Source organism: Paenibacillus anseongensis (assembly GCF_009757995.1).
Lineage (GTDB): Bacteria > Bacillota > Bacilli > Paenibacillales > NBRC-103111 > Paenibacillus_E > Paenibacillus_E chondroitinus.
Window position 1 is genome coordinate 345559 of the sequence record NZ_WSEM01000012.1, and the last position, 56763, is coordinate 402321.

The following is a 56763-nucleotide window of genomic DNA, read 5'->3' on the forward strand; positions in this document are numbered from 1 at the left end:
ATCAAAGAATGAGGACCGAATCCGATCTTCGTTGTATGTGAAATAGATATAACGTTTAAAGGGATTTTGGGGGATTTCACGATACACCAGCTCTTCTCGCTGCATCTCTTTTGCAATCGCCATCTTTGAAATAATCGAGACGCTGTCGCCGGTTAAGACCGCTTGCTTGATGGCCTCCAAGGAGTCCATCTCCATGACGGGTTTCAGTTCAATGCCTAAGCTTTTGGCCCATTTTAATGTCATGGTGCGCGTGCTAGACTCTTGTCCATGCAAAATAAAAGGAACGTCCTGTAATACCTCTGGATGAAGATTAGGTTGTCTCGCCAAGCGATGTTTCGGGTTAAAAAAGAAAACCAGCTCATCCTCACATAACGTTTCCCCGATCAGGGGCGCCCACTGAAAAGGCTCCGCCGACATAATGCCAATATCGATTTCATGATTCAAAAGCATTTCTTGAATGACAGGAGAGGTCCTGATAGTAAGCGAAATTGAAATTTGCGGATACAGTTTAGAGAACCCGCTTAAAATGCTCGGAAGCACATACGTGCCAGGCACGTAACTTGCTCCAATCTTCAAATGTCCGCTCCCTCTCTCATCAAACTCCTTTACAACTCTCTCCGCTTCTTGAGCCAACGCATTAATCTTCTTTGCATAGTGGTTCAAGGATTGTCCCGCTTCTGTTAAATGCACTTTTCCTGCTTTTGAATAAAATAAACCTACGCCTAACTCTTGCTCCAAGCTTTTCATATGAAAGGAAACCGTCGGCTGCTTCAACCCTAATTGATCGGCAACTGTGGTAATTCGTTTGTGTTTATCCAGTAGCTCTACGATTTGTAGCTTAATTAAATTCCAGTTCATTGTAAAACTCTCCTTATCCATCATGGCCTGCAAAATCATTATAGAAAAAATCTATGGAGAATAATAGATTCCCAACAAAAACTTAACAATAGATTTACCTTAAGTTGACACTCCGCTAATTTTGCTCGCCTAAACTAAGATTGTTCCTAAGAACGGAAGGAAGCTTGAGATGACTTTACAACTTCACGGTATCAACAAATCCTTCGGCGCCTCGCCGGCGCTCAAGGACATTCAACTAACCCTTACCAAAGGGAAATTTACAACTTTGTTAGGACCATCTGGGTGCGGTAAGACAACATTGCTCCGAATCATTGCAGGTCTAGAGTCTCCAGATCAAGGTGAGATTCATTTGGGAGATGTTTGTCTCTTCTCCAAGAGTCGCAGAATTAACCGCCCAGTTCATCAACGAGATTTTGGTATGGTGTTTCAGGATTTTGCCCTTTGGCCGCATTTGACGGTCTTGGAGAATGTTGCTTTTGGACTCAAGGCAAAAGGCGATACAACAAATTGGCGTCAACGTGCAATGGAAGCTATTGACTTGGTTCAACTTATGGGAATGGAGAAGCGATATCCCCATCAACTGTCCGGCGGACAACAACAGCGGGTCGCACTTGCCCGGGCCATTGTGGTTCGTCCACAGCTTGTCTTATTCGATGAGCCCATGAGTGCTTTAGACGCTCTATTGCGCGAAGAAATGCGTATCGAACTTATGAATCTGGTACGAAATATTGGCTTTACGGCCATTTATGTGACGCACGACCAGATCGAAGCCATGTCCATGTCGGATGAAATTGTCGTCATGCAAAGCGGGGTCATTTTGCAAAAAGACACACCTGAGGCCATTTATCGTAAGCCTACCCACCCGTTTACAGCCCGTTTTATCGGTAAGACCAATTGGCTGGAGACGGACAAGCGGCTCATTCGCCCTGAACATATCCGTTGGGAACGTTTGACGGAACAAGACCTTGTGTATTCAGGGGTAGTACAAGCTGTCAGCTATATCGGCGAGCGCTATGAAATCAGTGTAGATGTTGGTGAAAAGGAAGTTTGGATGGCCTATCATCCATCACGGTTGGCGATAGGTGAAAATGTAAACCTTTATATTTCAAAAGAACAGATTCATGAATTGTAGTGAGTTGAAATCAACCAAAATTGAGAGGGTGCATGTAAAATGAAAACGAAAATGAAGAAAAACTTTCAAATGAGTACCATAGCTTTGATGTCCGTTCTATTAGGTGTTAGCTTAACTGGCTGCGGCACAGCAAGCAAAACCTCCAATTCAGGCCCATCTACTGCAACTCCAGCTGCGCCAACTGCTTCAACCGCTGCTGCAACAGTGGCACCAACGCCTGAGGCTAAAAAGCTTAGCGGAAAAATTGTTGTTTACAGTGCAGGCCCGGCTGATCTCGCTACCAATATCCAAAAAGGCTTTAAAGCCAAAACAGGTGTGGAAGTTGAAATGTTCCAAGGCACAACAGGTAAAATTTTAGCTCGTATGGAAGCCGAGAAAGCAAATCCTGTTGTTGACGTCGTTGTCTTAGCTTCCCTCCCTTCAGCAATTGGTATGACAAAAAGCGGATTAACACTACCCTTCAAAGAAGCTAAAAATGCCGACAAGTTGATTTCAGATTATTCCGATAAAGATGGAAATTATTTCAGCTACAGCCTGTCTGCACTAGGTATTGCTTACAACACCAAGACGGTTACTAACCCTCCAAAAGAGTGGAGCGACCTAACTAAACCAGAATGGAAAGATAAAGTGAATATTCCGGATCCTGCTCAGTCTGGTTCAGCACTTGATTTCATGACAGGCTACGCGAATAAAAACGGTGATTCTGCTTGGGACTTGTTTGGTAAAGTGAAAGCTAATGGTGCTATTATTGCAGGTGCAAACCAAGAAGCTATGGATCCTGTTATTTCCGGTGCTAAAAGCATCGTAATGGCAAGCGTTGACTACATGACATATGCCTCCAAAGCAAAAGGCGAACCAATTGATTTAATTTATCCTGCAAGTGGGACAGTCATCTCACCACGCCCTGCCATGATTATGAAGTCCAGTAAAAATGTAGATGCATCTAAAGCATTTATTGAGTACCTACTTTCTGACGAAGCGCAAAAAATGGTTACTGACTCCTACCTGCTTTCCGGACGCAGTGATATCCAAGTACAAGGAAGAGTAAGCGCGAAAGACATTCCTGCCATTAAGGTTGACTGGAATTGGATGAATGATAATCAAGCCGGCGTGACACAGAAATTTACGCAATTGTTCAAAAAGTAAGCTCCGGACGGGGATGACGATTAAATGGTATTCAAACGTACGGGGACGTTTCTGGCATTGCTGCTTCTAGCAATGCTGGTCGTCCTTCCTCTTTTATTTGTATCGTTCAAAAGTATTTGGGTGAATGGCTCACTCGATTTATTGACACCCATTCGGGTCGTGTTGGAGAAGGATCTGACTGGTGTATTCAGTCACTCTTTAATGCTCGGTATATGGGTCGTGGTTGGTTGTACGCTGCTTGCGCTCCCCTTAGCTTGGATCATGGCCAAAACACCGCTTCGCAAGCATCGTTGGCTCGATATTGTGCTGCTCATACCGTTCATGACACCGCCGTATATTGGCTCCATGGGATGGATCTTATTTATGCAGCCTCGCGGGTATCTTGAGCAATTTTTTCCAGGGGCGCAATGGATTAGCAGCCATTTCTTTAGCTTATTTGGAATGATTACGATTATGAGCCTTCATTTATTTCCGTTTCTGTATTTAATTTTACGCAATGCGATTCTCCAAATTGGCAGCAACAAAGAAGAGGCTGCCGCTGTTCATGGGGCCAGCTTCTTTTATTCGCTACGCCGTGTCATGCTGCCGTTAGTATTCTCCAGCTATATCATGGGCGCACTGCTTATCTTCGTCAAAACATTGGCTGAATTCGGCACACCGGCAACATTCGGCCGGCGCATCGGGTATTTCGTGTTAACGACCGAAATCCAAGCCTCAATCTCCAGTTGGCCTGTCGACTTTGGGAAAGCAACATCGCTAGCCTCCCTATTATTACTGGCTTGTCTTGTACTTTGGTACATCCAATCGGTAGTAGTTCGCCGGAATTCTTATAATCTTGTCGGCGGCAAAGGCACCCGTGACAAAGTTTCCTTCTATCTCGGCTGGCAGCAAGCGATAGCCTGGCTTTATGTAGCTCTGTTACTCGCTGCATCCATCGGCATCCCGTATTTCTCCATCATTTCAGCTTCGCTGATGAAGCTGCGTGGAGGCGGGCTGGCGTGGAACAATCTGACGCTCCTTCATTATGGCGAGCTGCTGAAATGGGGCTCACCAAGCATGAAGGCGCTGCTGAACAGCCTCGGGCTCGCCCTGCTCGCCGCTTGCTTAGCTGCCGCGCTTGGCACCTGGTTCGCCTTGACGATCGGCCGCGCCAAGCGTCTGCCGCAGCGCATAACCGATATGTTCAGCCTGCTGCCGAACACAGTGCCCGATATGGTCCTCGTCGTTGGACTCATTATGTTATGGAATGCGCCATGGATGCCGCTGCATCTCTACAACACCTACGGCATGGTCGTCCTCACTTACGTGGTGTTCTTCCTGCCGTATACGGTCCAATACGTCAAGGCACGTAACGGCCAGCTGGACGAATCCTTGCGGCAAGCCGGGCAAGTCTTCGGCGGGCAGCCCTTGTACGTGTTCCGACGTATTGTCCTGCCACTGCTGCTGCCGGGTATTATCGCCGGCTGGATGATGACCTTCACCATCTCGCTTAGAGAGCTAGTCGCCTCACTGATGGTGCTTCCGCCATCGATGCAAACGTCGGCCACCTATATTTTTGCTCAATTTGAACAAGGTCAAATTTCGCTCGGCATGGCGATGGCCGTCGTTTCCGTCGGTCTCACCACTGTGCTGCTGCTTATTGTGAACAACATGAATACAAACAGAAAGTGGAATGTGGAATGATGCAATTGAACGTTTGGGGCGGCGCTGGCGAGCACGGCCGCTCCTGTTATTGGATAGGTAATGAACAGACATCCATTCTGCTCGATTGTGGTGTAAAACGGGAGGGATTCGGAGAATATCCGCTGATCGATCCGACCAAGGTTGCGGAATTGGACGCTGTATTTCTTTCTCACGCGCATGAGGATCACTCAATCGCCATCCCTTCCCTATACAAGCTAGGTTATTCCGGCAAGGTGTATACGACCCGCCTAACCGCACAACAGCTTCCTGGGTATTATGCCGCTTGGGAGAAACATATCAAACTGCAAGGTGGAGAATTGCCCTACGATGAAGCGGATATCGCGCGAGTCCAATACGCTTTCATCGAAGACATGGCCCCGCCTCAGCAATGGATTGAGCTCTCTCCAACACTTCGCATATGTTGGGGGCGCAGCGGTCATATGCTGGGTTCGATATGGATGCTTCTAGAAATTAATGGGAAGCGATTGTTTTTTTCCGGAGATTACAGCGAAGATGCCCTGCTTCTGGGCACAGATGTACCAGTGGACATCATCAATGGAGGCATTCCTCTAGATGTAGCAATTATTGATGCCGCTTATAGCACTGATACGGAGTACCAAAACGAGAAGCTGGAGAAGCTTTTCACTACGGCTGAGGAGATTTTAAATGAAGGTGGTCAACTGCTGCTGCCTGTTCCTGTTTGCGGTAGAGGGCAAGACCTGCTCCTGCTTATGCGTCAGCGATTCCCCGAAACGCCGATACGGGCCGAATATGAGCTCATTCAGGCTATGGAGCTAATGCTGCAACATGCCGATTGGTTGAAACCAGGCATGGAACACGTCGTCACGGAGGCTTTGAATAATGAAAGCTTTGAATTCATCCACAATGAGGATCAACGTGAACGATTATTCCACGAGGATATGGCCAATTCAAGGGCTGCTATCTGGTTTACAAGCGATGGGATGATGCAATCTCCCAAATCTCAATGGTACTACGAGCAGTTTCGTACAAACATGACGAATGGCATTCTTTTAACCGGACACGTCGCTATGGGAACAAGAGCACAGCGGCTTCTAGCGATGAGCGATGAAGAACGCGGCTGTCAATTAAAAATGGTTCGATACAAGATCCATCAAGGGTTGCCTGATGTGCGCAAGATGACGCAATCGTTAAGCAGCAAACATAAGCTTCTAGTCCATGCTCCAAAAAAAGAAACAGATGCCCTGCTTAAGCAGCTAGCATCTGAAGGTATTGAACATTTACTTTCCTTACAACCGGGTGATACAGTCAATTTGTAGCTATACCACTTATTATGATTTCAGCTCTTCCCACAACTGATCCCAAGAAGTTATCCGAGGCAAATTGAGATGCTGATTGTAGGATCGGTCTTTTACATAAGCTTTCACTGGCAATTGAGATAAAGTCTCAAGCACTTTCGGCTTATCGTCGAAATAATAATCCAATTGCAAGTCCTCGATAATATGTACTTTCTCGGAATCACTCATTCCGCAATAGAAATGACCTTCCGCAACGGGAAAACCATTTTGAATAAGCCACTCTCGCGTCCGTTCCGTATGCTCTTTCGCTCTTGCCGTAATATAGTAAACCTCATGACCCTGTTTAACTAACTCGTGCAAGATCTCACGTGCATGCGGGAATGGAGCACAGTCGGAGTAATAAATATCATCGCGGAGGCTCAGCCAGAGCTTCCCTCCCTCTTCTTTCGTCAACCCGAAAGCGTCATGAATCTCCATGGTAGTTAGAGCCTGAAACACATCCAACCCGATATTTTGATTCAGCTTGCGATTATAGATGTGAAAAGCATGTTCTCTTAAATTAATGAGTGTATCATCAATATCAAAACCAAATTTCACCGTTGCCCCTCATTTCACTAGTACCTTTATTCCTTTAGTATAAGCCCAAAAAGACTTGCAAATACAGAAGCTTGCCCTCTCGAAATGATGCAGCCGCGTAATTCTTCCACACCCACGCCTAGACTAGTGAAATCGCAGGAACTAAGATCGATTCCAGCCAATTTGGCTCCTGTGAACTGAGCACGATCCAGCTTACATGCCTCAAAGTACATCTTTTGCAGCGTTGTCTCATAGAAATCAGCACTTAAAAGTGAACACTCTTCAAAAGCAACTTGTCTGAAATTAGCCATCCGGAAATTAACATAATCCCCTAAACAAGAATCGAACAACACATTTCGAATGGTCGCACCTGTCAAATCCATCCCGATAATTTTGCAATTTCTAAATTCGGTTCTATGGATCGTAGCTTCTCCGAAATCTACATTCGATAAATCACATTTCTCGAAGATGACGTCGGTCAGCTCAATGTCTTTCATAGCAATTCGTGTGAAGGTGACATTTCGGAAAATAATTTTATCAAAAGCAACTTTTGACGCTTTCTGATTATCTATTATACAATCGCTTATAATTCCAGTGTGAAAGCTATCTTCCGAGTTCATTCCCTCATCGGGCAGTGATATCGGAGGCAACTCTTTCGGCATCTTTGGTGCTTCAATTTTGGAAGTGCTCATTCGGATGCTCCTCTGTCTACTAGAATGATTATGTTTAAAAAATAAAAACGGATGTCAGGCTTTGCAGCATAAAGAATAGCGAGCCCCATTTACGTTTAATGTAATTTCGGCCGCGAAATAGCCTTGTTTTGATTGTCGTCACAGGTAAGTTCACTTCTTTGCTGATGTCTTCCAGAGACATATCTAGAAAGTATTTATACACGATCAGCGTTTTATATTTATCGGGCAGCTCGCGAATCATCAGCTCTACCTGTTCGGCTGTTTCTTGCTCAATTAATTGAAGTTCAGGTGTTTTCTCAAGGCTTGTCAGCTTATCATAAAAAGGCAGCGCATCTTGAAACGAATTTGGATTCGTATCCATGGACAACTCCGACTTCTTTTTACGCAAAAAATCAATGGTCACATTTTTGCCAATGCTAAAAATCCAAGTAGAGAAATTTTTACTCGCGTCAAAGCGATGGGAGTGCTGATACGCTCGTAGAAACGTCTCTTGTACGACATCCTCCGAATCTGACTTGTTACGCAGCATCCGATAGGCTAACCGGTAAATTCTGTCCTTATACAGCTCAAGAAGTCGGCTGAACGCTTTCGAATCCCCTTGAGTCCACATTGTTGCAAGCTGACTATCGCTTAATTGCAGCATGTTACAGCTCCTTTTTCTTAACTGCCATCTTTTCGACTCTATCTTTATATTCTACCAAATCGAATCAAAAAAAAGAAACCTTTACAGGTTCCATAGGTGTCTATTTATCGATAAATTTGGACACAGATTCTGCTTTTTCAGAGGCTGCGACGACAATGATCACGAGAATGATTCCACAGAGTATAAACCCGCCTATTATCATGCTGTGCACCTTCTTTGAATGAGTTGAGATCCTCTTATTCAAAGATATGATGCACAGTTTCAATTATGCACTCTTTTTAGTTGTGAGATTCTGATTTATTCTTATTGCGCAGTAGACTGAGAATAATTGTACCGCCAAACAAAGCAATAATCACGGAGAAGAAAAGAACATGGGAGATATGGATTCCAAAAGCGCCGGCAATCATCTTAAGACCGATTACGATAATAAGAATGAAAGCTGTTTTTTCCAATTCCGGAATTTTATCAATTAATTTCAAGAAGACTTGGGCCACGCCTCTCATCATGAGTACACCCAAAATACCTCCGAGGAACAGTACCCACACCTTTTCACTGACTCCAAAAGCAGCAAGCACGCTGTCCACACTAAATGCAATATCCATCACTTCTACCGCTAATACTGTACGCCAGAAGGAAAGACCTTTGTTCTTGACTTCGCCATTCTCATCCTCTTCATGTTTCTTGAAGAAGAGATTACTGATTGCGATCCAGAGGAGATACAGACCACCAAGTACTTTAATCCATGTAATTTGAACTAAGAATGTACCCACACCGATAGCTACAAATCTAAAGATGTACGCACCAATAAGTCCGTAAAATAACGCCTTTTTCTGCTGTTCCTTAGGTAAATGTCTCACCATAACCGCGAGTACCAACGCATTATCCGCCGAAAGCAAGCCCTCTAAGATAACAAGTGTACCGATAATCCCCCAGTTTACGGGATCTGTCACTGTTTCCGATAACACTTCCCAGCTAAAAAAGCTAAGAAAGTTATTGATGAAACTTTGAAAAAAATCTGTCATGCTCCTTGCCCCTCCTGTAATTATCCCTAGTATTTACTGTCTGCAACCCACTCTCATACCCATCCGAGGAGTCAGATCCAATAGCGCTAACTTTACACGCTGCGCCATATCTATATAATTCTCCTGCAACTATAGCTGTCTCGATGGAGAAGTGATTTTCCAGTTCATATTCCAGCATATCTTGCTAGTGCCTGGATGGCTAGCAAAGGGGTGATGCCTAAACTGCACCACCCCAACTAGTTTAAGCTTTACTCCGCATCAAGTCCATAATTTTTGCATAATGCTTGAAGACCGCCTTGGAAGCCGCTTCCAACCGCTTGGAATTTCCATTCCTGACCTTGGATGTCACGGTATAACTCACAAATGACAACCGCAGTTTCAATTGAAAAATCTTCGCCTAGATCATAGCGTAAAATTTCTTGATTTGTTATTTCATCGAAAAGACGAACGAACGCATTGGACACTTGTCCAAAATTCTGATTGCGGGTTGCTGCATCATGGATAGTTACGGCAATACCGATACGGTGGATATGCGCAGGGATTTTCGAGAAATCAACCTTGATCTGCTCGTCATCGCCATCTCCATCACCGGTACGGTTGTCTCCCGTATGTTGAACCGAACCATTTCCACCAACCAAATTGTTATAAAAGATAAAATCCTCAATGCCTTTGGCTTTATTGTCTGCATGCAGCAGAAAGGCCGAGGCATCTAAATCGAAAGAATGACCGCCGGAATACTTGTTGGTATCCCAGCCTAAACCGATAATCGCCTTCGTTAAACCGGGGTTTGTTTTGGTTAAGTCAATTCTTTGACCTTTGGACAAGCTGATTGCCATATCCAACAGCTCCTTAGAATATTTTTGACTTATTAGGAAGTTTGCAAGCCGTAATCACGAGCTAGTCCACCAAGACCATCTTTGTAGCCGCTTCCGATTGCGCTGAATTTCCACTCGCCACTGTGACGGTACAACTCACCAATTACTACGCCTGTTTCGATAGAGAAGTCTTCGCCAAGATCGTAACGAATCAATTCCGCGCCAGATCCTTCGTTAAGGATACGCACATAGGCATTGGACACTTGTCCGAAATTTTGGCTCCTTACATCCGCCTCATGAATTGTAATACAGAATGCGATTTTTTCTATTTCAGCTGGCACATTAGCCAGATCCACGCTAACTTGCTCATCATCCCCGTCTCCAGCACCTGTACGGTTGTCACCGTTATGAATGATGGATCCATTCGCATTTTTGCGGTTGTTATAGAAAATGAAGTCAGCTTCAGAATTCACTTTACCAGCTGCGTTCACGCAGAAAAGGGAAGCGTCTAGATCGAAGTCTTTACCGCCATCATATTTATTCGTGTCCCAACCTAAGCCAACAACCACTTTCGTCAGACCTGGGTTTGATTTTGTCAAATCAACTTTTTGACCTTTAGATAATGAAATCGCCATGGATAATGACCTCGCTTTGTATATTGGATTATGTGTAACGTTTAACTAATTGACCAATTGTTGTATCCGTACTGCCTTCACCAATCGCATTAAATTTCCATTCACCACTATGGCGGTAAATTTCACCTACGATTAAAGAGGTTCTACCAGCGTAACTATCAGTTAGATTAAATTTAACCAATTCTTGATTATTAGAATCATTCAGAATTCGAATGTAAGCGGATTGAACCAGACCGAAGTCCTGTTTTCTATTAACACAATCGTAGATATTTACGACGAAAATGATTTTACTAACGTCCGCAGGCACTTGACTCAAATTAACCGAAATTTGCTCATCATCGCCATCGCCTTCACCTGTACGGTTATCTCCGGAGTGAACAACGGAGCCATCGGGACTTTGCAAATTCGCGAAGTACACGACATTTTTCTCTTTTGTCAGTTTACCATTCGCATCCAATAAAATCACTGAAGCATCGCAATCGATCTCAACAGTTGTTTTCTTCGTTCCGAAAAAACCTTTTTTCTCAATGACAGCAGGATCCCATCCGAGACCTACAACCACTTTAGTAAGACCGGCATTCCCTTTTGTTAAATCGATCTTTTGACCTTTGACCAAACTGATAGTCAATCAGGCCACCTCCTTCACAACTTGTTTTGTAGTACGCTCATTACTTTGATACGGATGAGTGCCCATCACGTTTCACAAGTTTCGATTAAATTTTCAGACTCCATACATATTTTTACTTTACATCACTATTTTATCCAAATTTCGCTAATATTTTTTGTTAGTTCGTTCCCTGATGAATTGGTTTAGCAACTTGGTTAATTGGACAAACAGATAATTATCACATCTAAGGAGCGTTCTCATGGATGCAAGTTTGTCGAATTCATTGGAAGCTGTTTCCTACTCACTCGATGATAACCTTCGAACTCTTCAGGTTATATATACAAAATGCAAAGATGTCAATTTCCACGAATTCCTTATTGGAGGAACAACCAGAGCCCTCATCGTTTATATCGAAGGGATGGTTAATCTTGAAGCATTGGATCGAAACGTCCTAAGTCCTTTACTTAGCGAGACTATAGAAGAATGGAATTACACGGAAAAGGAACTGTCATCCATTATTTCCATCTCGGACGTCAAGGAAGCTTCGACATTCTCAGACATCATTGCTCATCTTTCTGTAGGCAATGTCGAACTTTTCATCGACGGCATCCCTTTGGCATATTCGCTGGGTCTCGCTCACTGGGAAAAGAGAAACATCGAGGAACCGTCGGCAGAATCCGTTATTCGTGGTCCGCGCGAGGGATTTACCGAAACAATGTCTGTTAATACAGCAATGCTTCGGAGGAAAATAAAAAGTCCCTCCCTCAAAATGGTTTCGTACAAAATAGGAAAACACACACGCACGGAAGTCGTCGTTATTTACATGGAGGGCATCGCCAATGAGGGGCTCATTCAGGAGGTTGAACAACGGATTGCCGAAATTGAAATCGACGGCATTCTGGAAAGCGGATATATCGAGGGCTTAATTGAAGATCATCCGCTGTCTCCTTTTCCGCAAATTCAAGTAACCGAACGTCCGGATGTTGTCTCCGCGGCACTTCTGGAGGGCCGTACAGCCATTCTGGTAGATGGAACGCCATTTTCGTTGATAGCTCCTGCTACACTGTTCTCACTTTTGCAATCACCAGAGGACTATTATCAAAGATTTATTATCGGAACCTTAATTCGTTGGCTGCGCTATATGTTTTTTTTCATAACATTGCTGCTCCCTTCTTTGTACGTGGCTATTTTGACCTTTCATCAAGAGATGGTTCCCACATCCCTCTTGCTCAGCATTGCGAAGTCCAGAGAAGATATTCCGTTTCCCGCACTTGTTGAAGCTCTTCTCATGGAAGTTTCTTTCGAAGCGCTCCGCGAAGCCGGTGTTCGTCTCCCTAAGCAGGTAGGTGCCGCAGTTAGTATCGTAGGCGCGCTCGTCATCGGACAAGCCGCAACCTCCGCAGGTTTGGTGTCGGCTCCAATGGTCATGGTGGTGGCTATCACGGGAATCGCCTCCTTCATGATGCCTCAGTATTCCACAGGCATTGCTTTGCGAATGCTCCGATTTCCCATTATGATTTTGTCGGGAATTCTAGGACTGCTAGGACTCATGCTTGGATTTATTGTCATCGTGATTCACCTCTGCTCATTAAGGTCGCTTGGCGTTCCTTACCTGCAGCCCCTTGCGCCGATTAAGGCAAAAGAGTTAAAAGATGTGATCATTCGTGCACCAATCTGGTCCATGCGGACCCGTCCTAAATTTACCGGAAAGATGAATGCGATTCGGCAGCCCTCTGGACAAAGACCAGATTCGCCAAAAGGGGATGACATTTATGATTGAAAAGGGACGTATCTCCCCGCTTCAATTAGCTATCATTATGCATCCAACTGTCCTCGCTACCGCCACTTTATCTGTCCCGTCCATCACGATGAAAACCGCCGGTATTGATATGTGGATGACACCAATCCTTTCAGCAATGGTAGGACTTTTGTCAGTGATTGTGATGTATCGCCTGTATATCAAATATCCGGAATTAACCTTCATCCAATATACGGAAGCGATTCTCGGCGTGTACGCAGGGAAGGCGCTCTCCGGCTTCTTTCTCGTGTCGTTTATCTTCACGAATGGACTTGTGCTGCGCGAATACGGGGAATTTGTTATCGGTAACTTTTTACATGAAACACCGATGGCACTCGTCATTTTTTGTATGGTGGCTGTATGTGCATATGTCTTATATGAGGGAATTGAAGTGCTCGCCAGAGTCTCGCAAATCCTTATTCCTTCGGCTGTGCTCATTATTTTCATCATGCTGATCTTGATGATTCCTGATCTTCATCCTAAAGAGATGTTTCCTATTCTGGGAGATGGCCCGCTTCCCCTACTAGTGGGGTCACTTGTCCCCTCATCTTGGTTTACCCAGTTTTTTATGCTGTCGTTTCTTTATCCATTTTTGAATAAAAAGCGGCATGTTTTGCAGTGGAGCTTCCTTAGCGTCGGCATTGTCATGATCACCTTGCTTACGATTAATCTGACCATCTTATTAATGTTCGGATCACTTACGGTTCAATTCAATTACGCTTTCCTCATTGCAGTACGTTATATTTCCATCTCTGACTTTCTGGAACATATAGAAGCACTAGTGATGACCATTTGGATCATTGGGATGTTCATTAAAGTATCGTTGATCTACTATGCCACTGTGCTTGGTACGGCGCAATGTTTGGGGCTCTCTGATTATCGGCCTCTTATCGTTCCGGTTGGCTTTCTGATACTGCTGCTCAGCTTTTGGGTTTCTCCTAATTTTCAAGAGCTCATGCATGCTATAGGAACTAATATCCCTTTTTTGGCACTGATTACACAGCTTGGTGTTCCCTCCATGCTGCTTCTTGCCGCTTCTTTCAGAAAGGGGCAGCAAGGATGAAAGTGATGCTGAAGCTATTTTTAATGGCAAGTCTCTTTACCCCGCTGCTGACGGGCTGCTGGGATCGGACGGAAGTGAACGATTTGGCACTCGTCACTGGAGCAGCGATTGATAAATATGATGATAAGTCGATCGAATTGACGATACAAATTTTTGTCCCGCGAAGTCCCGGCGGGGGTGGAGGCGGATTGGAAAGCAGCAACAAAGGGGGGAGCATTCAAAATTCCCTCGTCAAATCCGCGGTAGGCGTTGATATTGCTGATGCGGTTTCTAAGATTCAAGAGAAGATGCCGCGCAAAATTTTCTGGGGTCATACCGAAATTATTATTTTCGGTGAGGCTGTCGCGCGACAAGGGGTTCGAGACGAGGTCGATTATCTAATGAGAGCGCCTCAGCCGCGAGAGCGCGCCTTTATGTATATTTGCAAGGGAAGCGCACGCGAAATTCTCGAAATGAATACACGGCTGGAGCGGAACTCCTCAGAGATTATGAGGGAAATTGCCAAGAGCAAAATCATTCTTAGTGTAACGTTGGCGGATTTGGCACACATGTTGGTGAAACAGTCCGGCGCTGCAGCCCTGCCTTTTATTGAGCTCCTCGGGGCGAACACACCCAGAAATCACGACGATACAGGGAGTTTCACCAATTATACGGCCGTATTCAAAGACGATAAGATGGTTGGAACCATTGACGATCCAACCACCCGCGGCCTGCTCTGGCTCAGGGACGAGATCAAAACAGCCGTCGTTACTGTGACGCCGGAAGGTGTCTCCGGCCATGTCTCCCTTCGACTTTTGAAAAGCGAGACGAAACTGCAGCCAATCATCGAAAACGGCAAGTGGCGCATGAACGTCTGGATTCATACGGAAGATGATGCCCTGCAAAATACTACTTCACTTGATCTCGCCTCCGATCAGCAAGCTGTTAAACGCGTGGAAGCCGCTATGAATGATGACATTGAAGAGCGTGTCGCAGTTGCTTTGCGAAAGGTTCAGCAAGGTTTCAAAGCCGACATTTTTGATTTCGCTGGGGAATTCCACCGAGCGTACCCTAAGGAATGGCGTCAAAACCAAAAACTTTGGAACGAGATCTTCCCGAACGTCGAAGTTACTGTACAATCGGATGCCAGAATGCTGCGTCCTGGGCTTTCCAGCATCAAGTCTTCTCGATCCCAAGAGGAAAATGATAAGGAAGAGGAGTATATCCAATGACATCCAAAGACATTCCCCTATGCATGGCCGCGTGCTTGATCATCACATTCTTTCAGTGGTTTCGCTTGAAAAACAGACCGACCAAAGACAAAGCGGCTTATCTCTCTATTTTAGCCTTATGCTGGATGCTAGCGATCGTTTTAGTCATGAATCCGAGTATGCCGGGTCCGACGCAGCTGGTAAATTACATTTTCTACCCTCTCGGTAAACTCTTAGATCATTAAAGGAGCCTCACGGACATGCAGATTGGCGGGAAACAATTATTCTGGATGATATTGACCATGCAGCTGGGAATGACCATTTTACTGACCATAAATCCATCTATCCAAACTGCGAAGCAAGACGCTTGGCTTTCAACCGTTTGCGCAACCGGAATAGGTGCAGGGATCGCTTATGTTTGCTCACGATTGAGTATCTATCATCCAAGGCAAACCATCGTAGAGTTTTCAAAAAAATTATTTGGTCGATACATCGGCTATACGGTTATGGTGTTGTATTTCATCTACTGGTACAGCGTGCTTGCGATTATCATAAGGCAATACGCAGAGTTCATCGTTGCGACTATTCTTCCCAAAACGCCGATCCTTGTCCCGATGCTAGGCATGCTCCTCGTAGCGATCTATGTAACTTTCTCGGGCTTAGAAGTTATAGCGAGATGCTGCGAAATTTTAGGGCCTTTAACCTTGCTCGGGATTGCTATTCCTCTCTTGCTGAGCCTAAAAAATATACATATCAACAATATCCTTCCCTTCTATGTGGATACCGGTGCGATGACTATCCTAAAAGGTGCGCTGCCGACCTCAACATTTCTTGGAGATTGCATCCTTCTGTTCGTCATTATGGGCTTTCTTGCAAAGCCTCAAGATGGGATGAAACCGGCCATACTCGGGGTGGCTGCTGCAGGTCTCTTAACAAGCATTTCGACTTTCTTAATCCTTTCGGTATTTGGACACATCTCCGCTTCGGGCCAAACCTATCCTTACTTTAATCTGATCCGATATATTTCCTATTTCGACTTTTTTCAAAACCTCGATTCCTTTGTTATCGCCATCTGGATTATTAGTGTGTTCACTAAAGTTTCTCTCTACTTTTTTGTTTGCACATATGGAACAGCTCAAAGTTTCGGTCTTAAAAAATGGCGACGTATGATTTGGTTCGTAGCACCGGTTATCGCTCTGCTTACCTTGATTCCTCGGGACTTTATCGATAGTTCCGTGGTATTTCCACAAAAAATCGCGATTCCTTATTTATTGCCCATCCATGGGATCATTCTGCCACTCTTGATGTGGGGGATAGCGAAGTTGAAATATAAATAAAGCCCTTGCGAAATCCCACCTGGGAAATCACAAGGGCTGTTTGTTTGAAATTCGCTATAGAGCATTAGTTGCTGATGAATTCCTGCACCCATTCTCCGTTATAATAGGCGACCCCAATTTTCGTGTAATTAGGGTTCAAAATATTTTCACGGTGACCCGTACTGTTCATCCATGCTTCCATGACCGCCTCTGGTGTAGGTTGTCCTTTGGCAATGTTCTCACCTGCATAGGAATAAGGAATGCCATAAGTGTTCATCATATCAAAAGGCGACCCGTAAGTCGGCGACGTATGATCAAAATAGTCGTTGTTGTACATATCTTTGGCTTTATCCAACGCCATAGCTGTAAGGGCGTTATCACTGGTTAGCGCTTGAAGCCCAGCTTTTACCCGTTCCTGATTAACTAATGTAACGACTTGGCTGGCAAAAGCGGATTGCGTAGGTGTATCTGGTGTTGACGGAACTGCTGGTGTTGATGGAGTTGGCGCTGACGGGGCTGGTGTTTGAGAGCCGCCGCTTGTCCATGTGCTGCCAGGAAGGTTCAACGTCATCCCAGACCAAATCACGTTCGGGTTGGCAACCTGAGGGTTAGCCTGAATCAGCGAAGTGAGACTCACGCCATACTTCTGGGAGATCAACCACATGGTATCGTTGTCTGACACCGTGTACGTGGCGGATGCCGCCATAGCTGCGCTGGAACTCATAAGGACGCTCAGACCAATAGCACCGGTTACGACTAGCTGCTTATAACGTTTCAACATAGAAATCTCTCCTTTTTGCGGCCTGCGAGGTTAGCTGTCGGATTCGGGTCAAAGAGTAATCACCCGGTCGCTTACATAGCGACTTCACCCCAAAGAATGGGTCCCCCGTGCTTTCTAAGAAGCTTCGGCCTTCTAAGTTTTTGATCCATAATCGATCTTTCCGATTGTAACACGGGGTTTTTCCGAAAACATGCCGCAAAATTTTCCAACGCTTTATGAAAGCGCAATCATCGCGCTGCAAAAAAATTTTCCAGCACCATGAATAAAAAACCATAACTTCCACAAAATACTCATACACCAAATAAAGGAGTGAATCCAGATGGCTAGCAGTAGAAGCAATACATTACTTGTGCAACAAGCAAAATCAGCTCTTGAGCAAATGAAATATGAGGTCGCTCAGGAACTAGGTATTCAGATTCCTCAGGACGGGTATTACGGCTACATGGCTACTCGCGATACCGGCGCAATCGGCGGACACATTACGAGAAGATTGATTCAAATCGCTGAGCAACAGCTAAGCGGCAACAGCACAGGTAATTTTAGACGCATGTAATGAACAAAGAAAAGACTGCACCACCACTTCCTCCTTGGTGATCCAGTCTTTTTTTACATCACAAATTCCATGAAAACCGGCGAACGAAGCCTTCCGTTTCTCGTCCAGTTTTTCGTCTTGATTTTGGCCATTAGCCGCGGTTCCATATAAGCAAAATGATTGTCCTCTTTGTAGACTAATCGGTGCTTCACGCCATCCAGCGCCTTCTGATGTTGAGGCGTTACCCCGGTCTCAATCACCCCAACCGGAATCTTCAAACCATTTGCTGAATCAATGGACGCCAGCAAAGCAAAGTTATTTTTCCTGTAACCAGAAATATAGACATCTGCATAAGTCCAGTTAATCACTTTTTGCCATTGCCTGGAGCGTTTGTTGCTCTCGTACTTGAAATGTTCTTTTTTCGACTTCAAAATGATACCCTCAAGCCCATCCTGCCGGATTTTCTCAAAATAATCCACTGCTTTACCCTCGTAAACCTTCACCCTTTTGTACCTGTCATTCTCGATGAAAGCTTGCTCCAACAGCTCCTTGCGTTTAAGCAAGGGTAATTCAGTGACATCAATTCCCTTGTATTTTAAAATATCAAATGCAAAAAATACAACAGGTGATAAGTCTGTCGGGTTTAAAAATCTGGCTGACATCGCTTCATAGTCCGGTTTACCTTGATCATCCAAAATAACCAATTCACCGTCAAGGATCGTTCCCTCGTGAATCGGGCATTGGAACAACTCAGGAAATTTATGCGTTACCAATTGATTGTCTTTCGTATATACATAGAGTTTGTCTAAATTAGAAAGAATGCACCTGAAACCGTCTAACTTCAGTTCTGCCACATGATGTTTACTGTTATAAGGTCTATTATCTTTGGCGTCTTGCAAAAGCATAGGAGAAATGAACATATGATATCACCCTACGTTAGATAATACTGCACTGTGATTCATCTGCCTATAGGGACTTGAAGGAAATCGAGGCCTACCCGCTCCATTTTCGACAAAACAAGTGCAATCCCTCTCTACAAAGCGACAATCAAATTCGCAGATTCCGTTTATAATGGAGGTAGATGAATGGGAGGGATGTTCGCATGGACAAGCTATTTATCAAAAGACTGCATACGTTAAACCGTCGCGACGAACTTAGATCAATGCTGCTGCTGGAAGGGATCAAACTCACTCTCAAACGGAAAAAAGAACTCGGCTTATTTTATAGATTATTCAAAAAGACGAAGAAGAAACCCATTGTTGCTAAAGGATGGAATTGAACTGCCATACGCATAAGAGGCGTCCACGAAAGTAGAATTTCTCTACCTTCATGGGCGCCTCTGCTATTTTACAATCTTACTTGCCGCTCTTCGCGTATTGCGCGCTGAACTCCTCAATAACTTTATCGCCGCCGGCTTTTCTCCACTGCTCGATCGCTTGCTTCCAGCCTGCCTCATCGATTTTGCCTAGGATATACTTCGTGCGGGCGTCGTCAATAATCGGCTTCAACTCGCTGCCTTTGGTCGTTTGGGTTTCGGAAACGAGCGGATTCGTCGGGTTATTGACCGCGATGGCCTCGTTTTCTTTGATCATTTTGCCGTACTTCTCCATCAGAGGCGTTTCTTTCCCCGTCGTTTTCGCCGTATACTTCGCGACTTGAAGCTGTAGATAACTGGAGCCTACTTCGGTGTCCTGCAGCTTTTGATCATAAAATACCGGCTTACCGTCTTCGATCTTATAGTGTTTGCCCTCGATGCCCCAGCCCAGCAAATCCAGCATCTTCTGATCGGAAATTTTATCAAAGAAGCCTAGAATCTGTTTCAATTCCGCCTCGGTTTTCACACTTGATTTCGGGAACATAAATACACTGTTATAGCCTACGCCGCCCGGCAATCTCTCGCCTTTGGGCCCTGTGATCCGGGAGACGACGTCCACATCCGAGCCAGGGAACGTTTTGGATAGCGATGCCTGATAACCTGCTCCGTCAATCATATTCGAGATTACCGCTCCAGCTTTGCCCTGGTTGATATCGTCTTTCTTCTGTTGATTATTCAGAACAGGGAAGTCCTGCTTGATGAGCTTCTCGTCGTAAAGCTTTTTATAAAATTTCATCGCTTCGAAATACTCTGGCGCTAGAAAATCAGGACTTAATTTGCCATCCTTCACTTCCCAGGAATTCGGAGCCCCCATAATGGAGGCGATGACGCCAAAACCATCCATCGTTTTCTCTTCCGTCAAACCAACGGTGTCCGCTTTGCCGTTTTTGTCCGGATCATTCAGTGTAAACGCTTTAAAAACGTTATATAAATCATCAAGCGTTTTCGGTGCGCTTAAGCCTACGTTTTTCAACCAGTCGCTGCGGAAAATAACCCCATAAGTGGACAAATCGCGGGCACGAAATAAGCCGTAAATTTTGCCATCCACTTTGATATTGTCAAAAACAGCCGGGTTCATTTTAGACAGATTCGGATAGTCCTTGAGGTAAGGACCTACTTCCCAGAACACGCCGGCACGCACCGCGCTCAAAATGTTCGAATCCTTGTTGTTCTGCACAAGCAGCGCCTTGGGAAGCTCGCCGGAAGCAATCGTGACATTAACCTTTTCTTTGTAGGAAGAGTTGGGGACCCAGGAGATGTCCAATTTCGTGTTCGTATAAGCTTCAATCTGCTTTTGCACTTCACTGTCCGCTTTGGGCGGCTCTGCATACATGAGTGTCATGACACTTAACTTCAAGGGCTCTTTGCTTACGGGAGCACTGCTAGTACCCGCATTCCCTCCTGCAGCTGGACTCGCTTCGTTTCCACAACCGGCCAGCAGCGCAGCAGCGCCAACCATCATTCCCATTGCAGCCAAACCGCTTTTTCTCATTCCCGCGTATTTTTTCATTGTGGCAATGCCTCCCCATAGTCTTATTTTATATGAATGCTTCCCAATCACAATAGTTTTCGGGAGCCTGTTCAACCTTTTACAGAACCGATCATGACTCCTTTGGCAAAATGCTTCTGAAGGAACGGGTAGACGAGCAGAATCGGTACCGTTGAAATGACGATTACGGCCATCTTAATGATCTGCGATGGAGGCGCAATATAGTTCTGATCAAACTGCGTTGAATCCCCGATACCGCCTTGGGATAAGATGACGATTTGCCTCAGCCAGACTTGGATCGGCCACATTTTCGAATCGTTAATGTACATGATTGCGTTGAAAAAGGTGTTCCAGTGGCCTACCGCATAGAACAAGGCAAACGTAGCCAGCACTGGCGCCGATAACGGCAGCACAATTCGGAAAAGCAAGCCCACATCGCTGCAGCCGTCAATTTTGGCCGCTTCCTCAAGTCCCTCGGGCAGTTGACGGAAAAAGCTCACAACGACGATGAGGTTAAACGCACTGATCGCATTGGGAATCAGCAGGGACCAGTAGCTGTTCAGCATGCCAAGCGCCTTAACGACCAGGAACGTTGGCAGAATCCCGCCGTGAAACAGCATGGTGAAAACGATCAGCATCATAAACAGCTTTCTTCCTTCAAAATCCTGCCTCGAAAGCGGATAGGCGAGCAGTGAGGTGAACAAAAGATTGATAAAGGTACCGACCACTGTAATGCCGATCGTCACGAATAGGCTGTTCACAATCGTTTGTGTCGAGAAAATGTAGCGGTAACCTTCCAGCGAGAAGGAAGTAGGGAACAAGATGAATCCTCGTCTGAGCACCTCTTCCGGCTCTGCAAATGAAACCGATATGATGTAGATAAACGGCAGCAGCGTGACGAGAGCAAACAACGCCAGAAACGTGTAATTGAAGCCGTCAAAGACGCGGCTGCCTATGCTTTTGTTGATCATTGAACATGACTCCCTTCTTAATACAGGCCGCTTTCGCCGAATTTTTTGGCCAACCGATTGGCCCCAACCACCAGCACCAGCCCAATGATCGACTTAAACAATCCGACTGCTGTACTGTAGCTGAACTGGCCCTGCTGAATCCCGACATTGTAAACGTAGGTGTCAAAAACTTCGCCTACCTCGCGGTTCATGGCGTTCAGCATTAAGAAGATTTGTTCAAAGCCAGTATCAAGGAACGATCCCAACCGAAGGATAAATAAAATGACAATGACACTGCGAATCGCAGGAAGCGTAATATGCCACAACTGGCGGAAACGGTTCGCCCCATCGATTCTTGCCGCTTCATACAGCTGCGGGTCCACCCCGGCCAGCGCTGCCAAGAAAATAATCGTTCCCCAGCCTGTTTCCTTCCAAACTACTTGCGAAACGATCATCGTTCGAAACCACTCGCTTGAGATGAGGAACTCCATTTTCGGCAGGCCCAATGAAACGAGCAGGTCGTTGACGATGCCTCCTTCTGTCGTGAAAAAGATGTAGGAGATCCCAACCACAACCACCCAGGAGACGAAGTGGGGAATGTAGACAATCGTTTGAATGCTGCGTTTGAAAACTTCCCTGCGCACTTCATTTAATAACAGGGCCAGAATAATCGGCAGCGGGAAGAAAAAGACCAGATTGTATACGGCGAGAATAATCGTATTTTTGAACAGCATCCCGAATGAAGCGTCAAAAAAGAACCTCTCAAAATGTTTGAAACCTACCCATTTGCTGTGCAGCATCCCAAGTGCCGGCTGATAGTCCTGAAAGGAAATCAACAACCCCCACATGGGGAAATAACGAAAAATAATAAAGTAGAGCATGCCAGGAAGCGCCATCGCATACAGCCATTTGTTTTTCAGCAAACGGTTGATTCTCGTGCGGGCTTTGCTTCTCGCAGCCGTATCCGCTTTTACCGGTCTGGAAGTCAGTTCCACGTTGACTCGTCCTCCTCGTTTGTTTTGACATCGTTAGCGTATCGAGATCGCAAATTGCCTGCAATAATCAGCAGCGCTCCATCTGCGAATGAGCTGCTTATTGGCTGTTTAAGCGAGCATTTATAATCATTAGCGGCCCTCCGGGTAATCATTTTTGAACGCAAAAAAGAGGCTGTCCCCGGTATGGGAACAACCTCTTTAAAATTGTAACTCGTCAACCAATCGCATCCCTGCGCTGCTCCCGGTACTGGCCCGGCGTCATCCCTTCCAGTTTGCGGAACTGGCGGATGAAATTTTGCGCGTTCGTGTATTGCAAGCGTTCTGCAATGTCTGTGATCTTCATCTCCGTGCTGCTCAGCCAGCTTTTGGCCATATCATGGCGGTATCCCGCCAAGTATTCACTAAAGCTCATTCCCGCTTCCTTCCGGAACATCCGGCGGATATAGTGAGTGCTGTAGTTCAACCGCAGCGCGCACAGCTCCAGCGTTAGTTCACTGTCATAATGGGCAAGGATGAGATCCATGACCGAGCGGGAAATGCTTTTACCGGACGATTCGTGACGCTTGCGGGTCAGCTCCATCATCGGATGAATCATCTGCGCTTTAAACCACACTTCGATTTCCTGCGGAGTCTTCAGTCGGAACATGTGCTCATACGCATTCCGTTGATCCGGAAACGAGAGCTCCCCCGTATCCCCCATGTCGTACAAGACTCGGATGAGATCTGTCAGCAGCATGGCAAAAGACATTCGGTAAACATTTGAATCCGTCTCTACGCGTAGAACGTCCTGTATAAACTGATGCAGCAGTTCCTCGGCCTTGTCCTTATCAAGTAACGCAATAGCCTGCGTTAGCTCCGACACCAGATGGTGTGGGTAATAGTGACTTGAGGCTTGTTTGGGCTTCAAGTCATCGAGATGCAGGATTGCTTTTTCGCCAAGTCGAATCCGGTATTGCAGCGCTTCTTTGGCTTCGAGAAATGCTACTGAGGTCGCAAACAATTGGTCATAAGGCCTGCTGATGCCGATACTTACCTTCAGTCCCAAATATTCGTCTACGGCACTTTGCACTGACATGGCCAAGGCACTCCATTCACTGAGCAGCTCCATATGGTTGTCCGTATCACTGCCGACCAGAATCACCTGATAATTGCCAATAGGCATCGCATGGATACGCTGCGGCATCCCAATCAGCTCTGCGGCCATATTATTAATTGCAAAAAGCAGCAGATCCTGCTCACTGGAACGGTATCTCGTATGATCCAGCGTATCGATCTGCAGGACCAGCACCGCGTAGTTCTTCCATACAGGCAGCTGGAACCGCTCCGCCTTCTCCTCCATCTCGCCGCGGTACAACTCGCCTTGGAACAGCTTCAGCATGAAGTAGTCCACCAGTTGGCCGGCCTGGATCTTCATCTGCCCTTCCAGCTGCTCCTTCGACTGATGGAGCGAGGCCACCTGCGTGCCAATCCATTGCAGCTCATCTTTCACGGCAGACCCGCCGCTTTGCGGCTTACTATGGCGCATCGTGAATTCCATGAGACTGCGTACAGGGAAATACATCCGCTTGGAAGCCCAATAAGACAGCAGCGCGGCAAAAAGCAGCAGCACAATGCATGCCGTTAACGTCGCCCATCCGATAGCAGCGGATTCCTTCCTTGCTTCCTCCAGCGGGATGACCGACACATAGGTCCAATTATTGTAGCGAGATTGATTATAAATCACGCTATATGGCTGTCCCGATAAGGTACTATTCACATAACCTTGTGTATGGCCTGATTGCTGCAGCTCCTTGGCCCACGGCTCGGCAAGAACACTTTGGCCAATCCTCGCTGGATCACTGTGAATAATAATGTTCATTTTGTCATCCAAGACCATCGTTTCCCTGGTTGAGAAACCTCCCGTCAGCAGCTTGGAGAGCTCCGTGTTCGACATGCGTACGAATAAATACCCTTTGGGCTCGGCAGCCAGAGGTGGAATCGTTTTCACAAGTTTGATTCCTGCAAAAGAAGCATCCTGGTCAGGCAGCCACCGCGATGTATAGACATAGGCAAGTGCATTCGATGCTTTCGCAGTGTCCGTGCCAAAATAAAAGCCGCCGTCTTTGATATACCAACCGTTCTGCAGACTGTGCAGCTCCGCTGATTTCACACCTAATTCATAGGTTTGAACGCCTAGAAGCCCTTTTACCAGCAGATCGATATCTTGAAAATCTTCAATCTCCATGCGTTTCGCCACGGAATTGATGACAAACGGCGTCTCCGCGAATCTTCCGGAAACCTGGTCGATTACCTTCAGAATCTGCTCAACCCGGCTTTGTGATTGCTGCAAAATGAACACATTCGCTTCGTTCACCTTGGCCTGAACTGTGGAAGTCGATTGAAAGAAAGCGTATACACCCAGGCACAGCAAAGGCACCGCGCTAATCAGTGAGGTCGTAATCAGCAGTTTAATTAGAAATGATGAGTATCGCGAAGGCATAAGTCCCTCCATTTCGGAAGATTAAACGTCAATGAATAAATACAAAAATGACACCCTAATTGTTTAGAAGTGTCATTTCCGGTGCAATTCATATTATTATTGAGCTTTAACGATCTCTCTACCTTTATATGAACCGCAGTTTTTGCAAACATGATGTGCTTTCTTCAATTCTGCACATTGTTCACACTTCACCATTCCTGGTACTTCCAGTTTAAAGTGAGTACGGCGCTTATCGCGACGTGTTTTGGACGTTCTCCTTTGAGGAACAGCCATTGTCAAAACACCTCTTTTCAGTTACATAAATCAACAAAGAATATAATAACTTTCTTGAACTATATTGTCAATGCTGAGTTGGGATTTAGGTTCAATAGAGAATGAAAATGCAAGAACGCTATCCGTTCTTGATGCGGTAATTAGAGAGGAGAACGGTTCAAGAACGGGTGGCGTTCTTGGTGTTATTCTTTCTTTAGGATATATGACTTAATAAGCTCTTTCCCTTTGAAATAATAAATATTTTCACAGAATGGGCATCACCAGGCTTCAAATTGCGGTTCAAAGTCAAATATGTCATCGTCCTCTTTGACTTCTATTTGAATGTTCTCCCATTCACCATCTGAAAAAATTACGAGTTGTACTTCGTTTGGACTGAGGGAATTTGATAATAACTTGCCATAATTTCACGATCTTTCAATCATTAAATTCCTTAATTAAGTCGCCAAGAAAGTCCGCTCTCATAACTCCTTCTGTATTTTTAAATTTATTTATTAGCATTTGTGCGGATACAGCATTTGTTTTTACTTTCAAATAACACATTACATTTTCCGTATGAAACGCCTTTCCTTTCTCACAACTCTTTGATTCACCTTTAATTGAACTGATTTCATCCTCAGCTTCTAGTAACATAACATTGTTTTGATACCACACGTTTATTTCGTATCCTCGAATATATCCCTGAAAAAACCACCAGAACAAGATCAATAATAAAGGAGTTAAAGAAATTAGAATTTTCTTTTTGCTAGTGCTCATGCAACCTCTCCTTTCTATAAGAAATGTTAGCATAGAATCGATCTATAGGTACATATTTCCAGTATTTATAATTTAAAAAATCATCTACTGACGCCTTTACTAGGATTAGCCAATAGTACAATCGCATTTACATACAATTTGTCATCGCCGAAAATCTTCAAAACAACAAGCTCTAGAACAAATACAAAAAAAGCACCTCCCTAAAGAATAACTTTGGATTAAACCGGAGTTTTCCAAAGTATCCTCAAAGTGAAGTGCTTTTCATTACTAATTAAAACCGAATTTACACACGGTCAGAAACACGTCTCCGCCTTCCTTTTATCAGCAGGCTTACTCCCAGCAATCCTATAAATATGACGATCCCAATAGCTCCCCATAAGAGTGAACCATTACGGACCCCCGCATAAAGACCACTCATTGCGATCGTAAAGGGGAGTATGCCCAAACCAGTAGTCCAGATAAACGACCAAATGTTGATTTTCAAAAAGCCCAACGCATAATTCACAAAATGATACGGAACCAACGGGACGAACCGAATGAGTAAAAGACCAAACGTTTCATGCCTTTCGGTGAATTCTTCTACTTTTTGTAGAAATGGCTGCGCTAATTTACCGAAGAAAGGCTTTGCTATCCATTTGGTTACATACAGTGCACCCACCGCGCCCAGTACACCGCCTATCCACGAATAAACCCCGCCCCAAACGGCACCATATATCTCCATGAGCGCGATAGAGATGAACTCTCCAGGTACCGGGAGAATATTTACAATAGATTGTACAAGGATGCCAATCATAATGCCTATCCACCCAAGATCACGAATACGATGAATGAGCCCATCTGCATCTCCTGTATGAACAAGATACAGATAATAACCTGAGATACCTGCAATGACAAGTATACTTATAACGCTAAAAAGCTTCGTGTTAGGTCCTGTTTGCTTCATATAAAACTTCCTGACTGAGCGAAATCGCATGCTCTGAGATCGGCATAGGTTCCACAGTAGCCGCGTATTTTTTGTAGAGTTCCTCAGTAGAAATAGTCGCTATTCTTGGAGACAATAGTTCACTTTTCAGTTTTAATCGTTCTCTTCCGTTAGGATGAAGAACATACAATAAGGTCTTTAAATAAATCTGTGTAAATCTGCTAAACAAACCTTTTGGCAATTCTGTCACGGTAAAACCTAATTGTCTGGAACCTCTGTGTATCATAGTGATGCCGTAGATCGCTTTGACTTTTTGGGGCATGCTGTGAATACGTTGGGCCAGTGTGGGCAGAAAGTTCTGTACATCATGTTTCATTTTGACAGCAAGTTGGAACATAGAGCTAGATTCCGTAATCAATTGATGAAGCTTTTCATTATTAAAATGAAGTTCAACAACCAGATCTCCGGAAGTCAACGCCTCCCCACTTCCCAAATCGATCGTTTTTCCGTGATATTTGCACACGCGGCTATAGAAAATTTGATTATCCACATCAATTGGCCGAATGTTGAATAACCAATTGAACATGCGTTCCCATTTTAACCAGATGAAAACGAGACATTTCTTCACAAGCCCACTTGGCTGCCTCTTCTTAAACTGTAGTAATTGTAAATAGGTATCTATGGGTAGAAAAGGAAAGTTTCGCTGTTTGCATATTTCGAGGAAGTCTTCAAGGGCTTTCAACATATAGTGAGGAGCATCTCGATTCGCCCCAAAAGTCTGCCCACTATCATGAAGCACGATGATATGATTCATTTGTAGTTTGGATAGTAAGGTTGACCTTATCCGGTTCTTGCCTCCCCTGCTTCTCCAATCTTTTACCATTAACGACCAGAGAACCAAACGATATTGCTTCACTAAGAATAGGTCAAAGACATTAATAATTCCCCAAGGAGGACGATAATAAATCGGCTTTACCCCAATAATTTTCTCAATCGCTTCTACAGAATCATTTAATTGCTTTCGAACTCTTTTGGGGGTCATAAGGGCATTTGTCCAATGGACGTAATTGTGAATGCCGATCAGATGACCTTCACGATGAATACGTAGAATGATCTCTGGATACTTCTCCGCTTTGGACCCAAGTACAAAAAACGCGGCTTTGATCTGATATTTGGAGAGAAGATCCAACAATTGCGGCGTAAACTCCGGATCAGGACCATCGTCAAAGGTTAAAGCTATGCCGTCTTTGCTCACTTTCTTTTTGTACACCCACAGACAAAGTAAACGAACGATAATCGTAGGCAAAATTGTATATAGAAGCAGTACGATAAAGATGCACCATAACAATGTATGCAAGCCAATCACATTCTTTCTAGAGAGGATTGTTTAAATCATGGGTGAATTCAATATCGCTTGTTCTCTCCTGCGTCCAAAAATCGTACTAAGAACGTCCGTAACGATCCGTTCTGCTGCTTTTCTATGATGTAAGAATTCCATTTTGTTTTTTACTAGAGAAACGCAAATATCATTATCTATAAATTGACGAATTTGGTTGACGAGATCACTCATAGAATAGCTGATAAATGCAATACCTTTTTCATAAAAATAAGTGGCATTATCCTTTTCTTGACCAGCGAACGGCCGATAGATAAAAAGTGGAACTTTTAGAGCAAGAGATTCAGCTAATGTTAATCCTCCTGCTTTACTAATGATACATGTGGCGGAAGCCATGAGTTCATCCATCCGCTCGACGAAACCCAGAATTGTGACTCTGCTATTATTTTGAAATTGCTTTGTCAGGTGTTGATTCAACTTAGCATTGCGGCCACATACCACTGTAATCGGACAATTCCTTATACCCTCAAGACTTTTTATCATTTTAGCGGTAAGGTCTAATTGACTATATGCACCAACTATAATAAGTATCATTTTATTGTTAATATTCTCATTCGGATAGTTATTATTTTCAAAAGCATCTCGGATGGGTATCCCCGTTACTTCTACGCCCTTTTCACTGATGCCATTCTCGATCATATTTGCTTTCAAATCTTCACTTGCCACATAGTATTTATCAATTGCAGGATGAAGCCATCTTGCGTGAATGACATAATCCGTCATGATCGTGAACGTTGGAATATCGAAAAGCTTGCTTACAATAGGAGAAGCCCCATACGGAAATGTATTGATAACACCATCCGGTTGTTCTCTTTGAATAATCTCAAACAATTGTTTGGTTCCTAACCGATTCAAACCAGCAAGAACAGGACTATAGGCATTGTTTTTTTGAGTCAAATAATAACTCCAACCATAATAATGGATACCAAATCTTGCAGCATGAAAACTGCTCATATAAACAGAGGTGGATATTTTATTCAGGACTGGATGAGCTTCTTTCATCAAATCAATGATTTGCACTTGGGCAAGGCCATATCGGCGACAATACTCTTTAATCGCGTATGCGGCTAGTTCGTGCCCCGCGCCATAACTCGCAGTAAGTACTAGAATCCGAGGTAATTTTGTCGTCAATTCGCATTTCCTCCAGTGAGTTAGTCTACACTGCCTGATAATTGGTTTGTGAAATACATCTAAGATTAGTCCCATCATAATGAAGTTTATTAAAGTTATTGTGAACTAATTCTTAAGTTTTTCTTAACAGGATTTATTCCTAATAACCACCCGAGTGAATACTCAAACATCTAATTAAAAATTTACATGAATCCTTATTTCTATCTTACCAACGTACTTAAACGAAGTCTAAATAAATCGATGACCGATGCCCTAATTTTTCACTCGGCCGTTTAGGTTCTGCTCATGTAAAAAAACACATGTCTTTATAAAACAAAAAACCGCAGCTAGGCGGCTTCTATATATGAATTCTATTGTACTGTGGCGAACTTGCGAGTAGTGTTCCTATACTTTGTAGGTGAGATGCCTTTTTTAGCCGTGAATTGCTTGATAAAGTATGTGTCATACTCAAATCCTGTAGCGCGTGCGATTTCATCAAGCTTCATACCTGTATGAGTTAAAAGCTCACATGCAACTTTCAAACGATGTGACAGCAAGTAACCCATTGCTGTATTTCCGCACCTTTCCTGAAACATTTTATTCAGGGTCACACGGTTTAAAAGAGCGCAATTCGTCAGATCTTCTAGAGAAATCTTTCTGGAATAGTTCATTTCTATATATTCTAACACGGAATCAACAGGTGATTGTTCTCGATTTCGATTTAAATCCTCCAGCAAACCCAATATTTGAATGAGGTATCTTTTTACTCTGCACACCCAGCTTAAATCACTTTGCGCCTGCACTTCCATACCCAGTATAAAAAACCATTCAAATAAAAGCGGATATGCCTTCTCGGTGACGCGGGGTATCGTTGTATATGGATCATCTCTTTGAAAAAGTGAATGACCTGTTTGTATTCGCGGCCCCGTCGGAACATAGCCCTCCGTATCGGAAAGAACTGTGGTGTTCAGAAATTCGGAATGAAAATGAAAGGATTGTGCAGCAATATTTTGTTTCTCCATGACTTTCATATCATCTGTTTCAGCTAAGCAAAGAATACCAGGAGCGGCAATGGAAATCGGCCTTTCATTTAATGTCCCGCTCATACTTCCTGACGTAATAAGAATCAGCGTAAGACGTTCAGGATTAGGAAGTTTGCTGAAATCCTCCACTGCGGCAAATTCAATATTCACGGTTCGGTTTTTGTGTCGATCTATTTGCGGCATAGCAATCACCTATCAAATATTATAGTTAAATACTTCATTAATGGCAGTGTACCAGACAAGGGTCAGAGATATAATAGCGATTGTACCAACAAAAGGAGGGAAAAACCACAATGGCTATTGAACGTTTTCATATTCATGTCTCTGACGAGATCCTTGACGATCTAACATACAGACTGCATCACACGCGTTGGCCAGATCAAATAGAAAACGCGGGATGGGAACGAGGCACAGAATTAAGTTATTTAAAGTCGCTCATTTCATATTGGAAAGAACATTATGACTGGCGCGCGCAAGAATCCAATTTGAACCGCTTGACCCAGTTTTGCTGCAATATTGACGGCATAGACGTGCACTTCGTACATGAACGTGGTAAAGGACCGAATCCAATGCCCATTATTCTTACCCACGGATGGCCCGACAGTTACCTTCGTTATCAAAAGATCATTCCTCTTCTTACCGATCCTGCCAGCTACGGCGGTAACCCTGAGGATTCTTTTGACGTGATTGTCCCTTCATTACCTGGGTTTGGATTCTCTAGTCACCCTAAACATTCTGGCATCAACAGTTTTCGCGTCTCGGAGATGTGGGCTAAGCTAATGACAGAAGAATTAGGGTACCACAAATTTGCTGCCGCAGGTGGGGATATTGGGTCAGGAGTTACAAGATATCTGGCATCAAACCATCCTGAACTGTTATACGGCATCCACTTAACCGATATTGGCATAATAAGGAGCCTCATGACTTCATCTGATCAGGCGAACTTTACAGAAGAAGAACGGCAATACAAGAAAAACGCCTCCGAATGGATTACTCAGGAAGGTGGCTATATGTCCCTTCAATCGACAAGACCACAGAGCCTTGCTTATGGACTAACTGATTCACCGGTAGGCTTGGCTGGCTGGATCATTGAAAAATATCGTGCATGGAGCGATTGCAATGGTAACCTGCAGCAGAAATTCAATGAGGATGAACTCATCACTCATATTATGTTGTATTGGGTTACGAACACGATCGGTTCGTCAGCACAGATGTATTATGAAAATTCACATTCTTTACCACCATTGGGCTATATAGAAGTACCGACAGGCATCGCATTGTTCCCTGCCGATATTTTGCTGCCACCCAAGGAATGGGCAGTACGCAACCTAAATGTCATTCACTGGGCTTCGCTGCCCCGTGGCGGACATTTTACCGCTATGGAAGAACCCGAGCTTCTGGCTCAGGACATTCGTAACTTTTACAGGCCTTTTAGAGTGAAGATGAATTATTAATATCCTCCTAAAAACGAGAATGGAGAAAGGTATCACCAGTAATCCAAGTTACTTTAATCCAAACAGATCAATAAGAAGATAGCCTAAAATTGAAAGCAATACAGACCCTATAAAACCAGCAGCAAACGACTTCATCCCCAAGCGTCGGAACGTGGCCAAATCAACATTAAGCCCAAGACCAGCCATAGCCATCGCAATCAGGAAATAGGCAAGAAGGATGATTTGGTTGGTAAACTCAGTTGGCACGATGCCTAATGTGTTTATTCCACTCATAACAAGGAAACCTAGAATAAACCATGGAATCGGAATGGATCTCCAGTTTGCTTTTTGGACGACCGTATTTTTCTTACGCTCAGTGCGGTTCGTCCAGACGCCAAGCACGATGGCCACTGGTACCAGTAGAGCAACTCGTGTTAATTTCACAATAACAGCCAGATCAACGGCATCTTTACCTCCGGGAGCCGCCGCTGCGATGACATGCGCAATTTCGTGAAGGGTTGCCCCAGAGAAGATACCATACCCTTTTGCTGTTAAGCCTAGGATCGGATATAGAATCGTATAGAGTAGTGTGAAAATGGTACCCAGAATAGCAACTGTCGCGGCTCCAATAGCTGTCTCATTATCATTCGCCTTAATTTGCGGAGATATCGCTACAACTGCAGCAGCCCCGCAAATAGCAGTGCCACAGGCTGTCAAGATGCCTAAGCGGTTTTCTACCTTAAACAACTTTGCTATACCATAAACAACAAAAATCGTAAAAACGATATTAATGATTGCAATAGCCAAAACTTTAGGACCAGCGTGAACGATATCGACCAAGTTCAATCTCATCCCCAACAAGATAATGCCGTAGCGTAAAAGCGTTTTGCTTGAGAAAGAGATCCCTTTTATGGCTTGCTGTGGGACCCCAATAACCCCCCTGTAAAGCATGCCAAGCAGTATCGCTATCACAAGTTGGCCCATAATACTGAGAAACGGTAAGCTCCCTAGATACTTTGCAACGACTGCAAGAACGAAAGTTATGCTAATTCCTTGCACGAACTCTTGCCCCTTTTGCTTCATTGGTAAGGCATATAGGACATCCATGATCCTCACCCTCTCCTTCAAGTTAAACTTTGTTGTCCTTTACTTCCTTCACTATAAAGCCACTTGAATAATAAGTGAAATATCAATATTCAATCCTTATCATGAGAAAAACTTATGATTAAGTTGTTGCCCCTCCAAAGAATTTGTACAATATAAGTCTAGGGGGTATGGAAATGATTGTAGATGCACTTCGTGTGTTTGTTACCGTAGCAGAGCAAAATAACTTCTCTAGAGCTGGGGAATTGTTAAACTTGTCCCAACCAGCCGTGTCCTTACAAATTCGCAACCTGGAAAACGAATTCAATGCCAAACTTATGCATCGATCGCCAAAACATGTTGTTCTTACAGACGCAGGAGAGATTTTATATCGGCAGGCTAAGCAAATACTATCCCTTTACGAACAAGGAAAACAAGACATCCATTTACTCCATCAAAAAGTAACAGGGTCTATTCAAATTGGGGCTAGTTTTACAATTGGTGAATATATTTTGCCGCGGCTGCTTGCGGATTTTGCCAATCAGTTCCCAGAGGTCGATTTGTCTTTGACAATTGCAAATACAGAGGAGATTGCCTTAGCGCTGAAAGCCAACAAACTTGATCTAGGTTTAGTTGAGGGAGAAGTTTCGCAGAACGGGATTCAAATTACAACTTATATGAAAGATGAAATGCTACTCCTAGCATCTCCGGATCATCCATTATGCGCCAAAAAGACCGTGAAACCGGATATGCTCCATGACTGCACCTGGGTTCTCAGGGAACATGGCTCCGGTACTCGGTCTTATAGCGATAAGTTCATCCATACGAACGACTTGCGCGTTAAACGGTCGTACGTTTTTACCAGCAGCCAAGGAGTTAAAGAAGCCGTTGCTGCTGGCTTGGGAATCTCCATTCTGTCACGCTGGATTGTTCGCAAAGAGTTAGAAGCTGGAGAGATTACAGCTATCCCTCTCAATCCCAAGCTAACAGAACGTGATTTCTGGTTTATTCAAAATAAAGATAATTCTTCCTCAATGGCTGTTCAAATGTTCATACAAAAGCTGTTGGAGCAAACGCCTTTCGTGCGTTCTTGATTTGAGACAAAGTTTGTCAACGATACACCCTTGAGGAACTACAGGCCGCTATTCTATCAAATTCAGCCCGTTTCCACGTTCAAGCGGAACCACAGGACCTTATTTGACCACCTCACCCCGTTTTATTTAAGGAAACGGACAAATAGCGGCCCACAGTTCCCCTCCGCGCGAAATAGAGCCTAATTCGATGAAATAGCGCCCTGTAGTTCTCGTCGTTGGCCAGGGAGGAACCGCTCAAAAAAAGGCACCCTCAAAATTCTGAGAGTGCCTTATCGTTTATTATTTGCGGTGGTGGCAATGAATGCCTATGAGCTACATCAACCGCTGCCGCGAAGCCTCAAACAGCAGCACCGTAGCCGCCATGGCCACATTCAGCGACTCCGCCTTCCCCTGCATCGGGATGATCACCTGCACATCCGACAACGCAGCAACCTCCGGCGACACGCCCCGGCCCTCGTTGCCGAGAATCAGCCACGTCGGCTGCCGCAGGTCCGTGTCGTAACACGAGCTCTGCGCCTGCAGGCTCGTGGTCACGAGCCGCACGCCGCGCTCACGCGCGCGCGGCAGCAAAAGCCCCAGATCTGCCTCCACAATCGGCAGATGATACATCGATCCCATCGTCGAGCGGATCGTCTTGGGATTGTACAGGTCGACCGTGCCTCGGCCGAGCACAACCGCTTTGGCACCAACTGCATCCGCGCTGCGGATGATGGTGCCGAGGTTGCCCGGGTCCTGGACGCCGTCAAGGACCACAACAAGATCATGCTCGCCAGCGAGCAGCTCGTCCATGCCCAGCTGCGGCCGAGCAACAACAGCCAGCACGCCCTGCGGCGTCTGCGTGTCCGTGCATTTCTCCAGAACGGCTTGGCTCACGCCGACCAATTCTACCTCACCTGGCGATGCCAGCGCAGCCAGACTTTCAGGCAAACCTTTTTCCAGACTAAAAATAACGGTTTCGACAGAGGCTCCCGCACGCAGCGCTTCCTCCACAAGATGATGGCCCTCGATGATGTACTTCCCTTGCTTGTCCCTACCCTTGCGCTCCAAAAGCTGTGCCCATTCTTTCACGCGGGCGTTTTGAACAGACATAATTTCCGTATGTGTCATTTCCTCTACCTACTCTGCAAAAGTCACTTCAAACGTTTGAAGATCCGAATTTTTTCCAACGACAACCAAAATATCATCAGACCGCAGCTTTTCCTCCGCGCTAGGCGGAATGATCAGCTTGTCATTCTGTTTAATCGCTATCACATTGCAGCCGTATTTGGCCCTAATATCAAGTTCTTTTAGATTTTTGCCAATCATATGACGAGAGGCTTGAATCTCCACAATGCTGTGATCTGAGGACAATTCTATGTAATCAACAATATTAGACGAGATCAAGTGATGCGCCACACGCTGTCCCATATCCCTCTCAGGATAAACGACCTTGTCAGCGCCGATTTTCTTAAGCACCTTCCCATGCAAGTCATTCACAGCTTTCACAACAACCGTAGGTATTCCCATCTCTTTGAGAATTAATGTGGTCAAGATACTCGCTTGAATGTCCTCCCCAATAGCGACTACGACAACGTCAAAATTGCGTATTCCCAGGGCCCGGAGCGCTTCTTCATCCGTTGAATCCGCTTGTACGGCGTGCGTGACGATCGATGAGATCTCTTGCACAGTCTCTTCACGAGAATCAATGGCCATGACTTCAAAACCTAATTGTGACAACGTTCTGGCAATGCTGGACCCGAATCTTCCCATTCCAATAATGGCAAATTGTTTTCTCATAGGTTGGCGTTTCCTCCAAATTCCCAATATGATTTTAAATTATAACATACTTGCGATCTGTAAACTCACTGTGCGCGGAAAGAGGCGGAGGTGGAGGATGAACCGACATCAACTTGCGCATATTAGTATCGATAACGAAAGGGAAGCGAGGTCCACGAACGAATGAACATTACATTAAGACAGGCCATCGTCCAGAGAGTCCAAAATAAATCCAATGACGAACTTCAAGAAATTATTGAAGATTCGATTGGCGGGGAAGAAAGGGTATTGCCCGGGCTAGGTGTGCTTTTCGAAATCATATGGCAGCATAGTGAAGCCAATATCCAAAATGAACTCGTTGAAACCTTAAAAGGGCATCTCCCTTGACCTCAAATCCCTACCATCGGCTAGGGGGCTGCTTCATGCAATCCCTTAGCTGCATATTCGTATTCGACAGCCCTGATCTTCTCTACCTATTCACACCAAGTAAAGCCGATTACTCCTGCTAATTCCCACAATATATCCATCTTCACCTAATTAACTGGATTTTCTACCTCTAATTTACCTCTCTGTTTCGCTCAATTTCAATCATTTAGCTTGATTTTCTACCGCTCCCTCCCTACATCAAACAAAAAAATCCCCCTCTAATCCAAGAGGAGGATAATGAATAACTAATAATTGCTACAGCACAGTGTTCGGCGACAAAGGTGCCGGTCTTTCACAGCTGCTTTGCATCACATAATGCTTGCCTTCGCTCGCTGCGTCGTGGAAGCCATGCATAGCCTCCAGCACGTGGTACGCCAGCTCGCCATTCGCACGATGCGCTTCACTCTCACCGCTGATGAGCGCTTGCGCCATTGCCGCAACACCCAAACCGCGGCTGTTTTCTTTATAGCCATGGGATAATGGAATCGGCTCCCAGTCGGAACCATTTTTACGGATCATCACCTGACCGCCAAAAGTATTAGGATCCGGTACACGCAAAGAGCCATGGCTGCCATAGATTTCAATGTTCGGCAGCTGCGTGCCGCCCATAATATCAAAGCTTGTAACCAGCGTAGCAATTGCGCCGCTATGGAAGTCAAGCACGCCCGCAATATGCGTTGGCGTCTCAACCGTGATCTTCTGTCCGCGTTTTTTCTCGCTCTTAATTGTACGCTCCGGGAAGCTGATGCCTGTCGAGCCTGTTACACGGCGAATAGGTCCTAGCAGAGCTACTAATGCTGTAAGATAATAAGGACCCATATCGAACATAGGGCCGCCGCCTTTTGCATAATAAAACTCAGGGTCCGGATGCCAATGCTCGTGACCTTTGCCCATCATGAAGGCCGTTGCGGCAATCGGTGTGCCGATCCAACCGTCATTGATCAGCTTCACGCATGTCTGAATACCTCCGCCGAGGAATGTATCCGGCGCGCTGCCGACCAACAATCCTTGACGACGAGCTACCTCCAGAATGCGCAAGCCCTCTTCGCGCGTTACCGCTAGCGGCTTTTCCACATAAACGTGCTTGCCCGCTTCCAACACTTGAATACACACTTCTGCGTGGGCAGCCGGAATCGTCAGATTGATAACAATGTCAATATTCGCATCATTCAAAAGTTCCTGAACCGTATACGCATGAGGAATACCAAACTCCTCCGCCCGCGCCTTCGCTCTATCCAAATCGATATCCGCGCAAGCAATCAGTTCCAAATGCTCAAAGTTAGGAACGTTTTTCATATAAGCAGCACTAATATTTCCGCAACCGATAATACCTACCTTCATCTTACTCATCTTTTCGTTCTCCTCTACTCGTTATCGTGTTGCCCACAGCAAGCCGCGGCGCATAAGCTCAAGTGTTTCCGGCATCCGTACAATGTTGGCTTGATGGCCAAGCGAGTTATAATACACTTTGCCTTCGCCATAGGTCTTCGTCCAAATCACCGGCATCTCCACATCGCCGAAATCTGTCACCGCATGAACCTGAATAGCAGGATCGACATGCATGTAATATTTTTCAGAGACGACGACGAAATCATTGATTCCCTCTGTCAGAGAATGCTGACGATCTTTGATCCGCACTGTATATGTAACACCGTCATTGCCCGGATGAGCGACCCATTGACCGCCAACCATGTATTGGTATTCGACTTCATTCCGGAAGGAATCCCCCATCCCGCCGTGGCAGCCGGCAATCCCGGTTCCGCCTTCTTTCACTGCGGCAAGTAAAGGTGTCAATTGCTCTTTCTCAATTTTCCCCATCGTCCATACAGGTACAATGAGATCAATGCCTTTCAAGCGTTCCGCATCCTTAAAGCTGTCCAGCGTATCAGATACCTCCACGCCAAATCCTTCTTCGCGCAATACCCCCGCAAAAATCCCTGCCACTTCCTCAGGTTGATGACCATCCCAGCCACCCCAGACAATCAATGCTTGTTTACTCATTTTGCTCAAGCTCCTCCCCACTTCTGATTACGAACGCTTAAACCTCGCTAATTTTCACCCAGCGGCGCTGCTCAATGGATTGATCCACGGCTTCCAGCACCTCTTGACACTTCACGCCATCCACAAAATTCGGAACCGGCTGACGATCTTCCGTAAGCGCATTCATTAGCTCCACAACCTCGTGCACGAACGTGTGCTCATACCCGATGGTATGTCCAGTTGGCCACCAAGCATCCATATAAGCATGAGGCGCATCCGTTGCCAGAACACGGCGGAACCCCTGAACATCCTCATCATCACTTGTAAAATATACCTGCAGCTCGTTCAAGCGCTCAAAATCAAACTTCACACTGCCTTTACTGCCGTTAATTTCAAAAGAATTCGTACAACGGTGACCGGCTGCAAACCGCGTTGCCTCGAAGCTGCCCAGCGCCCCATTCGCGAAACGGGCCATAAACAGCGTCGCGTCATCCACGGTGACCGGTCCATGCGGCGCATCCTTGCTGCCTTTGGCGCTAAGTCCTGTCATGGAGCTCGGCAGTGGACGCTCCTTCACGAACGTCTCGCTCATACCAATGACTTCTGTCATGTCGCCGACCAGGAAATGCGCTAGATCGATCAGATGCGCGCCCAAGTCGCCATGCGAGCCAGAGCCGGCAATTTCCTTCTGCAAGCGCCACACCAGCGGGAACGTCGGATCTACGATCCAGTCCTGCAGGAACCAGGCGCGGAAGTGATAGATCTCGCCAAGTCGACCGCTCTCGACCAGCTTCTTCGCGAGCTGCACTGCAGGAGCAAACCGATAGTTGAAGCCGACCATGTGCTTCACCCCAGCGGTTTCAGCCGCCTCCAGCATCTCCCTTGCATCGGCAAGGGTCAGCGCCAGCGGCTTCTCACAGAACAGGTGCTTGCCGGCTTTGGCCGCTGCAAGCGCGATTTCCTTGTGCGCGTCGCTGGGAGCATTAATATCGACGATGTCGATCTCAGGATGCGTGACCAGCTCGCGCCAGTCAGTGACGTAACCATCCCAGCCGAACTGCTCGGCTGCGGTTTTGACACCGTTCTCATCGCGACCGCAGATGAGCTTCATGTTCGGCACCGCCGTCTGCGGGAAAAACATGTGCAAATCCTTATAAGCATGGCTGTGCGCCTTGCCCATAAACTTATAACCGACCATACCAATATTGAATGATTTCATAACATTGAAAACCTCCTTAAGTGGTTAATCGTTCTATCCTTATATAAGCGAACTGCTCTTAGATGACTGACGGATGATGAGTTGGGTTGGTAGCTTAACATTGGGAGAATTCACACTTTCCCCCTGCATGACGCGAGCCAATACACCTCGTGCCGCTTCTTTTCCCATCTCATAAAATGGCACATTAATACTGCTGAGCGGTGGGTCGCTCAGTTTGGCGGCATCGGAGTCGTCGCAGCCAACAACGGCAAAATCGCGACCTGCCACCCAACCTTTTTCCCGAAGCCCTTGCATCAGGCCGATAGCCATGCGATCATTGGCGGCAAAAACTGCATCCACCTGCTCCCGCTGCGCCCAAAGCCTCTCCGCTGCTTCATAACCGCTTTTCCGGCTGTAATTGCCTTCAAGCAGCATCTCGTGTGGCGTCTCAAGCCCTGCATCGTACATGGCTTTCAGATAGCCTTGAAGTCTGTCCCCCGAATTGGAGTACTCCGGCGAGCCGTTCAAGAAGGCAATCTTCTTGTAGCCCTCCTCCTGCAAATGGCGAACAGCCTGATAACTGCCATCGACATGATCGGCATCCACTTCGTGAAAGGCTAAACCCTCAAAATGCTGATTCACCAAACAGAAGGGGTGCCCCTGCTCCTGCAGCTGTTGAAGCGATTCTCGCTGCTCCGGTGTATCTCTTGCGCCCAAAATGACACAAGCATCCACTTTCTGCGATCGGTAGAGCCTTGCGTAGTCCAAGCTTTCATCCGGCTTGAGTAACGATAGAAGCAAGTCATACCCCTGCTCTCTTACTTGCTCGCCGATCCCGCTTAAGATTTCCGCAAAATAATACGCTGAGAACAGATGCACCTTAGGCATATAAGGAAGCACTACACCGAGATTTCCGCTGCGTCTTCGTGCAAAGCTTTGCGCAATCGCATTCGGATGATAATTCAGCTGGCTAGCCGCTTCCAGAACACGCGCCTTGGTAGTAGGCTTCATGGGCCCGAGCCCATTAAATACACGGGAAACGGTCGCTTCGGAAACACCGGCCAATTCAGCAACCTCTTTTCTAGTCACCATGTAGAAGCCTCCATTATTCATTACTGAAATCGTTTATGTACACGCGTACATTTTCTCATTCAAGAGTACTTTTTGTCAATACGTCACAGCCAAAAAATATTCATCTCACATTTCGACACTAACGCCAATTTCCAACGAATAAAACTAACAAAAAACGACTAATTTCTGTAAAATGATCTAATTTATTATATTGCCTATTCCTTGTCTTTCGTTTTATGATTAAGGTTACATGGACAACTATGATGTGGGAAGAGTGATCACAATGAATGTAGCCCAGCGCCTTCTTCACTTGGCCTCATCAACTCGGCGGAGTACGAAAAAAGTGACTCGAAGTCACCTTTTAATTTTGATTAAAAAAGCGGTAAAACGCCATAGCAGAGCTACACGCGATGCACAAATTCAAACTATTCTTACCTTGGATATTGACCGGTTTCGACATATCAATTTCTCACTCGGCTACGCGTCCGGTGATCTTCTGTTAGCCGAAGTCGCTCATCGACTGCGCTCCCTTCCTAATTGCAGTCTTGCCATGCGATCCGGGGATGATGAATTTGCGCTGGTTATACACGCACACCATCAGGAACAGTTGTCCCAAAGTCTTTTGCAGGTACAGCAGCTTTTTGAACAGTCGTTTATGATTCAGGAACATGAATGTTACATTAACGTTAGTATGGGCATGAGTGCCGTGGAGTTAACGCCAGCAACGGCTGAACAAGCGTTGAAGCAGGCTGATCAAGCACTTCTGGCCGCCAAACACACCGGCAAAAATAAGCTTGTCACCTACCATTCCATGCTTTCACCTCAACAGACGAGCTCCATGGAGATGGAAACCGAGCTGCGCAAGGCTATTTTAGAAAACCAGCTCATCTTATACTACCAACCACGCCTTGAACTCTCTACTGGCAAAATTAGTTGTCTGGAAGCTTTGGTGCGATGGAACCATCCCAAGCTCGGCATGATTCCGCCTAACGAGTTCATTCCGCTGGCAGAAGAGAGCGGTTTGATTCTGCCTCTTGGCGAATGGGTGCTCCGCGAGGCTTGCCTCCAGAAGATGAGATGGCTCGATGCCGGTATTTTAGGCTATCAGGTAGCTGTTAATATTTCGCCATGCCAGTTCCAGGATGAGAACTTTTCGGATAAAGCCATTCGTATCATTGAACAAACCGGCATTGATCCTGCTTATCTGGAGTTCGAAATTACGGAAAGCTCGATTATGCAAAACATGGAAAACACGATAGCGGTGTTAGAGAAGCTCTGCAACAAAGGAATCTCTATCTCCATCGATGATTTCGGAATCGGCTACTCCTCACTGAATTATCTGAAGCATTTTCCTATTCACTGTTTGAAAATTGACAGGTCCTTCGTTAAAAATATACATAGCAACAAAGATGATCTAGCGATTACCAACGCCATTATTCACCTTGGTCACGCCCTTAACGTGCAAGTGGTAGCTGAAGGTGTAGAAGAAGTGAGCCAGCTTGAAATATTGCGAGAAACCACCTGCACGACCATCCAAGGTTATCTCTTAAGTCCGCCGGTTTCCGTTCACGAAATTGAACAAAGCTTTCATCGATATGACAACAGACCGGTTATGATCTCATAACCGGCCGTATGCTTTGGCGTACCTCCGCATTTTCGCAAATATACGCTTATCCCGCAGTCTGCGGAAAATGTAAGGATCTGGACTCGTATTGACCTCAAGAATCCATGGATGCAGGTCTTTGTCCAGAGCGACATCAACGCCGATTTCCTTCACTCCCCGGTATTTCGTATTAATCGCTTTAGCGACGCGTTTCCCAAGCACATGCAGCTTCTTGACGTAGTCATCTCGCTCACCCGCAGGCAAGTAGCTCTGCAAAAGTGTTTCCACCGGCTTCAGCGTTCCCCCATTATGAAAATTCGTTACGATTTTACTCGGATGGGCCACTCTGCCAATTACGCCGGTTGTTTCCCAATCGCGCAAAGGTGTTTGCTGCACCATAATTCTGAGGTCGAAGCGGTTCCCTTTATATTTCAACAGGTGAATCCCTTTCTGAACCAGATAAGGTGCTTTTCCCGTCTTCTTCTTGATGGAGGCATACATATCTTCAAATGTTTTAAATCTTTTCAAATGAACCCCAAGCTGATACGAATAGGGCATGATTTCTCCCTCGCCGTCTGACATTTCCACACGAATTACGCCATTTCCGAACATACCTACATTGGGCTTAATATAAACCATTTTATGCTGAACCAGCATTTGTTTCAGTGTCTCTGCTGTCATCCATTTCGTCGTTGGCACATAGTCCCTTAGCACTGCTGTGGCCTCTACCGCCCTAGTTTTGCCAATCTTGCTCATGACATATCTGGGGTATCTAACCTTCGTCCGTTTCTTTAAAATTTTTCTCATGTCTTTCCTCCTGCTTCAGTCTATAGAAGTCGGCCAGTGATTGCGCCGTTGCCTGCCAGCTGAATTGCTTGACTGCGTCGTCCGCGCTTGCTTCGCTATGCGCGCCCTGGATTCGTAACCCGTACTTATTGTATGAAGCAAACCGTCCATCGGCAACCAAAAAAGAAGAGACCGCACACCAGATTTTACTCTGGCGCACGGCCTCTTCGGATTATTTAGAGTCTTATGGAGCACTCGTTAAAAACTTCGCATTCGGGTTCTTTTCCATGGAGGATCTTAGTGCATATTCGCTCTCGAACAGCCCGACGTAATTCCCTTTTTTATCTTTCACCAGCTGCGAATTAATACGGAACTTGCCCGGATCGATTTTATCATCGATAATCCAGCGAGCGAACTGATAGTTCTGACGCTGCAGCAGAATATCTACACCATATTCCGATCTCATCCGGTGCTCAAGCACCTCGAACTGCAATTGGCCGACGACGCCGAGAATCATATCCTCAAAACCGATCGTCGTGAAGACTTGAATCATACCTTCTTCCGTCAACTGATCGATACCCTTGAGGAACTGCTTTTGCTTCAGTGCATTTTTGATCGAAACTTTGCTGAAAAGCTCCGGCGAGAACGTTGGAAGCTCGTCGAAAACAATGGCTTCCCCTTCGCTCAAGGAATCTCCAATCCGGAAAATGCCCGGATCGAACAAACCAATGATATCGCCTGGGAATGCCTGTTCCACGATATCGCGGTCTTGCGCCAGAAACTGCTGAGGTTGAGCCAGCTTAATATCTTTGCCCATACGGACATGCTTCACCGACATGCCGCGCTCGAATTTGCCGGACACAATGCGCAGGAACGCAACGCGGTCGCGGTGAGCCGGGTTCATATTCGCTTGAATTTTGAAAACGTAGCCTGAGAACTTTTCTTTGGTCGGCTCGATTACACCTACGGTGCTGTTACGCGGCTCTGGCTTTGGTGCCAGCTGCAGGAAGTTCTCCAGGAACGTCTGCACACCGAAATTGTTCACGGCACTTCCGAAGAATACAGGCGTAAGCTCGCCCTTCAACACTTTTTCCATATCAAAAGGATCACCCGCTACGTCCAGAAGTTCAATGTCATTGCGCAGCTGTTGATGTAAGAATTCACCTGCAATTTGACGAACTAGCGGATCTTCCACGCCATCGACCTTGCGAACTTCAATATCTTTGTGATCCTCGCCATTGTATAGCTCCAGCTGCGACTTACCGCGATCGTAGACGCCACAGAACTGTTTGCCTGACCCAATCGGCCAGTTCATCGGGTAGGATCGAATGCCGAGCACTTCCTCCAGCTCTTCGAGAAGCTCGAATGGATCGCGGCCTTCGCGGTCCAATTTGTTAATAAACGTAAAGATCGGAATACCGCGCATCCGGCAAACCTGGAATAATTTCTTGGTCTGTGTCTCGACCCCTTTGGCCACGTCAATCAACATCACGGCGCTATCCGCAGCCGTCAGTGTCCGGTACGTATCCTCACTGAAGTCTTGGTGACCAGGTGTATCCAGAATGTTAACCCGGTGCCCTTCATAGTCGAATTGCATCACACTGGATGTAACGGAAATTCCACGTTGCTTTTCAATTTCCATCCAGTCCGACGTTGCATGCTTGCTGGCTTTGCGCCCTTTGACCGTTCCGGCTAAGCGAATCGCGCCTCCGAATAACAGCAGTTTCTCGGTCAGTGTTGTTTTCCCCGCATCCGGGTGAGAAATAATCGCGAACGTGCGCCGCTTAGCGACTTCCGTTTCGAGAAGCTTTGTGAGTTGCGTAGTCATTTGTTAGTTTAATTCCCTTCTTCTTTTACATGGATACTGCTAGATGCTTCTAGGTGCTGCTTATTGATTAAGCTTGGGCTTTCTGCAAATCAATACTCCAGTTCGCCTCATCAAGGAACGTACGGTTGCTGAACTCTCTTCCACGTACGACGACCTTATCGGCAAATACTTGGACATAAATACCCTGAGCTTTATTCTTAGCTTCCTGTTGATACGCACGGTTCAGCGTTCTGCCGACCGAGGCATTGTGGAAATAATGGAATGTTTCCTGCACATAATGTGGAGTCCCATTCTGGAAATCTTGATGACGGTGTCCACAGAAGACGAACACATTCTTATAGGGCTTCAGCGTTTCGCGGAATTGGATTGCGCGGATTAATTGGTGAGATCCCCCATCTGTCCCATTTGGCGGCAGCGGTTGATGTGTCATAACGAACAAAGGTCTGCCTGGTTGGTACAGGGCTTTAACCCGCTCCTTGAACCAGGTCAACTGCTCATCGGAATACCATGCGCCTTCACCGACTTCCGGCTTCTCCTGGACATAGGCTTCTTGGGAAAGCAGCAGAATGGAGTGACCTTTCGTTGTAAAATCATTATAAAGCGTTTTGTAGCCAAAAAACTTTTTGAATTGCTCCCGGCTGACTTCATCGCTCTTGCCGTTCGGAACGGCCGCTTGATCCCAGCTATTCGCTTTATTGATCCAAATTGTGTAATAGTCGTGGTTCCCCATGTTCGCATGAACGGGAGGAAGTTTATACTCACTTACAATGGTACGCAGCTCCTTATAATCTCGTTCCGTTCCTGTATCGGTTAAATCGCCTGTTAACATAATGGCGTCAACGGGACCGTCGAAATGTGTAATGTCATCGAGCGCTTGCCTCAATTTCTTCACGGTTTGCGGATCACCTACGGTGACATGAAGATCGCTTAATATAAAATAGGACATTAGCGGACCTGTCGGCAACGGTTCGGCCGAAGGCTGCGCCACAGCTTGAGCGGGCTCAGGTGAAGCAGATGATACGACTGGCTGATCTTCCGCCATAAACCTTTTTTTTACCATTTGACTAAAAAAAGCACTTATTCCAACCAATGCAGCCCCGATTGCAAGCAGCCATCTTATAAAAGCTCTTCGTGACATAAACGCACCCCAAGTATAATAGTAAGGATTTACCCCGTAAGATCTATTATACCATAAAAAATCCAATAGGCGTCAGTCGCCTATTGGATGTTATGCATACTTACTTAAGTTAAAACCGTTGTTTTTTGAACGGTTTCCCAATCGACTTCGCCTTCATTTTGACCGTTGATCGGCCACCACTTAAAGCCGTCATCCGTCAGCAGTCTAGTCGCCTCTTCAGGTCCCCAAGATCCAGCCGGATATTCTTTCAGATCATCCGTTTTCTCGTTCCATGCCGCAGCAATGCGGTCTACATAAGACCAAGCCAGCGCCACTTCATCCCAACGCGTGAAGTACGTAGAATCTCCACGGGCTGCATCATACAGCAGACGCTCATACGCTTCCGGCGTATTAATTCCGATTTGGCAGCTTTGGCAGAAGTCCATAGCAACCGGAACGATGACGCCTTCCGATCCTGGCTGCTTGGCATTCATTTTCAAGTAAATGCCTTCCATCGGATTCACGCGGAAAACAAGCAGATTCGGTTCCATGTCATGCTTTTTAGCCAAATAAACGTTGTTCGGAATGTTTTTGAATTCAACAACAACCTCGGTTGTTTTGACCGGCAGCCTTTTCCCTGTCCGGATGTAGAACGGCACCCCAGCCCAGCGGAAGTTATCGACATGAACACGCGCAGCGAAATATGTTTCCGTCGTCGACTGCGGGTTCACGGAATCTTCCTCACGGTAAGCCGGTAACGTTTTGCCTTTGCTGGAACCGCTGGAATATTGGCCGCGAACGACGTTCGTCCGAACATCATCGCCATCTTCGAATAGGCGCAAGGAACGCAGAACCTTAACCTTCTCATCGCGAATATCTTCCGGATGCAGGCGGCTAGGCGGCTCCATTGCCATCATCATCAACATTTGCAGCATATGGTTCTGGCCCATATCGCGCAAAGCGCCCGAGTGGTCGTAATATCCGCCACGCTCTTCAACACCAACTGTTTCGCTTAATGTAATTTGAATATTTGCTATGTATTTATTGTTCCATAGCGGCTCAAAGAAGGCGTTCGCGAAACGCACAAACTCAATGTTTTGAACCATTTCTTTACCCAGATAGTGGTCAATGCGGTAAATGTCCTTCTCCTCAAACACTTGACGGAGTTGACCGTTCAAACGCTCAGCCGAAGGCAGATCGTAGCCGAATGGTTTCTCAATCACAAGACGGTGCCAGCCTTTGGTTTTGAGCAAACCGCCTTCGCTTAGATTGTAGGACACATTGCCGAAAAGCTCCGGCGCCAAAGCCAGGTAGAACAAGCGGTTCCCGCCCGTTTGATATTGCTCATCCAGTCTTGTGGACAAAACATTTAACTCGTGGAAGCCGGCCACATTGTTAATGTCCAAAGACATGTACTCGAAACGGCTTGCGAAGCGAGTCCATTCTTCATCATCCGTAATTTTGTAACGGGCAAATTCTTGGATCGAATGCTTCACGTCATCACGGAATTGTTCACTCGTCCGAGGTCTGCGAGCAAGACCGACAACAGCGAAATTTTCTCCTAATTTCCCTTCGCGATACAAGCTATAAAAAGCTGGAAATAGTTTTCTTTTCGCCAAATCGCCGGTTGCCCCGAAAATATAAAATACAGCTCCACTCATATATGCATCATTCTTTCTCTATTAGGATTAGTTAATATGCTTAGCATACCTAAAATTGTCAAGCTATTCAACTTTTCTGAGAACTTTCCCTATAACAATTTCTTATAGTGATCTAGACATTCGTCTATACCGAAATGGGGCCTTCCGAATAGGCTACAGTACATACAAATACGGAGGTGCCAAGAGTCTTATGCAGCCCATTCATCCGATCACCGAAAAAGCTTGCAAAAGCCTGTGCGGAAAATCAGTTCTGCTTTATCTTAATGATGGTTCCCAAATCTTTGGAGTTTTAAGCCGCTTGGAGAAAAATACGCTCATTCTTAATGAAGAGGCTCGCCCAACGCTTAATTCAACCACATCCAAGAAGAAACGTAAAACCACTGCCAAAGCGAAATCTGTCCAGCCAAAAAATGAAAACTCAGCTCCAAACAGCCCAGAGCCGCAACTCGAACAGTTAAACTTTTTCGGAATGCCGCTTTTTGGCGGTCCAGCTCCCGGCCCGAACGGCCCAGAAGCCATCGATATTCCGATCGATCGGGTTGCTGCTATGTTCAGCGAATGAAAAAAAGGCTGCCGATGACTCGCTCATCAGCAGCCCTAGTATTACCGAACAAGCTTCTTTTTCATTCGAAAGCAGCTTAGCTCAGGGAGATATTCTTCAATCTCATATCCTTTGCTGGAGTAAAAGCCAATGGCATTGGGATTGCTGTCATCGACGAAAAGCTCTGCAGTTCGGCAGCGCTCACTTTTCCCATACTCCTCAGCCATCTTCATAAGCTCTTTCCCAAGTCCCTTCCCCTGCTCTCGAGGATCGACGGCCAGCATATCGACGAACAGCACGTTCGATTTACGAATAACCGAAATGAACCCATAGGGCTGTTTATATCCTTTAGCTGCCACAAACGTTTTGTTGTGGTTCAGCCGCTTGCGAATTTCTGAAAAAGTAACTGAAACGCCTGATTGATACTGTCTGGAAAAAGGCACTAACTGTTCAACAATCAAACGATGAATCGCCCGATCGTCGTTAGCAGCTAACCGTTTGCGAATCACGCTGCATCGCCTCCACAAGAAGCAATAATGCTATCTTATGTTGTTCCTGGCAGAAATGACTCAGCTAGTTGCTCATCTTCCATCTGACAAGTCCCAATTTACCCCAATACCTACGAATGATATACTAGACTTATGTGAAAAGGGGTGATTGAAATGATTTATGCCTATCCTCCGATAACAGCAGTAAATAGCTACCAAACCCATAAGGATTATTATCGGGTTAGCGGAATCCGCGGCATCGCAGGCGGTAAATCTACCACGGTTCGCGAGCAGCTTAATTTGCCTTACGAGGGATCACCGTATCAAAAAATCGCGAGAGCTGCAGCCAAAAACGTAGCTGGATTCGTTCAAACTGCCCAGAATGCCAAACTCTCCGCACAATCCTTGGTCCAAGCAAGACCGGGCGACAACAATCGTGAAACCATCCTAGAGCCTATCCGTGAATTTGTAGATACATATAATGAACTTCAGACGTCCTTACGAGAGTCGCCAGCGTACATGAATCGTTCCCTTCTTGCCGGGCTAGAACAAGCCGCTAAGCCGTATTCGCTCAAAGAAATCGGCATCAACAAGCTTAATGATGGAAGCCTCGAGTTTCAGGAACAGGAGCTTCAAGATCAGGTCAACGGCCTGACCGGCTCCTTTCGAAAAAATCTCGACAACCTGACCAGCTTCGCTTCTACCTTGGCGAACAACCTTGGACAGCTGCAGCAAGTTCCCTCTGAAGCGTTGTTTCAAATGTCCCATTCTGACCTAAAACCTTACGGGCAATACCGTTCCAAACTCCAAGCCTACTTGCCGGTACCGATGAGAGGCCTGCTGCTAGATACACAGATGTGATATGAAAAAAAGCGACCCTCTGGAATGAGCTCATGCATCCGCATGCTCACCCAGAGGGTCGCTTTTTATTAGAAGAGCTTCTTGCCTAAGACATGATCGAGTGGAACATATCCAATGACTCGGCTATCCATACTGTTATTTCGGTTATCTCCCATCACGAATACGTGATCTTCCGGAACCGTCCACTCCTTGTTCCCGTTTGCTCTCATCGCCTCATTCAAATAAGGCTCTTCGAGCAATTGGCCGTTCCGGTACAATTTATCGTCTTTCATCTCTAAATGATCGCCAGGCTTCCCAATCACACGTTTGATCCACACGTGTTTGTCATCGCCTTTTGTAAATAAGCTAAGCAGAGGGCTGTCCAGCAGGTCGTTCTTGAACGTCCGCTTCAAATCAACTCTAGAATCAATAATGACGATGTCTTCATAATTAGGTTCGTAATTGAATGTATGAGAAAGCTTTGATACATACACACGTTGACTGTCATGCAGCGTCGGGTCCATAGAATGACCCATTACTTTGGTCGATTGGAACACAAAAACGCCAAGAAATACGACTAAAACAAAAGAAATGGCAATGGAACCAAACCAGCTCCACAATTGCTTGAGAAAATTCATCCTTATCGCTCCCTTGTCCCATGTTGCTACTCAGCCAAGCCGTGCTTAAAAGCATAGATGGCAGCTTGTGTTCGATCCTCCACACCAAGCTTGGCGAGTACGTTCGTGACGTGAAATTTCACAGTTTTCACACCGATAAACAAATCATCCGCCAGCTCCTGGTTCGACTTCCCTTTGGCGATCAGCCGCAGGACTTCCATTTCCCGATCCGTCAGCTCTTCATGCGGTTCCGCTGCCGCCTTAGGCTGTCTGAAACGGTTCATAATCTTAGAGGCAACCTGGGATTCTAGAATGGATTGCCCTTTGGCCGCGGCTCGAATCGCTTGAGCAATCTCGGAAGCACGAGACGTTTTGAGCAAATAACTGAAGGCTCCAGCTTCAATCACTGGATACATTTTCTCATCATCCAAGAAGCTAGTCAACACAATGACTTTACACTCCGGGTACAGCTGCAGCAGCTTCCGGGTCGTTTCGATTCCGTCCATACCTTCCATGACCAAATCCATCAGCACGACATCCGGTCGATATTCCTGGGCCAACCGTATGCCATCTTGCCCGTTGCTGGCTTCTCCGACCACTTCAATGCCATCTTCCGTTCCCAGAACAGCGGCAAGCCCGATCCTCACCATTTCATGATCATCGACAAGCAAGACTTTAATCAATGTATCGTCCATTTGCTTCTCCTCTCGTCAGCAGAACTATTTTCCACTACCATCAATCAAACCGCTATACACTTTCCACTGCATCTGTAGCTAGAATCGGCACTCGAATTTCGATACGCGTCCCCCGATCAGGAGCTGTAATAATGTCAACAGAGCCGCCAATTTCGTTAACCCGCTCCTTCATAGATACGATGCCGTAGGAGGTAAGCTTCTTCGCATCCAGTTCAAAACCAACACCATCATCACGGATTGCCAGACGAACGCCGTCAGCGCGGTGCAGCAGCTTAACTTCGAGCTTATTCGCTTTGGAATGACGTAATGCATTCGAAAGAGCTTCCTGTACGATCCGGAACAGGTGATCCTCAATGCCTTTATTTAAACGAATTTCTTCGTCCATATCCCACGTAATCGCCATCGGCACCTTGGCCGCCAGCTCTTTGAGAAGCTCAACAAGCCCTTCGGACAATCGTTTTCCTTCCAAATGGATAGGCCGCAAATGAAGCAGCAGCGCCCTCATCTCCGATTGCGCAACGGAAGCCATTTCCTCAATCAGATGAATCTGTCGTTTGGCTTTCTCGAAATCCTTGTCCAAAGTCCGGCCAACAGCCGTTGCGGTCATCGAAATCGCGAACAATTGCTGGCTTACCGCATCGTGCAGCTCCCGCGCTAATCGCTGCCGTTCTTCAATAACAGCCGACAATTTCGCTTTCTCTGCAAGCTCGGCATTATTGTTAGATAGTCGTTGCAGGGAAGTAACCTGCTCCTCCCAACGTTTCATAATGCGACCGAGCTGCTCGCCGAGACGCCCGATCTCATCTTCGCCATTCTGGAAGCCTTCACGGGCGAAGGTCCCTTTTTCAAGCAAAATCATCGTCTCCATCAGCGGCTCAAGCCGGCGTGTAATCCGTGAGCTGTTCCAGTAACCATACCCTGCGCCAATGCCTCCGATAATCACGATGGCCATGAAAACGAATTTCACACCTTCTTGCCAGCTCGTAAATGGTGTGATTAGGTTGTTTGAGTTCATAAAATAGATGATAGCGCCAAATACAAAAAAACTAAAAATAATCGATTCAGCCATACTGCGCCATATCATATTCGTTAATCTGCGTTTATAGCCGTCCAATATGCGCTGAACCTCCTCTAGACGTTACATCACTTTAATTTTAATATCTCCTACAATATACGAAAGCACAAGTTTCACGCGGTGGTCGCAGCTCTCATAATTGGACGATTGCCAATGTAATTTGTTCATTACCCCTGACTCACGCTCACTTGCGACCTGAATTTGGCCAAATGTAACGGATGCTCCTACTGAGACGCCAATATCATCTGGTACCTTTATATCTACATCGCCTATCACACCTTGCAGAATAAGCGTTGTTTCCTTTTGCTCTAGTATGGCAAGCGAGAGATCGATATACGTCTCCCCGATAATGTACCACGTTGAACTATTGCGCATAATCCAAGGCTCACGCCCCAAGCGAACGCTGTCCATCAGCTTCTGCTTCTGAATATAGGTATCATCTTTATGCACTTGCTTGGACCGTATGAAAAAGAATCCTAATGAAATCAAAACGATCGATAAAACAATCGTAATATGATCACCAAACAGAATCACAGCCCCCACGCCGATGAGCACAAAGCCTTTGCGCTCTTTGCGGGAACGGACCCGATGAATGCCCAGCAAGACGAGGATTATCGCAAGGATGGGGAAAAAGCCTATCGTATGATCCAGAAGCAAAAATAGACCGGCGCCAATCAGCACTAGGGCTGTATTCCGGTTGCGGTTGTTTTTGGTTTCTTCGCCCATCGCTGCACCTCCTCTGGCTGCCGATTAATTCGTTCATATAGATTCCTAGCATACCATAAGAATGGACAGCCTCCAAGATGCAAATCCTTGCCCAGCAAGGCTCTAGCATGAGGAATGGAGGCCGGAATCCGGCTGCGCCGCCTACTGTGCGCGGCGCAGTACAATCACGCGAGGCTTATTTCTTGTCGCGCCAATTCTGCTGCAGCTTGCGCAGCTCCTGCTGGAGGTTGTTGCCAGCCTCCTTCAGCGTCTCTTTCGACACGCGCCCCGCCACGCGCAAGCCTTGCAGCGCTTCCCGGCCGAGCTCGCGGCCGGTCGCTTCCAGCTCGCGCAATGTTTCGCGAGCTTCTTCCTTGGACAGCCCGCTTCGCGGCTGTCCCGTTCCTGCTGCGCGGCCGGCACGCAGCGCCGCCAGCTCGTCTGCGAGCGCCAGGCAGACGTCCTGGCTGCTCGCGTATTGCGCGCGGTACTGCGCGCAAGCAGCTTCCAAGCGCAGCTTCTCTTGCAGCGCCATGCGCGCCAGCTCTTCGTCGCCTGCGCGCATGGCCAGCTCGGCCTGCTCGGCGCGCAGCTGCGCCATCTCCTGCGCGTCGACGCTTTGCTTGCGCAGCTCAATCGTACGCTGCAGCGCTTCCTCGTAGCGCTCCTCCAGCTCGGCGATGCCGCGCGATGCTCCGGCGTGTCCAGCGTGGCTGGAGTGGCCGCCTCCCCGTTCATGCAGGTCCAGCTTACTTGCTGCCTCCTGCCAGGCCATATCGGCCATTTTACCAATTCGATCAAATACGCTCATGATCCACACCCCCTATGTTCCTGTTGATTAAAGTCTGAACTCCGCCGAATCATTTTGTTTTTTTAGCAAGCGATAGCCGTAATACATCAACCACACTGCAAACACGATCGCTAGAAATCCAGATAATTTTGTAATTAATATCAAAGCGCCAATACCAAAAATCAGCCATCCCATCTTCTTGCCATGAGTTATCCCCACATAACCAAGCCCCACCATCGCCACAGGAACCAGCAGTCCCATGACATGAAAATGCATGCCAATTTGATGCATACAAATGAGAAAGCCTACTGCTATCAGAATGAGCGCCCAACTTTTTGATCGATTCATGCTCACTATTGCACCGCCCTTCGCGTAATCTTCATGCTACTATCGTAGCCGAAATGGATTCACGTCAAAACGGACTCCCGACTGTTTTTGTACCTAGACCTAAGTCCAGTATGGTCTAAGACCTCTAACCATATTTTGGGCGTTGTTTCCATTATTCTATCAATGATAGAATATTTGAAGCCGAGTCCGGTGCACAGACAAAGTGCCGGTACGGGGGACGATTTACATGGGGTGAATATTTGCTCTGTACGCAGAGCAGACTAGGGAGAACCTTCTTCCCGAACCCGTCAACTAACCTCGGAGGCTCATTTTGAAGGAGGATTACCAATTGAATATGTTTACAAAAGGGTTAGCGTGCCTTGCTGTGTCCGCCACAGTTTTGGCAGGAGGCTTTCTTTCCCCATTTCCGGGACATGCTTATGCAGCAGCCGCGAGTATGGACGTGAAAGTGCAAGTCAACGATGACCTGGTTCAATTTCCGGATGCCCAGCCTTATTTGGATGACAACCACGCTACACAAGTACCGATCCGTTTCGTAACAGAGAAACTGGGTTATGATGTACAATGGCAAAAGGAAGGCGACGCAATTAAAGTCACACTGAACAATGACAAGCATTCTATTTCCTTGGTGTCAGGTCAAAAAGAGGCCGAAATCGATAGCACTCCTGTCGAGATGGACACACACGCTGAGTTCCAAAATGGACGTGTCTACGTGCCGCTTCGGTTCTTAAGCAATGCTTCCGACATTCCCGTTCAGTGGGATGCAAGCAGCAACTTAGCGATTTTAAGTAAAGACGGCAATCATCACGCACCTGATTATGAGCTATTTGAGTCAACAGCTTACTCCGCTGATCCTTCTGAAAATGGAGGCTTTGGAGCATTGGACTATATGGGGAATCCATTAGGAATCGGAACCGTCGCTGTAGATCCATCGGTTATTCCACTTGGATCTAAGCTCTATATAGAAGGTTATGATTTCAACGGCCTGCCAAAAGGCGGCATGTATGCTTATGCAACGGATACCGGTGGTTCCATCAAAGGCAAACGCGTTGATATTTACATTCCAGGCTCCCAGCAGTCCTTACGCAAATTCGGCTTCCAAACTGTAAAAGTGTACAAACTAAACCCGTGATGATCACGGGTTTTTTAATTTTGATGAACGTACTGAAGGCCTCGCGTGAACTGTGATGCTATTCCGGGCAAGTCAGGAATCTATGGATCTATTCGGTTGAATCGCCTCTAAGGAACTGTAGTCCGCTATTATTGCGGAAAAACGCGCATTTCTCTTTCGCGACGAAACTACAGGCTCTTATTTGTCCTCAAAATGGTGCAATTTTCAGGACATCAGTAATCGGCAAAATAACGAAACTGTAGTTCCCCTCGGGTAGCCGAAAAGGTGTTTTCCCCTGAAATAAGGCCCCACAGTTCCCTGAAATAGCGCCCCATCTCCCTTTCAGGTCGTGGGGAGCTTGCAAGTGCAGTGAGAGAGCCGTGCGAGTGCAGCCCGGAAAACTCTCAGCGGAACTACAGTCCGCTATTTGTTTGAAAAGCTCGCTTCCGATCCAGCGAGGGGAACTGGAGTCCTCTATTTCCTCGTTTTCGGCTGAAAAGCGAGGAAACATGGGGAAATAGGACCCCATAGTTCCCCTAAGCCAGCCGAGAAGGCGGTTTTCCCTGAAATAGCGCCCCACAGTTCCCTTTCAGCTGGTGGGGAGTGTACAAGTGCCGTGTAAGAGCCGTGCGGGGGCAACCCGATTCAGGCCGGGAGACGTGCGAGTGCAACCCGGAATCCTTCAGCGGAACTACAGTCCTCTATCTCCTCATTTCTCCACAGATAGCGCACTAACAAAAAACGGCCCCGGAACACCGGGACCGAATCCTAAAAGAAATCCGCCAAATACGTCGTACGCTGCGGAATAGCCGCTTCCAACCGAGTCACAAGCTCCTGCGAGCCTTGAAGCCGCTCGATTTTGGCCATAAAGCCCGCCTTTTGATAACTCATAAATAAGGCAGTCAACGTTTGAATACTACAGCTCAGTATACGCTCATCCGCTGGTTGCTCACCCTCAGCTAACTTGATGACCTCCGCTTTTTCCCCACCACTGCCTGTGAATTGCAATTGGAAAACGCCATCGTTCCAGTCCGCATGCGGATCAGAAATCCGCAAATAGATCGGCTCAACCTCCTTGCGCGGTTCAAACCGATACTGCTTCAAGAAAGCTTCCACATCGATAATACGCGCCGAAAAATACGTGATTTTCTCCTGCTTGAACTTAGGATCATGTACCAGGAAAGGAAGCTGATCATCCGCTGGCGCTTTAACCTCCACCCTCGAGATCATGGAATCATGATCGGCTATGAACTTCCATAACCCGCGTCTCGTTTCTTCATCCAGAAACACCATCTCATGTATCGTCGCCGTATACTCTTTTACTTGATAAAAGACGTACCCCGTCCGTTCACCCTTGGCATTTACATAGAGGGCTACCGTACCTTTTTTGTTTTTAAAATATCGGTTGTTCCACCAACTTGCGTCCCGCTCCATCATTCCATTGAATTGCTGGGCATACTTCTCATAAATAGGATTCAAAAGCTCCCATTCCCTCGTCACACGAACGATTGAACTGCCTTCGGGAGCATGGAATTTCGGAAGTTTATCCGAAGGAATTTCATATTTCAGGTAGTCAATATACGTCTCCCAGCCATACTTCCGATAAAATTCGAACTTAAACGGAGATAGAAAGGAGACGGTCTGCCCTTGCTCTTTCATCACCTTGAGCGCCTGAAGCAGCAGCTTCGCGACCATCCCGTTGCGCCTGTACTCCGGCCATGTTGCTACTCCCGCAATACCGCCCATGGCAAAACGCTGACCATTCAGCCACGTATGAAATTGGTTAATTTGAAGCTTAGCAGCTAGTTTCCCCTGAACAAAATAGCCCCAAATTTGCTTTGGATCTGTCCAACTGCTGCGATCATCCTGCTCTTCTGCGCTCAGCTCATATTGAAAAGCAAACTGGGATAATGCAAGACTTTCCGGCAATTCCTGTTGTTCCAATGTTCGAATTTCACTCATTATGT

General features: G+C 46.2%; 59 protein-coding genes and 2 riboswitches (1 of these 61 only partly in view). Of the genes, 18 read left to right on the plus strand and 41 right to left on the minus strand.

Translation table 11 applies throughout. The annotated features are described in order from the left end of the window. Nucleotides 1-858 carry the 5' portion of a LysR family transcriptional regulator gene (locus GON05_RS14035; RefSeq protein WP_157319683.1) on the minus strand. Its footprint begins 42 nt before the window's first position, so only the first 858 of its 900 coding nucleotides appear in the window; it begins with the start codon at nt 856-858; the stop codon falls past the left edge of the window. Nucleotides 859-1027: 169 nt separating this feature from the next. On the opposite strand from GON05_RS14035, the gene GON05_RS14040 reads away from it, so the two are divergent. From GON05_RS14040 to GON05_RS14055, 4 genes are read left to right on the plus strand one after another with little or no spacing between them, the layout of a single operon-like run. After that, on the plus strand, nt 1028-1990 hold the full coding sequence (locus GON05_RS14040) for an ABC transporter ATP-binding protein (protein WP_157319684.1): 963 nt from the start codon (nt 1028-1030) through the stop codon (nt 1988-1990). A 39-nt stretch (nt 1991-2029) separates the two neighbouring features. Further along, entirely contained in the window at nt 2030-3136 is a 1107-nt protein-coding gene (locus tag GON05_RS14045) for an ABC transporter substrate-binding protein (protein WP_157319685.1), read from the plus strand. Between the two features lie 24 nt (nt 3137-3160). Beyond that, nucleotides 3161-4819 carry an ABC transporter permease gene (locus tag GON05_RS14050; protein WP_157319686.1) on the plus strand — a complete coding sequence of 553 codons (1659 nt, stop codon included), beginning with the start codon at nt 3161-3163 and terminating at the stop codon, nt 4817-4819. Further along, the gene (locus tag GON05_RS14055; protein ID WP_157319687.1) at nt 4816-6117 is read left to right on the plus strand and encodes an MBL fold metallo-hydrolase; all 1302 of its coding nucleotides are present in this window, start codon (nt 4816-4818) and stop codon (nt 6115-6117) included. The genes GON05_RS14050 and GON05_RS14055 overlap by 4 nt, the downstream gene beginning before the upstream one ends. A 12-nt stretch (nt 6118-6129) precedes the next feature. Here GON05_RS14055 and GON05_RS14060 read toward each other — a convergent pair whose 3' ends face one another. The 8 genes from GON05_RS14060 to GON05_RS14095 all read right to left on the minus strand — a co-directional run bounded on the left by GON05_RS14060 (nt 6130) and on the right by GON05_RS14095 (nt 11107). After that, nucleotides 6130-6693 (minus strand): 5' nucleotidase, NT5C type, encoded by a 564-nt coding sequence (locus GON05_RS14060; RefSeq protein WP_181646399.1) that lies wholly within the window; start codon nt 6691-6693, stop codon nt 6130-6132. 26 nt (nt 6694-6719) lie between these two features. Continuing rightward, the gene (locus GON05_RS14065) at nt 6720-7364 is read right to left on the minus strand and encodes a pentapeptide repeat-containing protein (RefSeq protein ID WP_157319688.1); all 645 of its coding nucleotides are present in this window, start codon (nt 7362-7364) and stop codon (nt 6720-6722) included. Between the two features lie 34 nt (nt 7365-7398). Further along, a complete protein-coding gene (locus GON05_RS14070; RefSeq protein ID WP_157319689.1) occupies nt 7399-8007 on the minus strand; it encodes a sigma-70 family RNA polymerase sigma factor in 609 nt (202 codons plus the stop codon). Nucleotides 8008-8285: 278 nt separating this feature from the next. After that, the gene (locus tag GON05_RS14075; protein WP_157319690.1) at nt 8286-9029 is read right to left on the minus strand and encodes a TerC family protein; all 744 of its coding nucleotides are present in this window, start codon (nt 9027-9029) and stop codon (nt 8286-8288) included. Then, entirely contained in the window at nt 8998-9207 is a 210-nt protein-coding gene (locus GON05_RS14080; RefSeq protein ID WP_157319691.1) for a TerD family protein, read from the minus strand. Before GON05_RS14080 ends, GON05_RS14075 begins: the two co-directional genes overlap by 32 nt. A gap of 70 nt (nt 9208-9277) precedes the next feature. Beyond that, a complete protein-coding gene (locus GON05_RS14085) occupies nt 9278-9865 on the minus strand; it encodes a TerD family protein (RefSeq protein ID WP_157319692.1) in 588 nt (195 codons plus the stop codon). 32 nt (nt 9866-9897) lie between these two features. Continuing rightward, nucleotides 9898-10479: a TerD family protein gene (locus tag GON05_RS14090; protein WP_127453072.1), complete on the minus strand. Its 582-nt coding sequence runs from the start codon at nt 10477-10479 to the stop codon at nt 9898-9900. 28 nt (nt 10480-10507) lie between these two features. Beyond that, nucleotides 10508-11107, minus strand: coding sequence for a TerD family protein (locus tag GON05_RS14095; RefSeq protein ID WP_157319693.1), 600 nt, complete (start codon nt 11105-11107; stop codon nt 10508-10510). 238 nt (nt 11108-11345) lie between these two features. Here GON05_RS14095 and GON05_RS14100 point away from each other — a divergent pair, with 238 nt between their 5' ends. Genes GON05_RS14100 through GON05_RS14120 form a run of 5 tightly spaced genes read left to right on the plus strand, consistent with a single transcriptional unit; the run spans nt 11346 to nt 16474 of the window. After that, nucleotides 11346-12866, plus strand: coding sequence for a spore germination protein (locus tag GON05_RS14100; RefSeq protein WP_157319694.1), 1521 nt, complete (start codon nt 11346-11348; stop codon nt 12864-12866). Continuing rightward, the gene (locus GON05_RS14105; RefSeq protein WP_157319695.1) at nt 12859-13947 is read left to right on the plus strand and encodes a GerAB/ArcD/ProY family transporter; all 1089 of its coding nucleotides are present in this window, start codon (nt 12859-12861) and stop codon (nt 13945-13947) included. Before GON05_RS14100 ends, GON05_RS14105 begins: the two co-directional genes overlap by 8 nt. Next, the gene (locus GON05_RS14110; RefSeq protein ID WP_157319696.1) at nt 13944-15158 is read left to right on the plus strand and encodes a Ger(x)C family spore germination protein; all 1215 of its coding nucleotides are present in this window, start codon (nt 13944-13946) and stop codon (nt 15156-15158) included. Before GON05_RS14105 ends, GON05_RS14110 begins: the two co-directional genes overlap by 4 nt. Continuing rightward, nucleotides 15155-15382: a hypothetical protein gene (locus tag GON05_RS14115; RefSeq protein WP_157319697.1), complete on the plus strand. Its 228-nt coding sequence runs from the start codon at nt 15155-15157 to the stop codon at nt 15380-15382. Before GON05_RS14110 ends, GON05_RS14115 begins: the two co-directional genes overlap by 4 nt. 15 nt (nt 15383-15397) lie before the next feature. Further along, nucleotides 15398-16474, plus strand: a complete 1077-nt coding sequence (locus GON05_RS14120; RefSeq protein WP_157319698.1) for a GerAB/ArcD/ProY family transporter — start codon at nt 15398-15400, stop codon at nt 16472-16474. A 64-nt stretch (nt 16475-16538) separates the two neighbouring features. Here GON05_RS14120 and GON05_RS14125 read toward each other — a convergent pair whose 3' ends face one another. Beyond that, complete coding sequence (locus GON05_RS14125; RefSeq protein WP_420819857.1) at nt 16539-17231, minus strand: CAP domain-containing protein; 693 nt, start codon at nt 17229-17231, stop codon at nt 16539-16541. 7 nt (nt 17232-17238) lie between these two features. Then, nucleotides 17239-17374: riboswitch (cyclic di-AMP (ydaO/yuaA leader) on the minus strand. A gap of 179 nt (nt 17375-17553) precedes the next feature. Between GON05_RS14125 and GON05_RS14130 the strand changes: the two genes are divergently transcribed. After that, nucleotides 17554-17787 carry an alpha/beta-type small acid-soluble spore protein gene (locus tag GON05_RS14130; protein WP_157319700.1) on the plus strand — a complete coding sequence of 78 codons (234 nt, stop codon included), beginning with the start codon at nt 17554-17556 and terminating at the stop codon, nt 17785-17787. 53 nt (nt 17788-17840) lie between these two features. Here the strand turns inward: GON05_RS14130 and GON05_RS14135 are convergent, their stop codons facing one another. Next, a complete protein-coding gene (locus GON05_RS14135; RefSeq protein WP_246239106.1) occupies nt 17841-18686 on the minus strand; it encodes an ATP-dependent DNA ligase in 846 nt (281 codons plus the stop codon). Nucleotides 18687-18868: 182 nt separating this feature from the next. Here GON05_RS14135 and GON05_RS14140 point away from each other — a divergent pair, with 182 nt between their 5' ends. After that, the gene (locus GON05_RS14140) at nt 18869-19045 is read left to right on the plus strand and encodes a hypothetical protein (protein ID WP_157319701.1); all 177 of its coding nucleotides are present in this window, start codon (nt 18869-18871) and stop codon (nt 19043-19045) included. Between the two features lie 76 nt (nt 19046-19121). Here the strand turns inward: GON05_RS14140 and GON05_RS14145 are convergent, their stop codons facing one another. The 10 genes from GON05_RS14145 to GON05_RS14195 all read right to left on the minus strand — a co-directional run bounded on the left by GON05_RS14145 (nt 19122) and on the right by GON05_RS14195 (nt 30701). Beyond that, on the minus strand, nt 19122-20651 hold the full coding sequence (locus GON05_RS14145) for an extracellular solute-binding protein (protein ID WP_157319702.1): 1530 nt from the start codon (nt 20649-20651) through the stop codon (nt 19122-19124). Between the two features lie 71 nt (nt 20652-20722). Beyond that, a complete protein-coding gene (locus GON05_RS14150; protein WP_157319703.1) occupies nt 20723-21601 on the minus strand; it encodes a carbohydrate ABC transporter permease in 879 nt (292 codons plus the stop codon). Nucleotides 21602-21618: 17 nt separating this feature from the next. Beyond that, the gene (locus GON05_RS14155) at nt 21619-22476 is read right to left on the minus strand and encodes an ABC transporter permease (RefSeq protein WP_157319769.1); all 858 of its coding nucleotides are present in this window, start codon (nt 22474-22476) and stop codon (nt 21619-21621) included. Between the two features lie 313 nt (nt 22477-22789). After that, nucleotides 22790-25054, minus strand: coding sequence for a helix-turn-helix domain-containing protein (locus GON05_RS14165; protein WP_157319705.1), 2265 nt, complete (start codon nt 25052-25054; stop codon nt 22790-22792). 96 nt (nt 25055-25150) lie between these two features. Next, nucleotides 25151-25327: a 50S ribosomal protein L32 gene (rpmF, locus tag GON05_RS14170; RefSeq protein ID WP_028553571.1), complete on the minus strand. Its 177-nt coding sequence runs from the start codon at nt 25325-25327 to the stop codon at nt 25151-25153. Nucleotides 25328-25741: 414 nt separating this feature from the next. After that, the gene (locus GON05_RS14175; RefSeq protein WP_157319706.1) at nt 25742-26080 is read right to left on the minus strand and encodes a hypothetical protein; all 339 of its coding nucleotides are present in this window, start codon (nt 26078-26080) and stop codon (nt 25742-25744) included. Between the two features lie 283 nt (nt 26081-26363). After that, nucleotides 26364-27023, minus strand: a complete 660-nt coding sequence (locus GON05_RS14180; protein ID WP_157319707.1) for a TVP38/TMEM64 family protein — start codon at nt 27021-27023, stop codon at nt 26364-26366. Continuing rightward, entirely contained in the window at nt 27004-28359 is a 1356-nt protein-coding gene (locus tag GON05_RS14185) for a polysaccharide deacetylase family protein (protein ID WP_157319708.1), read from the minus strand. The genes GON05_RS14180 and GON05_RS14185 overlap by 20 nt, the downstream gene beginning before the upstream one ends. Nucleotides 28360-28389: 30 nt before the next feature. Next, a complete protein-coding gene (locus GON05_RS14190) occupies nt 28390-29529 on the minus strand; it encodes an MGDG synthase family glycosyltransferase (protein WP_181646400.1) in 1140 nt (379 codons plus the stop codon). Nucleotides 29530-29879: 350 nt separating this feature from the next. Next, nucleotides 29880-30701: a helix-turn-helix domain-containing protein gene (locus tag GON05_RS14195; protein ID WP_338114067.1), complete on the minus strand. Its 822-nt coding sequence runs from the start codon at nt 30699-30701 to the stop codon at nt 29880-29882. Between the two features lie 143 nt (nt 30702-30844). Here GON05_RS14195 and GON05_RS14200 point away from each other — a divergent pair, with 143 nt between their 5' ends. Next, nucleotides 30845-32005, plus strand: coding sequence for an epoxide hydrolase family protein (locus GON05_RS14200; RefSeq protein ID WP_157319711.1), 1161 nt, complete (start codon nt 30845-30847; stop codon nt 32003-32005). Between the two features lie 48 nt (nt 32006-32053). Here GON05_RS14200 and GON05_RS14205 read toward each other — a convergent pair whose 3' ends face one another. Continuing rightward, nucleotides 32054-33091 (minus strand): YeiH family protein, encoded by a 1038-nt coding sequence (locus tag GON05_RS14205; RefSeq protein WP_246239108.1) that lies wholly within the window; start codon nt 33089-33091, stop codon nt 32054-32056. Between the two features lie 173 nt (nt 33092-33264). Here GON05_RS14205 and GON05_RS14210 point away from each other — a divergent pair, with 173 nt between their 5' ends. After that, nucleotides 33265-34161 carry a LysR family transcriptional regulator gene (locus tag GON05_RS14210; RefSeq protein ID WP_157319712.1) on the plus strand — a complete coding sequence of 299 codons (897 nt, stop codon included), beginning with the start codon at nt 33265-33267 and terminating at the stop codon, nt 34159-34161. Between the two features lie 312 nt (nt 34162-34473). Here the strand turns inward: GON05_RS14210 and GON05_RS14215 are convergent, their stop codons facing one another. After that, entirely contained in the window at nt 34474-35250 is a 777-nt protein-coding gene (locus GON05_RS14215) for a TrmH family RNA methyltransferase (RefSeq protein WP_246239110.1), read from the minus strand. 27 nt (nt 35251-35277) lie between these two features. Beyond that, complete coding sequence (locus tag GON05_RS14220) at nt 35278-35937, minus strand: potassium channel family protein (protein WP_127453135.1); 660 nt, start codon at nt 35935-35937, stop codon at nt 35278-35280. Between the two features lie 162 nt (nt 35938-36099). Between GON05_RS14220 and sspI the strand changes: the two genes are divergently transcribed. Beyond that, complete coding sequence (sspI, locus tag GON05_RS14225) at nt 36100-36303, plus strand: small acid-soluble spore protein SspI (RefSeq protein WP_127453137.1); 204 nt, start codon at nt 36100-36102, stop codon at nt 36301-36303. A gap of 294 nt (nt 36304-36597) precedes the next feature. Here the strand turns inward: sspI and GON05_RS14230 are convergent, their stop codons facing one another. The 4 genes from GON05_RS14230 to GON05_RS14245 are packed head-to-tail and all read right to left on the minus strand — an operon-like array spanning nt 36598 to nt 40612. Beyond that, on the minus strand, nt 36598-37692 hold the full coding sequence (locus tag GON05_RS14230; RefSeq protein WP_157319714.1) for a Gfo/Idh/MocA family protein: 1095 nt from the start codon (nt 37690-37692) through the stop codon (nt 36598-36600). A gap of 21 nt (nt 37693-37713) precedes the next feature. Next, complete coding sequence (locus tag GON05_RS14235) at nt 37714-38343, minus strand: ThuA domain-containing protein (protein WP_157319715.1); 630 nt, start codon at nt 38341-38343, stop codon at nt 37714-37716. Nucleotides 38344-38380: 37 nt separating this feature from the next. Beyond that, nucleotides 38381-39541: a Gfo/Idh/MocA family protein gene (locus tag GON05_RS14240; RefSeq protein WP_157319716.1), complete on the minus strand. Its 1161-nt coding sequence runs from the start codon at nt 39539-39541 to the stop codon at nt 38381-38383. 39 nt (nt 39542-39580) lie between these two features. Then, on the minus strand, nt 39581-40612 hold the full coding sequence (locus tag GON05_RS14245) for a LacI family DNA-binding transcriptional regulator (protein WP_157319717.1): 1032 nt from the start codon (nt 40610-40612) through the stop codon (nt 39581-39583). A gap of 346 nt (nt 40613-40958) precedes the next feature. On the opposite strand from GON05_RS14245, the gene GON05_RS14250 reads away from it, so the two are divergent. Next, nucleotides 40959-42215 carry a putative bifunctional diguanylate cyclase/phosphodiesterase gene (locus tag GON05_RS14250; protein WP_185157211.1) on the plus strand — a complete coding sequence of 419 codons (1257 nt, stop codon included), beginning with the start codon at nt 40959-40961 and terminating at the stop codon, nt 42213-42215. Here GON05_RS14250 and GON05_RS14255 read toward each other — a convergent pair. The 5 genes from GON05_RS14255 to zwf form a co-directional block, all read right to left on the minus strand. Then, complete coding sequence (locus tag GON05_RS14255) at nt 42210-43001, minus strand: YheC/YheD family protein (protein WP_157319719.1); 792 nt, start codon at nt 42999-43001, stop codon at nt 42210-42212. The genes GON05_RS14250 and GON05_RS14255 overlap by 6 nt on opposite strands. After that, nucleotides 42967-43200 (minus strand): hypothetical protein, encoded by a 234-nt coding sequence (locus GON05_RS14260; protein ID WP_157319720.1) that lies wholly within the window; start codon nt 43198-43200, stop codon nt 42967-42969. Before GON05_RS14260 ends, GON05_RS14255 begins: the two co-directional genes overlap by 35 nt. Before the next feature lie 24 nt (nt 43201-43224). Then, nucleotides 43225-44808, minus strand: coding sequence for a peptide chain release factor 3 (locus tag GON05_RS14265; protein ID WP_157319721.1), 1584 nt, complete (start codon nt 44806-44808; stop codon nt 43225-43227). A 67-nt stretch (nt 44809-44875) separates the two neighbouring features. Continuing rightward, nucleotides 44876-45868 (minus strand): metallophosphoesterase family protein, encoded by a 993-nt coding sequence (locus GON05_RS14270; RefSeq protein ID WP_246239114.1) that lies wholly within the window; start codon nt 45866-45868, stop codon nt 44876-44878. 182 nt (nt 45869-46050) lie between these two features. Further along, complete coding sequence (gene zwf / locus GON05_RS14275) at nt 46051-47586, minus strand: glucose-6-phosphate dehydrogenase (protein ID WP_157319723.1); 1536 nt, start codon at nt 47584-47586, stop codon at nt 46051-46053. A 190-nt stretch (nt 47587-47776) separates the two neighbouring features. Here zwf and GON05_RS14280 point away from each other — a divergent pair, with 190 nt between their 5' ends. Next, nucleotides 47777-48148, plus strand: coding sequence for a hypothetical protein (locus GON05_RS14280; RefSeq protein ID WP_157319724.1), 372 nt, complete (start codon nt 47777-47779; stop codon nt 48146-48148). A 41-nt stretch (nt 48149-48189) separates the two neighbouring features. On the opposite strand, the gene GON05_RS14285 is transcribed toward GON05_RS14280, so the two are convergent. After that, nucleotides 48190-48636, minus strand: coding sequence for a GNAT family N-acetyltransferase (locus GON05_RS14285; protein ID WP_157319725.1), 447 nt, complete (start codon nt 48634-48636; stop codon nt 48190-48192). Between the two features lie 144 nt (nt 48637-48780). Here GON05_RS14285 and GON05_RS14290 point away from each other — a divergent pair, with 144 nt between their 5' ends. Beyond that, nucleotides 48781-49476 carry a hypothetical protein gene (locus GON05_RS14290; protein ID WP_185157212.1) on the plus strand — a complete coding sequence of 232 codons (696 nt, stop codon included), beginning with the start codon at nt 48781-48783 and terminating at the stop codon, nt 49474-49476. A 68-nt stretch (nt 49477-49544) separates the two neighbouring features. Here GON05_RS14290 and lepB read toward each other — a convergent pair whose 3' ends face one another. From lepB to GON05_RS14320, 6 genes are all read right to left on the minus strand, one after another. Next, complete coding sequence (gene lepB / locus GON05_RS14295; protein ID WP_127453163.1) at nt 49545-50093, minus strand: signal peptidase I; 549 nt, start codon at nt 50091-50093, stop codon at nt 49545-49547. 26 nt (nt 50094-50119) lie between these two features. After that, nucleotides 50120-50767, minus strand: coding sequence for a response regulator (locus GON05_RS14300; protein ID WP_127453164.1), 648 nt, complete (start codon nt 50765-50767; stop codon nt 50120-50122). 52 nt (nt 50768-50819) lie between these two features. Further along, nucleotides 50820-51881 carry a sensor histidine kinase gene (locus tag GON05_RS14305; protein ID WP_127453165.1) on the minus strand — a complete coding sequence of 354 codons (1062 nt, stop codon included), beginning with the start codon at nt 51879-51881 and terminating at the stop codon, nt 50820-50822. A 24-nt stretch (nt 51882-51905) separates the two neighbouring features. After that, on the minus strand, nt 51906-52568 hold the full coding sequence (liaF, locus tag GON05_RS14310; protein ID WP_157319727.1) for a cell wall-active antibiotics response protein LiaF: 663 nt from the start codon (nt 52566-52568) through the stop codon (nt 51906-51908). 175 nt (nt 52569-52743) lie between these two features. After that, entirely contained in the window at nt 52744-53358 is a 615-nt protein-coding gene (locus GON05_RS14315) for a PspA/IM30 family protein (protein WP_157319728.1), read from the minus strand. Between the two features lie 27 nt (nt 53359-53385). After that, a complete protein-coding gene (locus GON05_RS14320; RefSeq protein ID WP_185157213.1) occupies nt 53386-53685 on the minus strand; it encodes a LiaF transmembrane domain-containing protein in 300 nt (99 codons plus the stop codon). A 168-nt stretch (nt 53686-53853) separates the two neighbouring features. Then, a riboswitch (cyclic di-AMP (ydaO/yuaA leader) is annotated at nt 53854-54006 on the plus strand. A gap of 13 nt (nt 54007-54019) precedes the next feature. Here GON05_RS14320 and GON05_RS39745 point away from each other — a divergent pair. Next, the gene (locus GON05_RS39745; protein ID WP_309491840.1) at nt 54020-54817 is read left to right on the plus strand and encodes a stalk domain-containing protein; all 798 of its coding nucleotides are present in this window, start codon (nt 54020-54022) and stop codon (nt 54815-54817) included. Nucleotides 54818-55564: 747 nt separating this feature from the next. On the opposite strand, the gene GON05_RS14330 is transcribed toward GON05_RS39745, so the two are convergent. After that, nucleotides 55565-56758: a GNAT family N-acetyltransferase gene (locus GON05_RS14330; protein ID WP_157319731.1), complete on the minus strand. Its 1194-nt coding sequence runs from the start codon at nt 56756-56758 to the stop codon at nt 55565-55567. Between the last annotated feature and the right edge of the window lie 5 nt (nt 56759-56763).

Excerpts from the sequence above, each read along its gene's own strand:
- GON05_RS14040 (WP_157319684.1), top strand. The coding sequence starts at position 1,028 with ATGACTTTACAACTTCACGGTATCAACAAATCCTTCGGCGCCTCGCCG.
- GON05_RS14045 (WP_157319685.1), top strand. The coding sequence starts at position 2,030 with ATGAAAACGAAAATGAAGAAAAACTTTCAAATGAGTACCATAGCTTTG.
- GON05_RS14050 (WP_157319686.1), top strand. The coding sequence starts at position 3,161 with ATGGTATTCAAACGTACGGGGACGTTTCTGGCATTGCTGCTTCTAGCA.
- GON05_RS14055 (WP_157319687.1), top strand. The coding sequence starts at position 4,816 with ATGATGCAATTGAACGTTTGGGGCGGCGCTGGCGAGCACGGCCGCTCC.
- GON05_RS14065 (WP_157319688.1), bottom strand. The coding sequence starts at position 7,364 with ATGAGCACTTCCAAAATTGAAGCACCAAAGATGCCGAAAGAGTTGCCT.
- GON05_RS14070 (WP_157319689.1), bottom strand. The coding sequence starts at position 8,007 with ATGCTGCAATTAAGCGATAGTCAGCTTGCAACAATGTGGACTCAAGGG.
- GON05_RS14075 (WP_157319690.1), bottom strand. The coding sequence starts at position 9,029 with ATGACAGATTTTTTTCAAAGTTTCATCAATAACTTTCTTAGCTTTTTT.
- GON05_RS14080 (WP_157319691.1), bottom strand. The coding sequence starts at position 9,207 with ATGCTGGAATATGAACTGGAAAATCACTTCTCCATCGAGACAGCTATA.
- GON05_RS14085 (WP_157319692.1), bottom strand. The coding sequence starts at position 9,865 with ATGGCAATCAGCTTGTCCAAAGGTCAAAGAATTGACTTAACCAAAACA.
- GON05_RS14090 (WP_127453072.1), bottom strand. The coding sequence starts at position 10,479 with ATGGCGATTTCATTATCTAAAGGTCAAAAAGTTGATTTGACAAAATCA.
- GON05_RS14100 (WP_157319694.1), top strand. The coding sequence starts at position 11,346 with ATGGATGCAAGTTTGTCGAATTCATTGGAAGCTGTTTCCTACTCACTC.
- GON05_RS14105 (WP_157319695.1), top strand. The coding sequence starts at position 12,859 with ATGATTGAAAAGGGACGTATCTCCCCGCTTCAATTAGCTATCATTATG.
- GON05_RS14110 (WP_157319696.1), top strand. The coding sequence starts at position 13,944 with ATGAAAGTGATGCTGAAGCTATTTTTAATGGCAAGTCTCTTTACCCCG.
- GON05_RS14115 (WP_157319697.1), top strand. The coding sequence starts at position 15,155 with ATGACATCCAAAGACATTCCCCTATGCATGGCCGCGTGCTTGATCATC.
- GON05_RS14120 (WP_157319698.1), top strand. The coding sequence starts at position 15,398 with ATGCAGATTGGCGGGAAACAATTATTCTGGATGATATTGACCATGCAG.
- GON05_RS14130 (WP_157319700.1), top strand. The coding sequence starts at position 17,554 with ATGGCTAGCAGTAGAAGCAATACATTACTTGTGCAACAAGCAAAATCA.
- GON05_RS14135 (WP_246239106.1), bottom strand. The coding sequence starts at position 18,686 with ATGTTCATTTCTCCTATGCTTTTGCAAGACGCCAAAGATAATAGACCT.
- GON05_RS14140 (WP_157319701.1), top strand. The coding sequence starts at position 18,869 with ATGGACAAGCTATTTATCAAAAGACTGCATACGTTAAACCGTCGCGAC.
- GON05_RS14145 (WP_157319702.1), bottom strand. The coding sequence starts at position 20,651 with ATGAAAAAATACGCGGGAATGAGAAAAAGCGGTTTGGCTGCAATGGGA.
- GON05_RS14150 (WP_157319703.1), bottom strand. The coding sequence starts at position 21,601 with ATGATCAACAAAAGCATAGGCAGCCGCGTCTTTGACGGCTTCAATTAC.
- GON05_RS14155 (WP_157319769.1), bottom strand. The coding sequence starts at position 22,476 with ATGGCGCTTCCTGGCATGCTCTACTTTATTATTTTTCGTTATTTCCCC.
- GON05_RS14165 (WP_157319705.1), bottom strand. The coding sequence starts at position 25,054 with ATGCCTTCGCGATACTCATCATTTCTAATTAAACTGCTGATTACGACC.
- rpmF (WP_028553571.1), bottom strand. The coding sequence starts at position 25,327 with ATGGCTGTTCCTCAAAGGAGAACGTCCAAAACACGTCGCGATAAGCGC.
- GON05_RS14175 (WP_157319706.1), bottom strand. The coding sequence starts at position 26,080 with ATGAGCACTAGCAAAAAGAAAATTCTAATTTCTTTAACTCCTTTATTA.
- GON05_RS14180 (WP_157319707.1), bottom strand. The coding sequence starts at position 27,023 with ATGAAGCAAACAGGACCTAACACGAAGCTTTTTAGCGTTATAAGTATA.
- GON05_RS14200 (WP_157319711.1), top strand. The coding sequence starts at position 30,845 with ATGGCTATTGAACGTTTTCATATTCATGTCTCTGACGAGATCCTTGAC.
- GON05_RS14205 (WP_246239108.1), bottom strand. The coding sequence starts at position 33,091 with ATGGATGTCCTATATGCCTTACCAATGAAGCAAAAGGGGCAAGAGTTC.
- GON05_RS14210 (WP_157319712.1), top strand. The coding sequence starts at position 33,265 with ATGATTGTAGATGCACTTCGTGTGTTTGTTACCGTAGCAGAGCAAAAT.
- GON05_RS14215 (WP_246239110.1), bottom strand. The coding sequence starts at position 35,250 with ATGTCTGTTCAAAACGCCCGCGTGAAAGAATGGGCACAGCTTTTGGAG.
- GON05_RS14220 (WP_127453135.1), bottom strand. The coding sequence starts at position 35,937 with ATGAGAAAACAATTTGCCATTATTGGAATGGGAAGATTCGGGTCCAGC.
- sspI (WP_127453137.1), top strand. The coding sequence starts at position 36,100 with ATGAACATTACATTAAGACAGGCCATCGTCCAGAGAGTCCAAAATAAA.
- GON05_RS14230 (WP_157319714.1), bottom strand. The coding sequence starts at position 37,692 with ATGAGTAAGATGAAGGTAGGTATTATCGGTTGCGGAAATATTAGTGCT.
- GON05_RS14235 (WP_157319715.1), bottom strand. The coding sequence starts at position 38,343 with ATGAGTAAACAAGCATTGATTGTCTGGGGTGGCTGGGATGGTCATCAA.
- GON05_RS14240 (WP_157319716.1), bottom strand. The coding sequence starts at position 39,541 with ATGAAATCATTCAATATTGGTATGGTCGGTTATAAGTTTATGGGCAAG.
- GON05_RS14245 (WP_157319717.1), bottom strand. The coding sequence starts at position 40,612 with ATGGTGACTAGAAAAGAGGTTGCTGAATTGGCCGGTGTTTCCGAAGCG.
- GON05_RS14255 (WP_157319719.1), bottom strand. The coding sequence starts at position 43,001 with ATGAGAAAAATTTTAAAGAAACGGACGAAGGTTAGATACCCCAGATAT.
- GON05_RS14265 (WP_157319721.1), bottom strand. The coding sequence starts at position 44,808 with ATGACTACGCAACTCACAAAGCTTCTCGAAACGGAAGTCGCTAAGCGG.
- GON05_RS14270 (WP_246239114.1), bottom strand. The coding sequence starts at position 45,868 with ATGGTAAAAAAAAGGTTTATGGCGGAAGATCAGCCAGTCGTATCATCT.
- zwf (WP_157319723.1), bottom strand. The coding sequence starts at position 47,586 with ATGAGTGGAGCTGTATTTTATATTTTCGGGGCAACCGGCGATTTGGCG.
- GON05_RS14280 (WP_157319724.1), top strand. The coding sequence starts at position 47,777 with ATGCAGCCCATTCATCCGATCACCGAAAAAGCTTGCAAAAGCCTGTGC.
- lepB (WP_127453163.1), bottom strand. The coding sequence starts at position 50,093 with ATGAATTTTCTCAAGCAATTGTGGAGCTGGTTTGGTTCCATTGCCATT.
- GON05_RS14300 (WP_127453164.1), bottom strand. The coding sequence starts at position 50,767 with ATGGACGATACATTGATTAAAGTCTTGCTTGTCGATGATCATGAAATG.
- liaF (WP_157319727.1), bottom strand. The coding sequence starts at position 52,568 with ATGGGCGAAGAAACCAAAAACAACCGCAACCGGAATACAGCCCTAGTG.
- GON05_RS14315 (WP_157319728.1), bottom strand. The coding sequence starts at position 53,358 with ATGAGCGTATTTGATCGAATTGGTAAAATGGCCGATATGGCCTGGCAG.
- GON05_RS14320 (WP_185157213.1), bottom strand. The coding sequence starts at position 53,685 with ATGAATCGATCAAAAAGTTGGGCGCTCATTCTGATAGCAGTAGGCTTT.
- GON05_RS39745 (WP_309491840.1), top strand. The coding sequence starts at position 54,020 with ATGTTTACAAAAGGGTTAGCGTGCCTTGCTGTGTCCGCCACAGTTTTG.
- GON05_RS14330 (WP_157319731.1), bottom strand. The coding sequence starts at position 56,758 with ATGAGTGAAATTCGAACATTGGAACAACAGGAATTGCCGGAAAGTCTT.